Here is a 56,690-nt window from a genome sequence, read left to right as displayed (position 1 = left end):
CGGCCCTGCGCGAGCCGTGGGTGTCGGTCTGCTCCGACGCCCCCACCTTCGCCGCCGAACCGCCGTACTCCGACGTGCCCACCCATCCTCGCGCCTACGGCAGCTTCGCCCGCATCCTCGGCACGTACGTGCGCGAGCAGTCGCTGCTCACCCTCGGCGAGGCCGTGCGCCGGATGTCGAGCCTGCCGGCGGGCAACCTCGGCCTGCGCGACCGCGGTGTGCTCGCCCCCGGCAACTACGCCGACGTCGTCGTGTTCGACCCGGACACGGTCGGCGACGTCGCGACGTACGACAACCCCCACCAGTACGCGACCGGGATGCGGCACGTGGTGGTCAACGGACAGACCGCGTTCGCCGACGGCGTACCCACCGGGCGCCTGCCCGGCCGGGCTCTGCGGCGCCGGCGCTGACACGACAGGAGGAACATGTGAAGGAGCAGGTGGAGCAGGTTCTCGGCGAGGTCGGCGCGCGGGCGTGGGCGCACGCCGTCGACCTCGACAGCGGCGAGGAGATCGGGTACGGCGAGGACGGGCTCGTGGTGCTGGCCAGCGTCTTCAAGATCCCGGTGCTCGTGGAGTCGTTCCGGCGGTTCGGCGACGGGCGGCTCGACCCCGCCGCGCGGATCGATGTACCCGTCGAAGGGCGTTCGGCGGGGCCGACCGGGTTGTCGGTGATGGCCGACCCGATCGAGCTCTCGCTGCGCGACATCGCCTACTGGATGATGAGCGTCAGCGACAACGCCGCCACGGACCTGCTCGTCGACCTGCTCGGCACCGAGGCGATCAACGCCACCCTGCGCGAGCTCGGCCTGAGCGTCACCCGGGTCGACGGCACCTGCGACGACATCTACCAGAGCATCTACGAGGACGTGCCGGACCCGGAGGCCGGCCCCGAGGTGTGGCGCGCCGCCCGCGCGGTCGACCCGGAGCGGTCCCTGCAGGCAGGCACCCCCCGCGAGATCACCCGGCTGCTCGCCGCCGTCTGGAACGACGAGGCGGCGCCCGCCGAGCAGTGCGCGGAGATGCGCCGCATCCTCGGCCTGCAGGCCTGGCCGCACCGCCTGCGCTCCGGGTTCACCGAGCCGGACGCGCGGGTGAGCGCCAAGACGGGCACCCTGCGGTTCTGGCGCAACGAGGTCGGCGTCGTCGAGCTCGGCGGCCGCCGCTTCGCCGTCGCCGTCTTCGTACGGACCGACTCCTACGAATACCGCATCCCCGCCGCGGATGCCTGCGTCGGCACGGTGGCCAGGCTGGCCGTCGACCACCTGCGCGGGACCGCGACCCGCCTCCGGCCGCGGAGCACCGCCAGGGCGGCGACCCCCGGCGAGATCCGCGACCACGCCCGCGAGCTCGGTGCCGACATCTGGCTGCACGCGCGCGACCTGGAGACCGGCCGATCGGTGGGCGTCGGGGAGAACACTTCGGTGGTCACCGCCTCGGTGCTCAAGGTGCCGGTCGCCCTCGAACTGGCCCGCCGGTCGGTGGCGGGGGAGATCGACCTGACCGAGCGGATCACGGTGCCGCCGGGCGGAGTGCCGTCGCCGTACGGGCTGTCGGTGCAGCGCGACGACACCGTCATCTCGTACCGGGATCTCGCCCACCTGATGATCGTGATCAGCGACAACGTGGCCACCGACCTCGTCATCGACCGGGTCGGCAAGGACCGCGTGGCGGCACTGCTGGCCGAGCTGGGCCTCACCGCGACGGCCGTGCCGCAGAACTGCGCGGAGATCCTGGCCTCCCTGGAGGAGGACCTCGACATCGACTACCGCGACGACGAGCGGCAACTGGCCGGGGTGCCGCTGGAACGCCTCCAGGCGCTGCGGGCGCTGGTGCCCGAGCGGACCTGCCGGACGACGCCCGAGGAGATCACCCGGCTGCTCGCCGGCATCTGGCGGGACGAGGCGGCCCCGCCCGAGGCGTGCGCGCTCGTACGCGGCTGGATGGGCGACCAGATCTGGCCACACCGGCTGACCAGCGGGTTCCCCGGGGACGACATCGTGATCAGCGGCAAGACGGGCACCCTCCCGCTGGTCCGCAACGAGGTCGGCGTGGTCGAGTACGCCGACGGCGGCAGGTACGCCGTGGGCGTCTTCACCCGGGCCGAAGACCCCGCACCCAACGCCCCCTACCTCGACGCGCTGCTCGGCTGGGCGGCGGCCAACGCGGTCGCGCAGCTGCGCGGCGAGCGTCCCTGACCCTTTCCCTCTGCATCTGGAGCAGACCATGGCTTTCCGCAGGAAGCACTCCCTGGCCCTGACGACGAGCGCCGTGGCACTGCTGCTCGCCGCCTGCGCGGGCGGAGGCGGCGGCACGGCGTCCGGCGACGGCCGTGTCTCCGGCGACGTGAACACGGTGAACACCGCGAAGGTCGCCACGGGCGGCACGGCGACCTACAGCATCACCTATCCGATCTCCAACTGGAACGTGCTGAACTCCGCCGGCGCGACCTACTCGGTGCTCGACATCTCGGGCGTGCTGCTGCCCGGCGCGTTCATGATTAAGCCGGACAATACGCCGGTCCGCAACGAGACGTTCGTGACGAGCGCGGAGAAGGTCGGCGACTCCCCGCAGACGATCAAGTACACGATCGACCCGAAGGCGGTCTGGTCCGACGGCCGGCCGATCACGGCGGACGACTTCGCCTACACCTGGCGGGCCCTCGACCCGCGCGAGTGCCCCAAGTGCCAGGCGTCCAACACGGCCGGCTACGACCGGATCAAGTCGGTCAAGGGCTCGGACGACGGTCGCACGGTCACCGTCGTCTTCGACAAGCCGTACGTCGACTGGCAGGCGCTGTTCTCGCCGGTCCTGCCGGCCCACGTCGCGGAGACGTACGGGCCGACCGATACCGCCGAGGGCCTGGAGAAGAGCTTCAACGAGGGGTTCGCCAAGTCGGTGCCGAAGTTCTCGGCGGGGCCGTTCCGCATCGAGGAGTACACCGCCGACGGTTCCGTGGTGATGGTCCGCAACGAGAAGTGGTGGGGCCCGCCCCCGAACCTGGACAAGCTGGTCTTCCGGCTCATCACGGACGTCGCGCAGCAACCGACCTCGCTGGCCAACGGGGAGGTCGACGTCATCTACCCGAACCCGCAGGTGGACATCGTCCAGCAGGTCGAGGAGCTGCCCGGGGTCCGCTACCAGGTGACGCCGGGCTCGTCGGTCCACAAGCTGTGGCTGAACCTCAACGCCCGCGCCCTGCAGGAGGTCGCCCTGCGCAAGGCGATCTTCCAGGCGGTCCGCGTCCAGGACGTGATCGACAAGACGATCGGGCAGTTCGACGACACCGCGAAACCGCTGCTGAGCCACATGTTCGTGGACGGCGCGCCCGGCTACGCCGACGTGGTGAGCGAGTACGACTACGGCGTCGGCGACGTCGAGAAGGCGAAGAAGACGCTGACCGACGCGGGGTACACCGGGGTCGGATCGAAGCTCGCCGACCCCGGCGGCAAGGCCGTGCCCCCGCTGCGCATCGTGGTGCAGGCGGGAGACCAGCTGCGCGCCAGCGAGGCGCAGCTCGTCAAGGCGGCTCTGGCGCCGCTGGGCCTGGACGTGCAGGTCGCCACCGTGGCCAACACCATCGAGGCCGTGCAGGAAGGCAACTGGGCGATGACGGTCGCCACGGTGACGCAGTCGCCGTTCGCCGCGACCAGCAACATCCCCTACTACCTGAGCTGCCCCGATGACACGACCTTCTGCCGGTTCAACCTCAACAACTACGGCAACCCCAAGGTCGACCGGCTGCTCAACGAGGCGCTGTCGGCCGGCGGCGCGGAGGAGGCGACGAAGAAGCTGCAGGAGGCCGACAGGATCGTCTCGTCGGACTACGCGATCCTGCCGCTCTACCAGAACAGGTCGTTCCTCGCCTACAGCGCGAAGCTCGGCAACGTCAGGGACAACAGCCTGGGGTTCCCGACCTACAACACCGAGCAGTGGGGCCTGCTGGGCGAGTCGTGACGGGCGTCACCGGGACCGGGCGGATCCTGCCTCCTTGACCACGCCCCGGTCCCGGGCGACGCGGAAGAGGCGCAGCTGCAACGTCGCGGCGAGCCGCGCGTCGGCGTCGGTGAGGTCGATACCGGTGATCTCGCACACGCGGCGCAGCCTGTACCGGAACGAGTTGGGGTGCAGGTGCATCGCGGCGGCCGCCTCCGCGACGTTGCCGAAGGCGTCGAGGTAGGCCGACAGGGTGTCGACGAAGCCGCTCTCGTGCTCGGCGTCGTAGTCCACCAGCGCCCCGAGCGAGCCGAGGTGGAGCTCGCCGTCCTCGGCGACGAGGTCGGCCAGGCGCAGGAGCAGCGACTCCACCTGCACGTCGCTGTAGCGGGCGATGCGCCTGCCGCGCCGGTCGGTCTGCAGCACCCGCAGCGCCCGGTCGGCCTCGCGGCGCGAATGGGTCACCTCGGCGAGTGACGTGGTGGCCCGCCCGACCCCGATGACGGCGTCCGTACGGGCTCCCACCCGGGCGAGGAAGTCCACCGCCAGCCGGACGACGGACGCCGTGCCGTCACGGTCGCCGCTCGCGCCGACGGGCAGCACGACGTACGTGGTGCCGCCGAGCAGGGCCGCGGCCGAGCGCGGGTGCACGGCGGCGAAGTGCAGGGCGAGGGCGTCGCGCAGCCGTTGCATGGCCGCCTCGGTGTCCGCGGCGTCGCCCGTGACGACCCGGGCGGCCATCACGCAGAGCCGGCCGTCGGTGAGGCCGAGACGGTTGGCCGCCTCCGGCGCTCCGGGCCCGCCCTCCAGCACCATGGCCACCAGGTCGGCGCTGAGCCTGCGCCCGACGTCGGCCCCCGCCCTGGCCCTGAGCATGTGCAGCGCCACGATCTTGGCCGAGTCGGCGAAGGCCGCGGCTCGCGCCTCGGACAGCGGCTCCTTGACCACGGCCCACATCGAGCCGAGCACCTCGTCCCCGGCCCTGACGACGATGGCGACCCGCGGCATCATGTCCTCGGCCAGGGGCTCCACGTAGACGGGGGTGCCCTTGGACAGCTCGCGGAACGCGCCGCGCCGTTCCAGCAGCTGCGTGTAGCGGTCGGGCACCTGCCGGCCGAGGATGGTCTCGACCCGGCCCTGGTCGGCGCCGTGCTGGTGGCCGGAGAAGGCCAGCACGCGCGAGGCGCGGTCCTCGATCGTCACGGGCGCGTCGAGCAGCGCCCCGACGGCGTTCGCGAGGGCGAACAGGTCACCGGCCGGCGCGCCTGCGAGCAGGTCGGCCCCGCCGGCGACGTCGGTCGTGGCCGGCGGCAACGCCCTCAGCATGGCGGCCACGTGCGACCACGAGGCCGCGCGGTTGAGCCCGAACAGCGCCACGCCGCTGTCGCGCACCGCCGCGGCGACGGCTTCGTCCGCGGTCACCGGGTGCTTGACGACGAGCCCCACCGCACGGCGCTCGCCGAGGCGGCGCAGCAGTTCGGCGATCGCGTCGTTGTCGTGCAGACCGACTCCGAGCACCAGTTCGCCCGGTTCGACGATGAGTTCGTCGCCCGGACCGTGAATCGCCACGCCTGTCAGCTCGCCGTCGAGGTCCCCGGGAGACGCGATGAGGTCGAGCAACATGCGTCCGAGGTCGTCGAGCAACCGCGAAAGCCGCGCTCTTGGTGCAACCATCGCTGCCCGATCCTAAGCCCCACTTCGGACAAAACGCCAGGTCTTCGGCGTACGAGCTCTGCGCGGCCCCGGTCAGTCCCACCGGAAGAACACGGCCGCGACGACGCCGCCGACGAGGACCGTCACGGACAGGCTCACCAGATGGAGGGGCTCGATCGGGGTGCCCGCCCAGGCGTTCGACAGGACCTCGACGGTGGCGCCGAACGGCAGCCACTCGCCCACCATGGCCAGCGTCTCGGGCATGTTGTCCCGGCTGCCGAACAGCCCGCCGAGCGCGCCGAGGCCGAAGAAGGCGACGAGCCCGATCGCCACGGCCGAGTTCGGCGTCGGGGCGACGGCGGCCACGATCATGCCGACCGCGTACATCGCCGCGGTCGCGAGCAGCAGCAGGCCGAGCGCCGTCATGGGACGCAGCGGGAGGTTGGCGTCGAACACCAGCATGGCCACGGTGATCGCCATCCCGATGCCGATGATCGTCTGCAGCGCGCTCACCACGGTCTGGGCGATCAGCACCATGGCCGGCGAGGCCGGCGTGACCGACAGGCGGCGCAGGATCCCGGTACGCCGGTAGTACGCCAGGAAGCTGGGCATGTTGACGACGCCGATGGTGGCGATGACGATGGTCAGCACCAGGGGGAGGACGTACAGGTCGAGCGCGGTGAGGCCGTTCACCACCTGGCCGCCGGCCGCCGAGGCGTTCATCACGAGGATCAGCATCGGCAGCCCGATGGGCACGACGAGCCCGGCCGTGTCACGGACGACCATTTTGGCCTCGCACCGGATGAGCGTCAGCCACGACCCGAGGCCGGGACGGCGGGCTTCGGCTGTCATGAGGTTCCCTCCGGCCGTGAAACGAGATGGGGGACGAACGTCGTCGGCGGTCATGAGAGCTCCTCCGCCCGCGATCCGGTAAGGGCGACGAACGCGTCGTCGAGGTTCGCGGCCCCCGTTCCGGCCACCAGCCCGGCGGGCGTGTCGAGCGCCACGAGGCGGCCGGAGTCGAGCAGGGCCACCCGGTCGCAGAGCCGCTCCACCTCCTCCATCGCGTGGCTCACGAGCAGGACCGTGACCCCCTCGTCGCGCAGCCGCTCGACCGCGGCCCACATCCGCCGGCGCGTACGCGGGTCCAGCCCGGTCGTGAGCTCGTCGAGGATCACGACGCGGGGCCGCCCGACGAGGGCCACGGCGATGGACAGCCGCTGCTGCTGGCCGCCGGAGAGCTTCTCGAAGCGGGTCGTACGCCGGTCGGTCAGCCCGACGAGCTCCAGGACCTCCCCGACGGGTCGCGGATGCGGGTAGAAACTGTGGAACAAGCCGATGAGCTCCGTGACCGTCAGCGCGTGGTGGAGCTGGGCCTCCTGGAGCTGGACCCCGAGCACCTGGCGGAGCCTCGCGCGGTCGCGCCCCGGATCGAGGCCGAGCACGCGGACGCGCCCGCTGTCGGGTGTCCGCAGCCCGGCGATCATCTCCACCGTGGTGGTCTTGCCGGCTCCGTTGCTGCCGAGGATGCCAAGGATCTCGCCCGTCCCGACGCGCAGGCTCACATCGTCGACCGCCACCGTGTCGCCGTAGCGTTTGCGGAGGTTCGCGGCCTCCACTGCCGTGTCCGTCTCTTCCATGCGGCGACGTTAGGCGGGCCCGGCGGGCGCGCGCCTGTGCCGATGGTCAGGGAACGCGCGTATGACTTTCGGCACCCGAGGACGGCGGCGGGCCCGCGTTAGGGTGAGGCCATGCGTCGACTCGGGCCGGAGGAGTGGTCGGGGCTGGCGATGTTCGTCGTGTCGGTCGTGGCCGGCGGTCCGGTCCTGGTCGGCGCGGCCGATGCGGTCATCCCCCGGGCCCTGTGGATCACGTTGTTCGTGGTGTTCATCGCGGCCGTTCTCGTCGCCGGTGGCTCGGGCCGTCCGCGGTGGGCCCGCCACGGGGCGTTCGCGGCGGCGGTCGTGGCGGCGTGGGTCGTGGTGGTGGCCGCGGAGCATTGGAACCTCCTGCCGATCCTGCTCGTGATCGTCGCCGCGATGAGCGTCCACGTCGTGCCCCCGTGGGCCGGCTTCGTCGTGGTGGGGCTCAACACCGTGGTGCTCGCCGTGTCCGCGGCCTGGCGCGGCCTCGACGCCCCGGAGACGGCCCTCGGCATCGGCTTCTACGTGCTCATCCAGGCGGCGACGCTGCTGAGCTCGCTGGCGACCATGCGGGAGCAGAAGATGCGGCGCGAGCTGGCCGAGGCGCACGTCGGGCTTCAGGCGGCGAGCGTGTTGTTGTCGGAGTCGGCGCGCACCGCCGAGCGGCTCCGGATCTCGCGCGAACTGCACGACCTCATGGGGCACCAGCTCACCGTGCTCACCCTGGAGCTGGAGGCGGCGCGTCACCGCGACGGGGAGCGGGCCAGGGAGCACGTCGAGCGGGCCGACCGGGTGGCGCGCGACCTGCTGGGCGACGTACGCGCCACCGTCGGCCGGCTGCGCACCGAGTCGTCCGACCTCACGAAGGCCCTGCGGCAGGTCGTGCGTGACCTGCCCGGCCTCGAGGTGTCGATCGAGGTCGCGCCCGAGGTGCGGGCAGGCGAGGAGCAGGTCGCGGCGCTCGTACGAGCCGTGCAGGAGATCGTCACCAACACGATCAGGCATGCCGGGGCCCGCGAACTGTGGATCGAGGTCGCGTCCGACGGCGACGCGGTGCGGCTGACCGCGGTGGACGACGGCCGTGGCGCGGCCGATCCGGTGCTCGGCAACGGGCTGCGCGGGCTGGCCGAGCGGTTCGAAGCGCTCGGCGGCGAGGTCAGTGTCGACGGCCGGCGCGGGTTCCGGGTGACGGCTGAGGTGCCGGCGTCGTGACCCGGGTCGTGGTGGTCGACGATCAGACGCTCGTCCGTCAGGGGATCCGCAGCCTGCTGGAGGTCGCCGACGTCGAGGTGGCCGGCGAGGCCGACGACGGGCGGGCGGCGATCGAGGTCATCGCGGCGACCACGCCGGACGTGGTGCTGCTCGACCTGAGAATGCCGCGCTACGACGGGATCTGGACGCTCGAATGCCTGCGTGAGCGCGGCATCGAGACGCCGGTCCTCGTGCTGACGACCTTCAACGACGACACGCTCGTGCTGCAGGCGCTCCGGGCGGGCGCGCGCGGCTACCTGCTCAAGGACGTGACCTTGGAGCAGCTGACCAGGGCGGTGCGCACGCTGGCCGGCGGGGGCACGCTCGTCGCGCCGTCGATCACCGACCGGCTGCTGCGCGCGATCCGCTCCGGCCCCCCACCGGCCGGCGGCGACGCGGCACCGGTGCAGGAGCTCACCGAGCGCGAGCTCGAAGTGTTGCGGCTCGTGGCCGAGGGCTACGCCAACCGGGAGATCGCCGGGGCGTTGTTCCTGGCCGAGGGCACGGTGAAGAACTACGTGTCCACGATCCTGCTCAAGCTCGACGCCCGCGATCGCACCAACGCCGTGCTGCGCGCCCTGCACGAGGGCATCCTGCGCTGACGGTCCTTCGATGACCGATCACAATAGCTGAGCTCAGGGTCTTGACCTGGGTACGGACCGTCTCGTACTTTCCTTGTACTTCAAATATATCGAGGGTATACGGATGACCTTGACCGGACGGACAAAGACCGAGCAGGCGTACCACGCGCTGCGAAGGGCGATCGTCACAGGGGACCTCGTTGAGGACATGCCCCTGGATGACGCCATGCTCTCGACCCGCTACGGATTCGGGCGCACCCCCATCAGGGAGGCGCTCAAGAAGCTGGCCGACGAGCAGTTCATCAACTACCCGCCGCACCGCACCCCTTACGTGCGCGGGATCCGGGTCAAGGATCTGTCCAGGCTGTACGAGTCGCGCCACCTCCTGGAGGAGCCCGTGGCACGGCTGGCGGCCAGGCGCGCCACCCTTGCGCAACTGGACGAGCTGGAACGGATCTGCGATCGCATCGACGACGAGATCGCGGCCGGCCAGCCGTACGGGGCCATCGAGTACGACCACCAGTTCCATCTGGAGATCGCGAAGTCGACCGACAACCCGTTCCTGGCGGAGGCGGTGAACCGGCTCAACTGCGGATCTCTGCGGATCTGGTACCTGGCCCACAGCACGCTCGGCATGGAGAACACCAACGAGGACCACCGGGCGATCCAGGCCGCACTCAAGGAGAAAGATCCGGACAAGTCGGAGACGCTCGTGCGGCAGCACATCGACAAGTCGTATTCACGGCAGATGGCGCTGCAGCAGCTCGACCCCGTGATCGTCGCTCCGTCGTCGGCCCGGTCGTCACAAGGAGAACCACCATGAAGTTGAAGCCGCTGGCCGGCGGGCTGCTCGCCCTCACGCTGGCCACGGTGGCGGGCTGTTCCGGTAGTTCCAGCACCCCCACCAACAACGCGCCCGACTCAGGAACCATCACCGTCAAGGGATATTCGGGAATCTTCGAGGACGTCTTCAAGAAGTCGGTCATCGAGCCGTTCCAGAAGAAATACCCGAAGATCAAGGTGAACTTCGTCGGCTCGGCCAACTCCGCCGAGAACCTGGCGTCCTTGCGCGCCGCGCGGAACAATCCCGACACCGACGTCTCGATCATGGACATCTCCACCTCCGGCACCGGTAACAAGTCCGAGGTGTTCCAGCCGCTCGACCCGGCCAAGGTGCCGAACATGAAGGACATCGACCCGCGCGGCAAGGTCGAGGGGAACTACGGCCCCGCCCTGACGTTCGACAGCCTCGTCCTGCTCTACAACGAATCCGTCAGCCCCGCTCCCACCTCGTGGAACGCGATGTGGGACCCCAAGTACAAGGGCAAGGTCGTGGTGCCGGCCCAGCCCGACATCCAGGGCGCCGGCCTCATGCTCATCGAGAACGCCAAGGCGGGCGGCGACTACACCAAGTCCGTCGACCAGGGCGTGGCCCGGCTCAAGCAGCTGGCGCCGAACGTGCAGACCTGGTCGCCGCAGCCCGACTCGTACACGCTCGTGCAGTCGGGGACCGCGGCGCTGGCCGTCGGCTGGAACGCCCGCGGCCAGTACTACGCCGACGAGAGCCACGGCAAGCTGAAGGTGGCCATCGTGGACGAGCAGACGATCTTCCAGATCAACACCATCAACCTGGTGAAGGACTCGCCGTCTCCCGCCGCCGCGCAGACCTTCATCAACTACACGCTGAGCCCCGAGTCGCAGGAATCCTTCACCGAGGCCATGTACTACGCGCCCACCAACACCAAGGCGAAGCCGAGCGAGAAGGCGCTTAAGCGCACCTCGCTCGACCCGGAGAAGTCCGCCGAGATCCTCCAGGTCGACTGGACGCAGGTGGCCGAGAACCGTGAGAAGTGGACGCAGTTGTGGCGCCGCGAGATCCTGGCGAGCTGAGGCGAGCGATGTCCTTCCTGCGACTCGACGACATCGTCAAGAAATATCCAGGGGCGGAGCGTCCCAGCGTCGCGAACTTCACGCTCGGCATCGAGCAGGGCGAGTTCGTCTCGCTCCTCGGCCCTTCCGGGTGCGGCAAGACGACGACCCTACGGATGATCGCGGGCCTCATCGAGGCGACGTCGGGCCATATCCACCTGGACGGCAAGGAGCTGACCAGGACCCCCGTCCACCAGCGCGGCATGGGCCTGGTCTTCCAGAACTACGCGCTCTTCCCCCACCTGAACGTCGCCCGCAACGTCGCCTTCGGCCTGGAGATGCGCCGCACCTCCAAGGCGGAGGCCAAGCGGCGGGTCGAGGAGGCGCTCGACCTGGTCAGGCTGGGCCACCTGAGCGGCCGCCGCATCAAGCAGCTCTCCGGCGGCCAGCAGCAGCGGGTCGCGCTCGCCCGCGCCCTGGTCATCGAGCCGGCGGTGCTGCTGCTCGACGAGCCGCTGTCCAACCTGGACGCCAAGCTGCGCGACACCATGCGTGAGGAGATCCGCTCGATCCAGCGCAAGCTGGGCATCACCACCGTGTTCGTCACCCACGACCAGGACGAGGCGCTGGCCGTGTCCGACCGCATCGTGGTCATGTCGGAGGGCGTCATCGAGCAGGTCGGGACGCCCGAGCAGATCTACGAGCACCCCGCCAACCGGTTCGTCGCCAACTTCATCGGCCGCGCCAACCTCTTCGACGCCGAGATCACGCACACCGCGGGCGGCGTCGCGGAGGTCGACGTGGCAGGGCTGGGACAGTTGCGGGCCGTCGACGACCACGGCGCGAAGGGGCCGGCGACCGTGCTGGTCCGCCCGCACCGCATGCAGGTGAGCAAGGCGGCGGCCGACGACGCCCACGGCACCGTCGAGACGGTCGTCTACGTGGGCGACTCCATCGAGTACGGCGTGCGGGTCGGGGACAACACCGTGTCCGTCCAGTCCGTGGCCGGCGCGGCGGAACGCCTGGAGCGCGGAGCGACCGTGCGGCTGTCCTGGCAGACCGAGGACGCCCTGGTACTGACATGAGTGCGAAGACCCGATCCGCCCGGCTGACCGTGCTGGGCCTGACGGTACCCGGTCTGCTCGGCCTGGCCGTCTCCTTCGTGCTGCCGCTGGCCTGGCTCCTGCGGATGAGCTTCAACCGCGGTGACTCCACCGGGTACATCGAGGAGACGTTCACCCTCGACTCCTACGCGCAGTTCGTCGGCGACTCCTACTACTGGGACATGGCGTGGGAGACCACGCTGCTGGGCCTCGGCGTGACGGTGATGACGATCGTGGTGTCGTACCCGATCGCGTTGTTCCTGGTCAGGACCGAGTCCAGGTTCAAGGGCATCCTGGTGGCGCTGGCCGTCGCGCCGCTGCTGACGAGCTCCGTCGTGCGTACGTACGGGTGGCTCGTCCTGCTCGGCAACCAGGGTGTGGTGAACCGGTCGCTCATGGGCGCCGGCCTGGTCGACCAGCCGCTCGCGCTGATCAACAACCGGATCGGCGTGTACATCGCGCTGGTCGAGATCATGATGCCGTACATGATCCTCTGCCTGCTCGCGGGCTTCGGCCGGTTCAACCCGGACCTGGAGCACGCGGCGCAGAGCCTCGGAGCCAACCGGTGGCGTACCTTCTGGCGGATCGTGTGGCCGCTCAGCATGCCCGGCGTGCTGACCGGGGCGCTGCTGGTGTTCGTGCTGACGATCAGCTCGTTCGTCACGCCGCGGCTGGTCGGCGGCGGAAAGGTCTTCTACCTGGCCACCGAGATCTACGACCAGGCGACGGCCACGCTCAACTGGCCGTTCGCGGCGGCGATCGCGTTCATCCTGCTCGCGCTCTTCGCCGTCGTCATCGTCATCTACCAGCGGGCGCTGCGGCGCATCGAGGCCCAGTAGGGGGACGGCGTGACATCCAAGTTCAGAGGCTGGCCGACCAGGGTGGTCGTGACCCTGCTGTACCTGTTCCTCCTGGCGCCCATCCTCATGGTGCTGGTCATCTCGTTCGACACGCAGTCGACGATGTCCTTCCCACCGCAGGGTTTCACCTTCCAGTGGTACGAGCGCCTGGCCCAGAACGCGGAGTTCATCCACGGGTTCCAGGTGAGTGCCGTGGTGGGCGTGGGGGTGGCGCTGCTGGCGCTGCTGATCGGGGTGCCCGTCGCGATAGCGCTGACGCGGCACGAGTTCCGGTTCCGCGAGGCCATGTCCGGATTTTTCCTGTCACCGCTGATGGTGCCGGCGATCGTCCTCGGGCTCGCGCTGCTGCTGGTCCTCGCCCCTCTCAAGATCACCGGCACGTACGGCGGGCTCATCGTCGCTCACCTGGCCATCACGGTGCCCTACGTCGTCAGGACCACCTCGATGAGCCTGATGACCATGAACCGCTCGTGCGAGGAGGCCGCCCGCACCCTGGGGGCGTCCCCCTGGCGCACGTTCACCCGCGTGACCCTGCCGCTCATCGCCCCCGGGGTGCTGGCCGGCGGCGTGATCGCCTTCCTCATCTCCTTCGACGAGGCGGTGATCTCCCTCTTCGTCGTCGGGCCGCAGGCCACGACCCTGCCCGTCGAGATCTTCCACTACGTGGAGAGCCGGACAGATCCGCAGATCGCGGCGCTGTCGGTCGTACTGATCGCCATCAGCGTGCTGTTCATGGTGGTCATCGAACGGGCGGCCGGCCTGAAGAAGGTCCTGCGCTAGGACCTGCAGATATCAGTTATCGGGAGTTGTTTCATGTTCGTCCGTCATCCGTCCGCCCCCTCGATCGATCCCCGCATCGCCGAGGCCCTGAGCCAGGTCTGCACCTCGACCCTCGGCCACCTGCGCGATCACGGTTTCCCCCGGGGGCTGACGCCCAACGCGCGGCCGCTGAAGTTCGTCGGCACCGCGGTGACGGTGCGCCTGCCGCATCTCGACTCGACCGCCGTGCACGTCGCGGTCGACGACCTGCGGCCCGGTGACGTCCTCGTCGTCGAGCAGAGCGGCGACGAGCAGCGGTCGTGCTTCGGCGGGCTGGTGTCGTTCACGGCCAAGACGAGGGGAGCCGTGGGCGCCGTCATCGACGGGCGGATCAACGACATCGAGGAGATGACCGGCTACGGGTTCCCCGCCTACTCGCGGGGCATCGCCGCCCACACCACGCGGATCTCCGGCATCGAGGGGTCCATCAACGTGCCCGTGTCGATCGGCGGCGTCGTGGTCTCCCCGGGTGACGTGGTGTTCGCCGACTCCGACGGGGTGGCGATCCTGGACCCGGCCGAGGCACTCGAGATCGCGGCGGTGCTGAAGAAGAAGGAGGACGCCGAGATCCCCGCCCGCGAGGCGATCGCGGCCGGAGGCCGCATCTCCGACTACTCAGGCGCGGCCAAGTACTTCGCGTGACCGCCGTTCGTTAAGGAGTTCAGATGAGCATCAAGATCGCTGTGGCCCAGTTCGGCGCCACCACCGACAAGGAGTCGAACCTCGCGAAGGTGCGCGGGCTGATCGAGCGCGCCGCAGGCGACAAGCTCGACCTGGTCGTGCTTCCCGAGAACGCGATGTACAGCAACCCCGACGTCACCGCCGACATCAGCGGCGCCGTGGAGACGCTGGACGGCCCCTTCGTGTCCGCGGTCGGCGAGGCCGCCAAGCGCCACGGCATCGCCGTCGTCGCCGGCATGACGGAGAAGCTGCCGGACAACCCCCGCGCCTCCAACACCGTGGTCGCCTTCGACGCCGACGGCGGGCACATCGGCGTCTACCGCAAGGTGCACCTCTACGACGCCTTCGGCTACAAGGAGTCCGACCGCATCCAGCCCGCGGAGTTCACGCCGCTGACCTTCGAGCTGGGCGGGCTCACGTTCGGGGTCATGACCTGCTACGACCTGCGCTTCCCCGAGATCTCCCGGCTGCTCGTGGACGCCGGCGCGAACGCCGTCATCGTGCCCGCCGCCTGGGTGGCCGGCCCCGCCAAGGAGGACCACTGGATCACGCTGGCCCGCGCCCGCGCGATCGAGAACACGGCCTACATGGTCATGGCGGGCCAGTCCGGCCCCAACTGCACCGGCCAGAGCATGATCATCGACCCGATGGGCACGATCGTCGCGTCGGCCGGCGAGTCGGAGGGCCTCGCGTCGGGCCCCCTGTCGGCCGAGCGGATCGAGCAGGTGCGGGCCAAGAACCCCAGCCTGGCCAACCGCCGCTTCACGGTCGCCGCCCTCGCGTCCCCGTGAGAAGGTGCCCGGATCAGCGCAGCGGGTAGCCGTAGCGCAGCATGCCGGGGGCGGTGAAGGCGGTGACCATGCGGCGGCGGGACGGGCGCATCGCCGAGCGCCACTCCTCGTCCGCCTTCAGCGGCACCTCACCCGTACGGATGCGCATGGGGTTGCCCGCCACGCTGTGGTCGGCCGGCAGGTCGATCGTGCCGTCGCCGACGAACTGCGTGCCGGCCGCCGGCAGCCCGGCGAACTCCAGCACCCGCGACAACTCGCGGTGCGGCCGGGCCACGAAGTCCTCGTAACGCAGGAGCGTCCACGGGGTGCTGGTCAGGCGGAACGACTCGATGGCGGCGTTGAAGGCCAGCCACTCAGCGGCGGTCTGCGCCGGTGAGTGGGTGGCCATCAGCCGGCCGTTCTTGTCGGCGCGCTGGACCCTGCGCGACCAGGAGTGCACGACGCCGTGCGGGCCGCGTACGAGCTGGACGATGCGCAGGTCGATGCCGGAGACCCGGCGCAGCAGCAGCGCCGAGGTGGGGAACTTGGAGGAGTCGACGATCACCCGGCTCCCGCTGACCTCGGCGATCCCGCGGTAGACGGCGGCCATGGTCTCGGCGTAGCGGTGGACGTGGCGGGCGAAGGCGCCCGTGGCGCCGGGCAGGACGTGGCGCGGGACGTGCCTGATGCGCATGACGGAGCGGTGCAGCCGGGCCATCTCGGCGGCGTCGACGTTGCGCCAGCCACCGAAGGCGGCCTGGCCGACCTCCTGCCAGAAGGCGCACCGTCGGAACTTCTTGCTGCATCCGCAGAGCTGGTTCTTGGTCACGCCCTGGGTCCAGAGGTAACGCAGTTCGCCGACGCAGGTCGCGCCGTCGGCCGCGCCGAGCGCGCGGGAGACCAGGGTGCTGCCCGATCTGCCGTGGCCTCCGACGAACAGGATGCGGATCGGCTCCGGGGGAGTTGGTGCCATGGTCATACCTGAGGGCCCGGTGAGAGGCGAGCGACGGATGGACAACTGGGGGAATGAGTGCTGTTCGGGGTCATCAACACCCCAACGTAGGGTCCAACACCCGCTGACCGAAACCGCTTCCGCGATCTGGGGCCCGTGGCGCCATGCCTGGAGCCGGTGACGTCCAGGCGGCGAGGTCCGCGGTCGGAAGGGTCGGCACCGCCGACCTCACGGGCCGCCGACAAGCCCGGCGCCGCCCGCGCGAAGAGCCGCCGGCGCGGTCGCAGATTAACCTTTATTCAAAGCGGCGCCAGTAACCGCTAGTTGTCTTTGTTCTGCGCCGCCGGTGGTGGGTAGCGCTCCATGAACTCGGCTCCGGCCGCAATTCCACCACTTATGGAGATGCGCTCGCCCGCACGGCTCGGCCGTGCCGGCGGCTCCGTTTCCAATAGAGCGGCGCCGGGCCCGGCCGGGCCCGCTCAGTGGGCCGCTTCGTACTGCTGCACGATGGTGGCGGCGATGCGGCCGCGCTCGCTCACCGGGAGCCCCTGAGCCTTGGCCCACCGCCTGATCTCGGTGGACTTCTCACGGCTGATGGACCGGGACGAGCCGCCGGCGCCGCGCCGCCCACGGGTACGCTCGGCGCGGACCGCCCGGGCCTTGGTGATGAAGGGCGCCAGGGCCTTCTCCAACTTCTCCCTGTTGTCGCCGGACAGGTCGATCTCGTAGTTAGTGCCGTCGAGCGCGAACGCGGTGGTTCCCTCGGCTTCACTTCCGTCGATGTCGTCGATAAAAGTTTCAACGATGCGCTTCGCCATGATGCTGCTCCAAGGACGCTATGGTTTCAGCGTACTGTAGCCGCCTTCAGCACTATATGCATCGTCCGGGGCCAGGTGAGCCGCGTTTCACATGAGCTGTCCCACGGGCGCCGAGATCGGCGAAGTTGAAGAAATATTCAAGATGCCCCTATTCGCAAGGGGAACCGGCGCTGACGGCCGGTGCGGTCAGGTGGCCCGGCCGGTCGCGGCGCGCGCCGCCATCCGGCGTTCGAACCACAACGAGGTGAACGGCGGCACCGAGCACGCCAGGCCCAGGATCACGGTGCCCCGGCTCCAGCCGGCCTCTCGTGCCGCGAGCACCACGCCGAGCCCGTACAACACGAACATCGCCCCATGGATCGGCCCGAACACCTTCACGCCGAGTTCGCCGGTGGCGGTGACGTGTTTGAAGAACATTCCGACCAGCAGGCCCGCCCACGAGCAGGCCTCGGCCACCGCCACAACTCTGAACCAACGCAGCATGTTTCACCTTTCGCCCGAACGAGGTTCGTACTCTACAGGCTGTAGAGCAAGCTCGGGCGAAGCGGATCAGGGAGCGGTGGGCGCGGCGGGCTCGGTGGGACGCCGGGCGGGATCGTCCGCCACGGCCGCGGCGAAGCGGGAGGCCAGCGCGGCGGCCGCGGCCCGCAGCTCCGGTCCGCCCTCGACGCGGAAGGCGAGCGGTACGCAGGCCAGCCACTCCTGCGCGTACATCGTGGGGTTGCTGGTGCTCCCGGTGAGCACGCACCCGTCGCCCAGCGGTTCGAGGCGCCCCATGGGAGGCCGGATCCAGGGCGCCACCTCGGCGGGCGGGGCGTCGAACACCACGCGCGTCGGGAACTTCCATCCCGTGCCCAGGTTCTCCTCCAGCGCCGCGACCGGGTCGAGGTCGCCGGGCGGCTCGAACGTGTGAGTGGTCGGCCGGACCCCGCGGATCCGGTCGACCCGGTAGGTACGGATCGCGCCCGCGCGGTGGGAGTGGCACAGCAGATACCAGCGCCCGTGGCGCACGACGACCGCCCAGGGATCGACGTCGGCCTCCCACTCGTCGCCGGACTCGCTCCGGTAGGTGACCGCGAGGCGGCGCCGCCCCGCGACGGCGGCGACGAGCGCGCCGGTGGTGGCCGGGTCGGGCCGGGCGGAGCACAGGTCGGGCGCGGCCGACGCGTGTTCGCGCAGCGCCGCCGCCTGCCTGCCGACGCTCTCGGGAAGGGCGCGGATGACCTTGCTCAGGGCGGCGCCGACGAGGTCGTCGGCGTCCACGGCGGCCGGCTGGCCGTCGAGCACCGCCATGACGAGGCCGAGGGCCTCGGGCTCGGTGAAGGCGACGGGCGGCAGCCTGGTGCCGCGCCCGAGCCGGTAGCCGCCGTAGGGGCCCCTGGCCGACTCGACGGGGATGCCCGCCTCCCGCAGGATGCCGACGTACCGGCGTGCGGCCCGCTCCGTGACGCCCAGGCAGGCGGCGAGCTCGCCGGCGGTCACGCCGGGGCGGGCCTGGAGGGTCTCCAGGGTGCGCAGGGCCCGCGCGGTGGGGCTGAGATCGGCCGGCACACGAGCAGACTAGGCGGTCGCGGCGAGAACCGGAAGTAAATCGTCCGGAATCGGTTCTAGGGTCAGGTCTCATGACGGAGCCCGGCTGGCCCCAGGAGGAGGGCTTCCCGCTCGAGAAGTGCCTGGACATCGTCCTCAACGAGGAATGGGAACACCGGCTATACAGCGAACGTGATCTGAACGCACTGCAGAAAGAGGATCGATGATGGACATCGTGCTCATCGGCGGCCTGTGGCTCGACGGATCGGCCTGGGACGAGGTCGTGCCCGAGCTCAGGGCGCTCGGCCACCGTCCCGTGCCGGTCACCCTCCCGGGCCAGGGCGACGGATCCGCCTCGGCCACGCTCGACGACCAGGTGGCGGCGGTGCTCGCGGCCGTGGACGCGGCGCCGGAGCGACCCCTGGTGGTGGGGCACTCCGCGGCCTGCACCCTGGCGTGGCTGGCCGCCGACGCGCGGCCGGAGCGGATCGCCAAGCTGGCGCTCGTCGGCGGCTTCCCCGCCGCCGACGGCGACCGTTACGCCGACTTCTTCGAGGCGAAGGACGGCGCCATGCCCTTCCCCGGGTGGGGTCCGTTCGAGGGGCCGGACTCCGCCGACCTCGACGAGGAGGCCAGGCTGCGCTTCCAGGCCGCGGCGGTCCCCGTCCCCGAGGGGGTGTCCAAGGGACTGGTACGCCTGACGGACGAACGACGGTACGACGTCCCTGTCGTCCTGGTGTGCCCCGAATACACCCCGGCCCAGGCTCAGGAGTGGCTGGACTCCGGCGCCCTGCCCGAGCTGGCCAGGGCCAAGCACGTCGACCTGGTCGACCTCGACTCGGGCCACTGGCCGATGATCACCAGGCCGGCCGAACTCGCCCGGCTCCTCGCCGAGCTCTGATCGCCGGCTGTTTGAACATCGCCCAGACCTGCGTAGCCTCCGTGTTCGACGTAGTTCGACCCGTTGGCCACGCGCCGGCGTCCGGCCGTCCGGGCGCCACGAAGGGAGACACCGCATGACGTCCGTTCCCCCGGTCACCCTGGACGACGTCCGCGACGCCGCGGCGCGGCTCGACGGGGTCGCGCACCGCACTCCCGTGCTGCGCTCACGCACGCTGGACGAGCTGGTGGGCGCGGAGGTGCTGCTGAAGTGCGAGAACTTCCAGCGGGTCGGGGCGTTCAAGTTCCGCGGCGCCTACAACGCCGTCTCGCGGCTGCCGCGCGAGCAGCTGGCCAAGGGCGTCGCGGCCTACTCGTCGGGCAACCACGCCCAGGCCGTCGCCCTGGCGGCCCGGGCGCTCGGCACCACCGCCGTGATCCTCATGCCCGAGGACGCTCCGAGCTCGAAGCTGGAGGCGACCGCCGGCTACGGCGCCGACGTCGTCACGTACGACCGTTACACCGGTGACCGCGCGGCGCTCACCGAGGAGCTGGCCGCCGAGCGGGGGCTCGCGCTCATCCCGCCCTACGACCATCCGCACGTGATCGCCGGGCAGGGCACGGCCGCGCTCGAACTGCTGCAGGAGGCGGGCCGGCTCGACCTGCTGCTCGCGCCGGTCGGCGGCGGCGGGCTGATCGCGGGGTGCGCGACCGCCGTCAAGGGCCTCGACCCCGGCATGCGCGTGGTCGGTGTCGAGCCGGAGGCGGGCGACGACACCAGACGTTCGCTGGAGGCGGGGCGGCGCGTCGCCATCGACGTGCCGCGTACCATCGCCGACGGCCAGGCCGTGGCCACGCCGGGCGAGCTGACGTTCGCGATCAACCGGCGGCTGGTCGAGGCCGTGGCGCTGGTCACCGACGACGAGATCCGCGAGGCGATGCGGTTCGCGTTCGAACGCCTGAAGATCGTCGTCGAGCCGAGCGGCGCCGCCGGTCTGGCGGCGCTGCTGGCGGGGCGCGTGGAGCGGTTGCCCGGCCGCGTCGGCGTCGTCGTCTCGGGCGGCAACGTCAGCGCCCGGCGCTTCGCCGAGCTGTGCGGTAGCTGACCAGGACGTACGGACGCGACGCCGGCGCGCGGCGGCTCAGAGCTGGTTCCTGATGGGCAGCGGCACGTCCGGCACGGGTTGCGCGAGCAGCTGGCGCACCTCCTCCGCCGCGAGGAGGTTGGCGTCCCGCAGCAGGTTCAGCGAACGCCGCCACGACTCCCGTGCGTCGTCGTGCCGGCCGAGGTCGTACAGCGTCTGGCCGAGCCACCAGCAGGACACCGCCTCTCCGAGCCACTGGCCGGTCTCGTGCTGGATCCGGATGGCCTCTTGATAGTGGCCGACCGCTTCGGAGAGCCGGCCCGCCGCCCGGCAGGCGTCGGCGAAGGTGTCGTACGCGATCCCCTGCCCCGCCGGGATCGCCAGCTCGCTCCAGAGGTCGAGGACCCGGCGGCCCTCATCGAGCGCCTCCTCGAACCTCCCCTGCCGGTAGAAGACGTGGACGCGGTTGTTGCGCACGGACGCCTCGTGGGCCCGGCGACCGCTCGCCAGGGTCATGGCGAGCCCGTTGTCCAGGGCGGCCAGCGCGTCGTCGTAGCGCTGGAGCATGGTGTACGTGATGCCGAGGTCGTTGAACGTACCCGCCTTGCGCCCCGGCTGTCCCGTGCGATCCCAGCAGTCGAGGGATTCCCTGAGATGGTGGACCGAAGCCGCGAAGTGGCCCTGCTCCTGGAAGACGGCCCCGATGGCCGTGTGCCCCATGGCCAGGCCCACCCAGTCGCCGCTCCGCTCCGCGATGTCCAGCCCCTTCTTCAGCAGCCCGGGGAGCTCGGTGAGCCACCCCTTGCGCCAGAAGACCCAGTAGATGGCCTGCGTGAGACCGATCGCGGTGCCGGAAGCGCCGGTGTCGGCGGCCTGGTGGGCGGCGGCGAGGAGGTTGTCCCGCTCTCTCTCGGACCAGGCGTTCGCCGCCTCGACGGTGGGCAGGTCGGCGCCGGGCCCTTGGGCCGGGTACGCGTTCGACGGCCCGTCCGTGCTGGGATCGATCAGCAGGTTGACCCTCTGGGCGGAGGCCAGGTAGTGATGGAACGCGCGGCGAAGCGCGGCGGTGCGTTCGGCGGCGGGGATGTCCACGGTGGCCCGCTCGCGGGCGTAGAGCCGGACCAGGTCGTGCACCCGGCAGCCGCCGTGCTGCGCGGGTTCGAGGATGCGCGCGTCGAGCAGCCGGTCCAGCGCGGCTTCGGCTCTGAGCTCCGGCCAGCCCATCAGGGCCGCGGTGGCGCCCGCGGTCAGGGTGGGGATGTCGAGGAGCCCCAGAAAGGTGAACAGGTGGGCGGCGTCGTGGCCGGTGGGCTCTTCGCGCAGGTGGTGGTGGCTGACGGCCATGGAGGCGCGGACGGCCAGGTCGGCGTGCTCGAGGGCGTCCAGGCGGCGGGCGGCGTCGGCGAGGCGGTCCGCGAGGTAGGACAACGTCCAGTCAGGCCGTGCGGCCAGGCGCGCCGCCGCGATGCGGACGGCCAGGGGGAGGCCGTCGCACAACCGTACGATCTGCTCCGCTGCCTGCGGCTCGGCCTGGACGCGGCCGGGGCCGGCGATGCGGGCGAGCAGGGCGACGGCGTCGGCGTGGTCGAGCCCCGTCAGGTGGAGATGGTGCGCGTTGTCCAGCGACACCATGGGCTGCCGGCTGGTGACGATGACCGCGCAGGCGTCACCGGAGGGGATGAGCGGACGCACCTGGTGGGCGTGGCGGGCGTTGTCCAGGATGATCAGCAGGTTGCGGGTGGCGGTGAGGCTTCGGTAGCGGGCCGCGGCCTCCTCCAGCTCGGGCGGCACGGCTGAGCCGTCGAGCCCCAGGGCGCGCAGTAAGTGGCCGAGCGCCTCGATGGGCTGCAGCGGCGGGAGCCCGGCGTGGGCGCCCTTCAGGTCGACGTACAGCACGCCGTCGGTGAAGCGGTGGGCCATGGCGTGGGCGGCGTGGACGGCCAGGGCCGACTTGCCGATGCCTCCCGCGCCGTCGATCGCGGCGATGGCCGGCGCACCGGGCGCGGCGTCGGCGATCGCCTTGTCGAGCCAGGCGACCTCGGTGGCCCGGGCCGTGAAGACCTGCGTGTCGGACGGCAGCTCGGTCAGGGCGCCGGGCGGGTCGGTCTTCCGGGAGGCCAGGTCGAGCCCCGGGTCCCCGGTGAGGACCGCGTGCTGGAGCCGGCGCAGCGTGGCTCCCGGCTCGACGCCGAGCTCGTCGACCGTGACGCGCCAGCCCTCCTGGTACACCGCGAGCGCGTCGGACGGCCGGGAATCCCGGTAGAGCGCCAGCATCAGCTGGGCGCGCGGGCGTTCCCGCAACGGATGCCGCCTGACGTGCGCGGCGAGCTCGCCCGCCACCGCGTGATGATCGCCGGCGGCCAGGCGCAGGTCGACGTGGTCCTCCTCAGCCGTCAGGCGCTCCTCCTGGAGGCGGGCGGCCTCGATCTGCGCCCAGGGGGCCGTCATACCGGCCAGCGCGTCACCCCGCCACAGCGCGAGTGCCTGCCGGAACAGCTCGCTCGCCGTCGCGCCGTCATGCCGCGCCCCGGCCTCCCGTGCCTGGCGGACCAGGCGCGAGAACCGGTGGGCGTCGACGTGCTCCGGCGCGAGCCTGAGCCGGTAGCCGCCGGGGACGGTCTCGATGATGTCGTCGTACAGCAGCTCACGCAGCTTCGACACCACAATGTGCAGCTGCTTGCCGGCGGTGGACGCCGTGCTCTCGCCCCAGACGTCGGCGAGGAGCCGTTCGGTGGAGACCGGTTGCCCGGCGTTCAAGGCCAGCCGGGCGAGCAGGCCGACCCGGCGTTCGCCGGCCAGCTTCAGCGGCCCGCCATCCACTGTGACCTCGAACGGTCCGAGAACGTTGATCTCCAGCGTCATAGTGCTCCCGTCTCTCGCTTGGTGAGGCCATTATCGGCAGTCCATGCCAGCGGTACGCCTGACACCGGCTTGCAGCCCGCTGTCAGGAACGGCATCCCGACCGGTCGACCCGTGCCCCACGCCTCCGGGCGGTCGATCTCGACACCCCGGTCGGTGCGGCCTACCTTGTTCTGATGGTGAATCCTTCTGATATCCGTACGGTGACGACCGAGGCCGAGCTCCGGGAGATCGTGAAGGAACCATCCCGATCCATCTGGGACAAGGACATCGCGCGCATCGACGAGCACGCGCGCACGATCATCGCGCACTCGCCGTTCGTGCTGCTGTCGACGGCCGACGCCGACGGGATCTGCGACGTCTCGCCCCGGGGAGACCCCGCCGGGTCGGTGCTGGTGCTCGACGACCACCGGCTGGTGCTCGCCGACCGGCCGGGCAACCACCGGGTCGACAGCTTCCGCAACGTGCTGGAGAACCCCCACGTCGGGCTGCTGTTCATCGTGCCGGGCATGAACGAGACCCTGCGCGTGAACGGCCGCGCGACACTCGTGTCGGACGCCCCTTTCTTCGACGACCTGGTGGTCCGGGGCAAGCGGCCGCGGCTGGCGGTCCTCGTCGACGTCGAGGAGCTCTACATGCACTGCGCGAAGGCGTTCCTGCGCTCGTCGTTGTGGGACACCACGACGTGGCCCGACCGCGGGAGCCTGCCCACGCTGGGACGGATCGCCAAGGACCACTTGGGCCTGAAGGTTCCCCCGGAGGAGATCGACGCCGGGCTCGCCCTGGACGCCAGGACGAACCAGTACTGACCCGCCGCGCCCATCCGCCACCGGAGGCCGCCGGCTAGGACGCCCAGCCGGGCAACCGGTACGGCACTTCGTCCCCCAGCTCTTCCTGCTCGACCACGTCACCCTCCCGCGGCAGAAGTACGGTGGCACGGCGTTGCCCGAAGTGCGCCACGAAGGGATCTGACACCTTCACCAGTTCGTCGGTCCTGATCGTTCCGCGCACAGCGTCGCTCGTCGGTGTCCTGCCCGGCGCTGTCTGCGCGGGACCGGTGAGCTGCGTCAGGCTCGTGACCACGGCGACGCTGATGACGACTCGTTTCACGATATTTCCTCGGATGGGCCGGACCCACAATGTCGTGCACCCGAGATCAGCGGTCAAGAGCGACGGGGAAACAGCTCACTCGTACGTGCGGGCCCGCAGCGCCAGGGTGACGACGGTGGCGTCGGCAGAGGACATGACGTCGCGGCCGGTGGCGGCGGCGAACTGGCGCAGCCGGTTGAGCACCGTGTTGCGGTGGCAGTAGAGCTGCCGGGCCGTCGCCGCGACCGAACCGGTGCGCAGATAGCGCTCCACGGTCTCCAGCACCCTGGCGACGTCGCGGTCCGGCAGCTTGCCCAGCCCGCCGAGCGCGTCGCGGACGAGGTCGGTCCTGAACTCGCCGAGCGTCCCCGCCGCGATCGCCGGCCACAGGTCGCGGGTGGCGGTCGGGCCGGCCGCGTCCGGCGGCAGCGCGTACAGGGTCAGCTCGGCCAGCCGCACCGCCCTGGGCACCTCCGCGAGCCCTTCGACGGCCGGGCTCACGGCGCACCGGAGGCCGCGGAACCAGCCCTCCGCCGCGCCGGGACCCGCCCGCTCGGGCACCTGCAGCACGACGATCGACCCGGCGGGCCGATCCTGTTCGTGCGTGCGGACGTCGAGGACGCCGAGCCGCTCGCGTACGGGACGAAGCGCCGCGACGCGGCCCGGCGGGAACGCCACGACGAGGAACGACGCGCCCTCGTCGAGCCCCAGCACGGTGGAGACCTGCCGCCGGATGTCGGGATGGCGGCCGTCGCACTCCAGCAGCCGGGCGAACCACCGCGCCCGCTCGTCCTGCCGGGCCTGGGCCATCTCCAGCACCCGCTGCTGGTAGGCGGCCATGATCCCCATGGAGTGGTGCTCCACCGCTTCCCACACGCGCGGCGCCTGCGCCACCAGGCTGGACAGGTCGCCGGGGCCGGCCCGCCGGCACAGCGCGTCCCAGACGACCCGGGCGTCGAGGCGTACGGCCTGCAACAGCCTCTCCAGCGGCACCCCCGCCTCCGCCCGCGCCGCGCCGATCTCGGCGGACGCGCCCGCGACGTGCTCGGGCACCGGCAGCCGCCCGATCAGCCGCAGGATCAGCTCAAGGCTGCGGCGGGCGTCGGCCAGCAGCGTCTCCTCGGGAACGACCGTCCCGGCGTAGGGGGCGCCGGTGTCGATCATCTCGGCGACGAAGCGGCCGGCGAGCGGGGCGACGTCGCGCACGAGCTCGCGCGAGAGCCGGTCGACCACGTCGGACGTCATCCGCGACCCCCTCCCGCTGTGCAAGTGCACAGTCTAGCGACGCCACCCGGGTGCCGATTGGCGATTGAACCGCAGATCAGAGGCACGACAGGGTGTCATCATGCAACCCACGGCTCACCCCCGGCGGCCGGAAACCAACCCCAGGACAGTCGCGCTGGGCGCCTTCGCGGGCACCGCGCTCGAATGGTACGACTACTACGTCTACGGCGCCGCGGCGGCGCTGGTCTTCAACAGCCAGTTCTTTCCCCAGCTGAGCCCGCTCGCGGGCACGATGGCCTCCTTCGCCACGTTCGGCGTCGGCTTCGTGGCCAGGCCCCTCGGAGCGGCCATCTTCGGCCACCTCGGCGACCGGTACGGCCGGCGCCGCATCCTCATGGTCACCGTCGTCCTCATCGGCGTCGTCACCGGGTGCATCGGCCTGCTGCCGACGTACGCCCAGATCGGGGTGGCCGCACCGATCCTGCTGGCCACGCTCCGCCTGCTGCAGGGCCTGTCCGTCGGCGGTGAGTGGAGCGGCGCCGCGACGCTGGCGGTCGAGCACGCGCCGAAGGAGAAACGCGGCATCTACGGAGTCATGCCGCAGATGGGCTCCCCGGTCGGCTCGCTGACGGCCACGGCCGTGTTCGCGCTGGTCAGCGTCCTGCCGGACGCGCAGTTCGACTCGTGGGGCTGGCGCGTCCCGTTCCTGCTGGGCTTCCCGCTGCTGCTGGTCGCGCTCTGGGTGCGCAGCAGGGTGGACGAGTCGCCGGTGTTCCAGGAGATGCTGGCCGAGCAGCGCGCCGCCAAGCGGCCGCTCGTCGAGCTGGTCCGCGGCAGCGGCGGACGCCTGGCGGTGGGCGTCGCGGTGTCGTTCGTCGGGATCGGCGGTTACTACCTGTGCGGTACGTTCCTCGTCAACTACGGCTCGGACACCGTGGGCGTCGACCGTACCGTGCTGCTCAACGCGGCCACCCTCGGGTCGTTCATCAACCTGTGCCTCTACCCGATGTTCGGCCGGATCGCCGATCGCGTCGGTCCGGGGCCGGTGGCCGTGTGGGGCGCGGCGGCCTCGGCGGCGGCGGCGTTCCCGATCTTCTGGCTGGTCGGCCTCGGCAGCGCGGCGGGCGTGGCGGCCGGGCTGGTGCTCGGCGTGGTGCTGGTGTCGGTCAGCTACGCGGCGTGCGGGCAACTGCTCAGCGAGATGTTCGCCCGCGAGGTGCGCTACTCGGGGGTGGGCCTGTCGTACAACCTGTCCGGGGCCATCAGCGGGTTCGTGCCGCTGGCGGCGACCGCGCTGCTGGCCGTGACGGGGGAGAGCCTGTGGCCGGTCGCGGCGATGTTGTGCGTGTTCTCGCTGATCACCCTGGTCGCCGCCGTGGCGGCCAGGCGGCTCCGGGTGGCGGAGCTGTGACGTACGGAAAGGACCGAGCATGAGCACCATCGCCGACGACGGCGCGCAGCCCGAGCACTACTACCACAAGCTGGTCGGCCCCGAGCCGGCGCCGGCCTTCCAGGACCCGTCCGAGCTGGAGCGTTACTGGGGCCGCCGCTGGGGCGCCGCCGACGAGGTGAGCCGGCTGCGCTCCGTGCTGGTGCGCCGCCCGAGCAGCGGCCTGGCGGCCATCACCGCCGACGCGTGGGACCCGCGCGCGGGAGCGCTGGTCGACCCCGGGCGGCGGTGGTACTGGCGCGGCGGCCAGGCGCCGGACCTGGACCTGGTGATGGAGCAGCACGCGGCGCTGCTGGCCGCGCTGCGGGCAGAGGACGTCGAGGTCGTCGAGGCGCCCGAGCTGCCCGACCACACCAAGTCGGTCTACACCCGCGACCCGTTGCTGACCGTGCCGGGCGGCGCCGTGATCACCCGCCTGGCCCCGCGCATGCGGCGCGGCGAGGAGGCGTCGGTGACCAGGACGATCGCCGCGCTCGGCATGCCGATCCTCGGCACGATCATCGGTGAGGGGCTCGCGGAGGGCGGCACGTTCGTCAAGCTCCGGCGCGACCTCGCGGTGTTCGGCCTGTCGATCCGGTGCAACCCCGAAGGCGCGCGGCAGCTCGCCCGGATGCTCGAACCGCTCGGCGTCGAGCTGGTGACCGTGCCGCTGCCCGGCTATACGATCCACGTGGACGGGCAGTTCCACATGGTCGACGAGGATCTGGCGCTGGCCAACACCCACCGCCTGCCGCACACGTTCCTGGCCCGGCTGGACGACCTCGGGATCAAGGTCGTCTCGCCGCACCCGGACGAGCAGTACGCGTGCAACTCGCTCACCGTCCGGCCGCGGCGGCTGTTGTTCCCCGCGCACTGCGTGCGCACCGCCGACCGGCTGGCCGCCGAGGGCGTGGAGATCGTACCGGTGCCGTACGACGAGGTCCTGAAGAACGGCGGCGGCATCCACTGCTCGACCATGGAACTCGTCCGCGACTGGTAGAGGTGGCCGATGCATCTGACCCCGGCGGAGCACGACCGCCTGACCGTCTTCACCGTGGCGGAGCTGGCCCGCCGCCGCCGCGACAGGGGTGCTCCGCTGTCCGCGCCGGAGGTCGTGGCGCTGGTCGCCGACGCGGTGTACGAGGCCGCCTGGGACGGGCTGCCGATGGAGGCGGTGATCGCGGCGGGCCGCGGCGCGGTGCGCGCCGAGGAGGCCGCGCGCGGAGTCCCGGCGCTGGTCCGCCGGGTCGAGGTGGACGCGCTGTTCCCGGCCGGTACGGCGCTCGTGGCCGTCGACGACCCCCTGGACGCGGAGCCTGACCCCGCGGACCCGGGGGCCGTGCTCCCGGCGGCCGAGCGGATGCCGCCGGCGCCGGGCCGCGCCCGGGTGGAGGTCGAGGTGACCAACACCGCGGACGTCGACGTGCACGTGTCGTCGCACTACCCGTTCTGGCAGGCCAACGCGGCGCTGTCGTTCGACAGGGAGGCGGCCCGCGGCCACCGGCTGGACGTGCCGGCGGGCAGCAGCCTGTGTTTCCCGCCCGGAGTGACGATCACCGTGCGGCTGGTCATGCTGGGGGGCGCGGCCACCGCGCCCCGGCTCACGCTGGGAGGCGAAGGATGAGCTTCGACAGGGCGACGTACGCGGCCGTGTACGGCCCGACCACCGGCGACCGGGTGCGCCTGGCCGACACCGGCCTGGTGGTGGAGGTGGAGCGTGACGACACCGAGGCGGGCGACGAACTGCTCGGAGGCTGCGGCAAGACCGTGCGCGAAGGGATGCTGCTCACGAGCGCCCCCCGCGACTCGGAGCTGGATCTCGTCGTCACCAACGCGCTCGTCCTCGATCCGCTGCTCGGCGTGGTCAAGACCAACATCGGCATCAAGGACGGCAGGATCGCCGGGCTGGGCCGCGCCGGGTCGCCGGACGCGGTGAACGACGTCGAGCTCGTCGTCGGCCCGCACACGGCGATGATCCCCGCCGAGGGGATGATCGTCACTCCCGGCATCGTCGACTCGCACGTGCACCTGTCCAGCCCGGCGCTGCTCGACGTGGCGCTCTCGGCAGGCGTGACCACCGTGGTCGGCATGGGTCTCGGCGGCGTGTGGGACATCGGCGTCAACCCCCGGCGCAACCTGCACCTGATGATCGAGGCCTGGCGGGAGGTGCCGGTGAACGTGGCGTTCCTGGCCCGCGGCTCATCGGTGCGGCCCGCGCCGCTGGAGGCGGCCGTCGTCGCCGGGGCGGGCGGGTTCAAGGTGCACGAGGACTTCGGCGCGCAGCCCGCCGTCGTCGACACCTGCCTCGCGGTGGCCGACGCCGCCGACCTGCCCGTGGCGTTGCACACCGACTCGCTCAACGAGTCGGGCCTGCTGCAGGACACGATCGAGGCGACGCGGGGCCGTACGGTGCACGCCTACCACGTCGAGGGCGGCGGCGGGCATCCCGACCTGCTCGAGATCCTCGCCCACCCGCACGTGCTGGCGTCCTCGACCACGCCCACGCTGCCGTACACCGTCAACACCGTGGCGGAGCTGTACCCGATGACGATGACCGTGCACCGGCAGAACGCCCTGCTGCCCGGCGACGCCGACGTGACGAGAAGCCGCGTGCGGGCGAGCGCGATCGCGGCGGAGAACGCCCTGCACGACGCGGGCGCGGTCGGCATCGTCAACTCCGACTCGATGGGCATGGGGCGCGTCGGCGAGACGGCCCGCCGTACATGGCAGCTCGCGGCGCACGCCAAGGCGGTGTCGGAGCGTCACGACCCCCACGACAACGAGCGGGTCCTGCGCTACCTCGCCAAGATCACCATCAATCCGGCGATCGCGCACGGCATGGCCGGCCAGATCGGCGGCATCGCTCCCGGCAAGGTCGCCGACCTCGTGGTGTGGCATCCGGCGTGGTTCGGCGCGAAACCCGAGCTGGTCGTGAAGTCCGGGTTCGTGGCGTGGGGGGTGAGCGCGTCCGGCGCGGCGTCCACGCGGGCGGGCCAGCCGCGGGCGTACCGGCGGTTCTTCGGCGCCATGGGTGACGCGCCCCGGCGCCTCGCGCACGTCTTCGTCGCGCGCGAGGCCCTGGACGACGCGGCCGCCCGCCGGGAGCTGCCGTCCGGGGCGAGTTACCTGCCGATCGGCGGCTCGCGAGGGCTGGCCCGCGCGGACATGGTCCGCAACACGCGGGTCCCGCACGTACGGGTGCCGCGCGACGGCGGCCCCGTCCTGGTGGACGGAGAGCCCGTGGGGCTGCCGCCGGCGAGCCGGCTCCCGCTCACCCAGGTGCACCATCTCGCGTGAGCATCGCTCGCCGGAAGGATCAGTAGATTGGTCATGTGGCTGATGACCGTGCGCCGTTAGCGTTGTCCGATCGGTACGTGCTGCTGGATCGCCTCGGCAGCGGAGGCATGGGGACCGTGTGGCGCGCGAGCGACCGGCTGCTGAACCGCACGGTCGCCGTGAAGGAGACACATCTGCGGGCCTCGGGCGACAAGGGCGCGGAGCACGCCGCCCGGGCGCGCAGGGAGGCGCACGCCATCGCCCGCATCTCCCACCCCAACGTCGTCAACATCCATGACCTGGTCTTCCACGACGAGCGGTTGTGGCTGGTGATGGAGTACGTGGACGGGCCTTCGCTGAAGCAGCACGTCGCCGCCGCCGGGCCGATGGATTCCGCCGCCGTCGCCGAGATCGGCCTGCAACTGTTGTCGGCACTGGAGGCCGTGCACGCCGCCGGCGCGCTGCACAGGGACATCAAGCCGGGCAACATCCTGCTGCGCCGCGACGGCAGGGCGGTGTTGTGCGACTTCGGCATCGCGGCGCTGGCCGGAAGCGAGTCGCTCACCACGAGCGGCGCGGTGATGGGCTCGTTCGAGTACATCGCCCCCGAACGGGTCAGCGGCCTGCCCGTGGGGCCGCCCAGTGATCTGTTCTCGCTGGGCGCCACCCTGTGCGTGCTGCTGTCCGGCCGTTCCCCGTTCGCCCGTCCGGAGCCGGTCGGCGTACTGAACGCCATCATCCGGGACGAACCTGACATCCCGGCCGCCGCGGGACCGCTGCGTCCCGCGCTCGAAGCGCTGCTGCGGAAGGACCCGGCCGAGCGCCCTTCCGTCGAGCGGGCGAGCGGAATGTTGCGGCCCCTGGCCGCGGCGTCAGCGTCTGCGTCGGCCCCGGCATCGACATCGGCGTCTGCGCCGGCACCGGCGCAGGCGGAGGGTACGCGGCAGTTCGGGGTGGGCGGCGGCGGTTCGCGCGGGCGGTTGGTGGGCGTGGCCGCGGTGTCCGCGGTCCTTCTGGTCGGCGTGGTCGCCGGCGTGGGTGCGCTGATGAGCCGCTCGAAGCTCGGCGCCGACGCGGCGGCGAGCTCCGCGAGCTCCGCGACCTCACCGGCCGCCACCCGCACCGACGCGGCGGGCACAACGGCGAGCCCCGGCGACTCGCCGGCCGCCACACACCCTACCCGCACCGACGCGGTGATGCCGGTGCCCGACGATCCCAGCCTCGAGGCGCCCGGCCATTACTGGATGTTCTCGGGCGACCGCTACATCCGGGCCCGCATGGCGGCCTCGGGTCACCCGGTGAGCGAGCGCCTGTCCGGGCCCTCGCCTCTCGACGCCTGGAAGGAGACGTTCCAGAGCCTGCCGGGCTTCCGCGACCGGATCGACGCGACCCTGCGCGTGCCCGGCTCGCGCGACGAGTACTGGGTCTTCTCCGGCGACCAGTACCTCCGCATGCGGATCGCCGGCGCCGCGCAAGGGTACGCCGACGCGCTGGTGGCGGGCCCGAGGCCGTTGCGCGACTGGGCGGACGCCTTCGGCGAGCTCGCCGGCGACGGCATCGACGCGGTGATGCGCACGCCGGACGACCCGGAGCAGTACTGGGTGTTCGCGGGCGACCGGTACGTCAGGACCAGGCTGGACGGCGAGGGCCCCGGCGGCGAGGTCAACCTGGGCCCGTCGGGCCTCGACGGGTGGGCGGGCACGTTCTACCGGCATGCCGCGTTCAAGCACGGAATCGACGCGGCGATGCCCGTACCGGGGCGGAAGAACGACTACTGGGTGTTCTCCGGCACCCAGTACATGAAGATCCGCGTCACCGACGGCCGCTACGACGACACGGTGGTCGAGGGGCCCAGGACCCTGCGCGACTGGAGCACCCTGGGATGAGCCGGGCGGTCAGCCGCCCATCACCATGCCGGCGCCCATGCCCATGATGAGGACCCCGGACACGACGGCCGTGACGGTCCTGCCGCGCTGCCCGGTCAGCAGCCTGCCGAAGACGGCGCCACCGCACGCGAGCAGTCCCCGTGACCGGCCGCGCGGGGTACGGCCGGCCACGAGGATCTGAGCGTTACGGCGTCAGCCGCCTGCCGCCGAAGGTCACGACGAGGCGGCCGTCCGAGGCGAACGACCAGCTCAGCGACCCGCCGTACGCCGAGCAGCGGGACCCGTTCGAGCCGGACCAGAACTGGTTCGAGCCGTCGGCGTCACCGATGATCCGGTCGTTCGACCCGCTGTCGCACGAGGTGTTGCCGCGGAACACCGAGGAGCCGCCGTCGAAGTTGAAGTTGCGTTCCTCGTTGCCGATGCCGACATTGTCCGACACGGTCATCCGGCCGAGGTTGCGGTTGTAGGTGAACCCGTGCTTGCCGTTCTCGTACGCGATGTTGCGCCGCACGACGTGGTTCACGCCGATGTCCTCGCCGCCGAGCTTGTAGCCGTTGCGGTCCCCGTCACCGGCCTGGCTGCCGTCGCTCAGGGTGCCGTTGCCGTAGGCGAGGGAGTCCTCGATGGTGACCGCGCCGATGGGGCCGGTGTCGTCCTTGGTGTACAGGTCGTAGCCGTCGTCGATGTTGTTGTGGGAAACGGTGTAGCGGAAGACGTTGCCGGGGCCGACGGTGAGCTTCGGGGCGAAGCCGTCGGCGTCCTCGCCGTCGGAGTCGGCGTTGTCGTGCGACACCGAGCTCACGACGAGGTTGCCGGACGGCCACTGGTCCGCGGGCGCACCGGCCACCAGCCGCGACAGTTGCAGGCCCGAGTCGCGGTTGAAGCGGGTCACCGTACGCTCGATGACGTTGTTGTGGCCGGCGAGCAGGATGCCGTTGTCGCCGGCGCGTTCGACGACGATGCCGCGGATGTGCCAGTACGACCCGCCCACGGCGAGCCCGCGGTTCGCCGAGTCCTCGCTCTGAGCGGAGAAGTTCAGCACCGGCGTCTCGCCCGGATAGGCGAACAACTCCGTGCGGTCGCCCGGGAGCCCGTCGTCGCCCGGCGCTATGGTGACCGTCTGCGCGTGGCGGTAGGTGCCGCCGCGCATGTAGATCGTGCCGCCGGGGGCGACGCGGGAGATGGCGGAGGTGAGGGTCGTCGGGTCCGACTCCGTCCCGGCAGCGCCGTCGCCGCCGCCCGGTGCCACGTACAGCGTGTCGGCCGGAGGCTGGGTCGTGCCGCCGGCGTCCACCTCGACGTAGTCGATGTTGGGCAGGCCGTTCGAGGTGGTGGGGTCGAGCCGGATGGTGTTGCTCCCCGCGTTCAGCGGCACGGTCAGCGTCGTGGTGGTCCAGGAGGTCCAGGCGCCGGTGGCCGCGAACGGGAGGGTCTGGAGGGTGGTGCCGTTGACGATCAGGCCGGCGGGGCGGCCGCTGGTCGTGCCGTTGGCGTGACGGATGCCGAGGGTGGCCGTTCCGGCGGCGCCGGCGTTGACGGTGAATTGGGCGTAGGCGCCGGTGCTGTTGTCGCCGTTGCAGAATCCGCTGCCCGAATACCCGGTGTGGTCGTTGTCGATGCTGCCCTCGCAGACGGCGGGCGCGGTCTCGGCTTCGTAGCGGGTGGGTGCGGCGTGTGCGGGTGGCGCGACGGCGAGCGTGCCAGCTAACAGGCCGGCGCAGGCGATGGCGGAGGTGAGGCGCATCATGCTGCTCCAATGGGTTGGGTACGGCGTCCCTTGCCCGGGCAAAGCAGAAACGGATGCCACAGTAGGAAAGCGCTTTCCCTCCGTCAACCGCCGCTGAAACTTTCATCCGCCCGCCAGTACGGCCACCCCCCGAGGCGGCAGGACGAGCACGCCGCCGGACCGCTCGCCGTCGAGCAGCACGCTCCCGCCGCCCGGCACCGGCACCCGGCGCTCCTCGAAGGTGTGGTTGAGCAGGAACAGATGGTGTACGCCGTCCGCCCCGGCCCGGGTGACCGCCTCCACACCCTCCGGCAGCCCGGGCAGCCCCACGCCCGCCTCGGCGGCGATGCGGCGGGTCAGCTCCCGCATCACCGCGGGGTCCGGCCGGGTGCCGACGTACCAGGCGACGCCTTCGCCATAGGCGTGCCGGGTGACGGCCGGGGAGCCGTCGCCGAACGCGGCCACCGCCTCGGCGCCCTCCAGCTCGATGCGCTCGGACCACAGCGTGGCCGCCGACCGTGCACCCTCCATGGTGATCGCAACGGTCGCCCCCGCGTGCAGCGGGTCGAACTCGGTGATCGACAGGCCGAGCAGCTCGCGCAGCGGCCCTGGATATCCGCCCAGCCACACCCGGTCGTTCTCGTCGACGATGCCGGAGAAGAACGACACCACCAGGTGACCGCCCCGCTCGACGTACGCGGTCAGGTTCGCCGCCGCCTCCGCCGTGAGCAGGTAGAGGTTGGGCACCACCACCAGCCGGTAGCCGCTGAGGTCGGAGGTGGGCCGCACGATGTCGGTGGTGACGCCGAGCCGCCACAGCGGGTCGTAGTGGTCGCGCAGCCGGTCCATCATGCGGATCCGGTCACTCGGGTGCGACTCCTGCTCGACCGCCCACCAGTTGCGCCAGTCCAGCACGAGCGCCGTCTCGGCCCGCACTCCCGACCCCTCGACCGCGCCCAGCGACCGCAGGTCGGCGCCGAGGTCGCGGACCGCCTGGTGCAGCGGATGATCGGGGCCCGCGTGCGGGACCATGGCGGAGTGGAACTTCTCGGCGCCGCCGCGTGAGGCGCGCCACTGGAAGAACAGCACGGCGTCCGCGCCCCGGGCCACCGCCTGCAGGCTGTCCAGCCGCATGCCGCCCGGCTTCTTGGCCGGGTTGGTGCCCATCCAGTTGACCGCGGAGGTGGCCTGCTCCAGCAGCCACCACGGCCGGCCGTCGCCGAGCCCGCGCCACACGTCGAAGAACAGCGCGCTCTGCAACTGCGGCTCGGGCTCCCGCTGGTCGGGGTAGCAGTCGCCGCTGACGACGTCCATCTCCGCCGCCCAGGCCGGGTAGTCGGTGGTCGGGGTGACGTTGCACAGGTTGGTGGTGACCGGGATGTCCGGAGTGGCCGCGCGTACCACGTCCACCTCCAGCCGGTAGCAGTCCAGCAGCGCGTCGGAGCAGAACGCGGTGAAGTCCAGGGTGTGCGCCGGGTTGGGGATGCCGGTGGTGCGGCGGGGCGGGAGGATCTCCTCCCACGCGGAGTACCGCTGGCTCCAGAAGGTCGTGGTCCAGGCCTCGTTGAGCCGGTCCAGGGTGTCGTAGCGGCGCCGCAGCCAGCCGCGGAAGGCCTCGGCGCACAGGTCGCAGTAACACTTGGGCACCTGGCAGCCGTACTCGTTGCCGATGTGCCAGGCGGCCAGCGCCGGGTGGCCGGCGTACCGGCGGGCGAGCTCGGCGACCAGGGCCCGCGCCGCCTCCCGGTAGGCGGTGGACGACGGGCAGATGTGGCAGCGCGAGCCGTAGCTCAGCCGTACGCCGCCGTCGTCGACCGGCAGCGACTCCGGATGGCGGTGGCCCAGCCACGGCGGCGGCGAGGCGGTCATCGTGGCCAGGCACACCGCCACGCCGTGCTCGTGCAGCAGGTCCATGACCTCGTCGAGCCACGCGAACCGGTAGTCGCCCGGGACGGGCTCGACCTGCGCCCAGGCGAAGATGCCCAGCGTCACGAAATTGACGCCGGCGTCGCGCATCAGCTTCGCGTCCTGCGCCCAGACCTCGCGCGGCCACTGCTCGGGGTTGTAGTCCCCGCCGAAGCGGATCATTCGCGTACGCTCCCTTCGGTCAGGCCGGCCCGCCAGAACCGCTGGAGGGCCCCCGACAACACGATCAGCGGGATGACCGACACGAACGAGCCGACCACCACCAGCGTCTGGAGGATCGGCTCCCGGTCGGCGAAGCCCTGCCAGCTGGTCAGGCCGAGGGTGAGCGGGTAGAGGCTGCTGTCCGACAACATCACCAGCGGCAGGAAGTAGTTGTTCCAGATCCCGATGAACTGGAACAGGAAGATCGTCACCATCGCCGGAGACATGATCTTGAGGGCGATGGTGAGGAAGATGCGCCATTCGCCGGCGCCGTCCGCCCTGGCGGCGTCGAGCACGTCGTCCGGCACCGTGGCCGCGTACACCCGGGACAGGTAGACCCCGAACGGGCTGACCAGGCTGGGCAGCAGCACCGCCCAGTAGGTGTTGGCCAGGCCGACGTCGGACATCAGCAGGAACAGCGGCAGGCCGATGGCGGTGGTCGGCAGCAGCACCCCGGCGAGGATGACGTTGAACAGCGCCTCCCTGCCGCGGAACTCGCACTTGGCCATCGCGTAGCCGGCGCACGCCGCGATGAGCGTGGCGCCCGCCGCGCCCAGCGCGGAGTAGATCACCGAGTTGAGGATCCACCGCAGGTAGATGCCGTCGCCGAAGGAGAACAGGTCGCCGAGGTTGGTCCACAACTGCGGGTTGGCGAACCACAGGGGCGAGGAGTTGATCAGGTCACCGGTGTTCTTGGTGGCCGCCACGACCAGCCAGTACAGCGGCAGCAGGAAGTACGCCGCGAGCACCAGCAGCAGAACGGTGGTGAGCCAGCGCAGGCCGATCGTTCTCATCGAACCTCCTTAAGCGTGGAGACACCGGGCTTCAGCCTTGGGGAGGAAGTCAACGGCGTCCCCTCCCCACGAAGCGCAGGAACCCGAAGGACAGCACGGCGGTCACCAGCGCCAGGATGATCGACTCGGCGGCGGCCAGAGCCATGTCGTTGCCGTTGAACGCGTCGTGATAGGCGGTCAGCGTGGGCGTGTAGGTGGTCGAGATGCCGCCTGACAGCGGGAGCAGGACCAGCGGCTCGTTGAACAGTTGCAGCGAGCCGATGATGGTGAACACGGTGATCAGCACGAGCGCGGGGCGGAGCAGCGGGATCTGGACCCGCCAGGCGATGCCCCAGCGTCCGGCGCCGTCGATCCTGGCGGCTTCGTAGAGCGTGCGCGGGATCGACTGCAACTGCGCCACCACGACCAGCATGTTGTAGCCGACGAACAGCCACACCACGATGTTCATGATGGACCAGAACACCGTGCCCGGCCCCAGCAGGTCGGTCTCGATGCCGAACGCGGCCAGCACGGGGGTGAACGGCGAGGTGCCCGGCGCGTACAGGAAGCCCCACATGATCGAGGCGATCACGCCGGGGATGCCGTACGGCAGGAAGAAGCTGGTGCGGAAGAACCGCGGCCAGCGCGCCATGCCGGCCTCCAGGATCAGCGCCAGCACCGTGGCGCCGACCACCATCAGCGGCACCATGATCGCCGCGTAGACCAGGATGCGGCCGAGGCTCTCCACGAACCCAGGGTCGGACAGCGCCTTTCCGTAGTTCGCCAGGCCGGCGAAGCGGGTGCTCTGGCCGTGCAGCCCGAGCAGGCCGGAGCGCTCGACGGCGGTGAAGCTCTGCGCCAGCGCGTACAGGATGGGTGCGACGAAGAACCCGGCGAACAGCAGCACGAACGGCGCCAGGAAGATCGCGGCGGTGCGTTTCCTCATCGGGCGTTCAGCCCTTTCTCCCTCAGTTGCTCGACCACCTGCGTCTGCGCCGCCCGCAGCGCGCTGGAGAAGGTGCCCTCGCCGGCGAGGGCCCGCGGGAAGCTGTCGTTGAGCCGCTGCCTGGTCTCCTCGTAGCCGGGCCACCACACCCAGCCGCGCGGCACCTGGCTGGACGATTCGGTGAACAGCTTGTCGGTACGCTGCCCGCCGAGGAACGCGGAGGGCTTGGTCAGTGACGGGCTGGACATGCCGTCGAGCGCGGCGGGCCAGCCGTAGCCGCTCTCGATCAGCATCGCGACGCTGCGCGGGTCGCGGTTGATCCACAACGCGAACTCGACGGCCTCGCGGGGATGCTCGCAGCCGCGCAGCAGCGCGGTGGACGAGCCGCCGTTGCTGGCGGAGGCCTTGCCGCCCGCCTCCCACTGGGGCAGCGGCGCGGCCCGCCACTTGCCGGCGGTGTCCGGCGCGTTGGCCGCCAGGATCGCCTCACCCCACTGCGCGAGGGGGATCGCCACGAGGTTGCCGGAGGCGAGGTCCTTGTACCAGCTCGGCGCGAAGTGCGGGCTGACCTTGACGAGCCCGTCCTTGATCATGCCCTGCCAGTAGTCGGCCACCTTCAGCGTCTCCGGGCTGGTCATCCTCGCGTTCCAGACGCCGCCGCGGGTGTCGAACCACGGCGTGCCGGCCTGCCAGGCCAGGCTGATGAAGGGGGAGGCGTCGTTGGCGGGGAAATTCGTGACGTAGGCGTCGGGGTCGGCCGCGCGGACCTTGACGGCCGCCTCGCGATACTCGTCCCAGGTCGTCGGCACCTCGATGCCCCACTTGTCGAACAGGTCGGCCCGGTAGTAGAGGGCCATCGGGCCGGTCGCCTGCGGTACGGCGTAGGTGCCGCCCTCGTACGTCACCAGGTCCCAGGTGTTCTGCTGGAAGTCGGCCCGGTCGGCGTCGGTGAGGTAGGGGTTCAGGTCCATCAACTCGACGTTGAGCAGGAACGACGGCAGTTCCTGGAACTCCATCTGGGCCAGGCAGGGCGCGTCGCCGGCCAGCACGGCGGCGTGGATCTTGGCGTACCCGCCCTTCGGTCCTGGCGGGATGTTGTCCAGCGTGACCTGGACGTCGTCGTGGGTGCGGTTGAACAACTCGACGGCCTTGTCCATCCCCGGAACCCACGCCCAGAAGGTGAGCCGGACGGGATCGCGCCCGGTTGCGTCGGCGCCGCCCCCGCAGGCGCTCAGGAGCAGCATCGCCACCGCGGCCAGGCTGAGGAGGGGGGATCCCAAGCGGCGTGGCCAAATAACCATAAAATATGCTTTTATCATCTTCACAAGGGGATCGGAAGGGATGTGCGGCCTTGAGCTATCCACGGCGTGGGATGCACGGTGAGGTCGTCGAGGATCTGGGCCGGCGCATTCTCGGGGGCGATCCCGATGCCGGCGGAACCCTCGACCCGACCGCCCTGGCCAGGCATTACGGCGTCAGCCACACGGTCATGCGGGAGGCGCTGAAGACCCTCGCGGCCAAGGGGCTGGTGGACGCGCGGCCCAAGCGCGGCACGTTCGTCAGGCCGCGCGCCGAGTGGTCGATGCTCGATCCCGACGTTCTGCGGTGGCGGTTCACCCAGCGCGGTGACGAGGGAATGCTCCGCGACCTCGCCGAGGTCCGGGCCGTGGTGGAGCCGGCCGGCGCACGCCTGGCGGCGCAGCGCCGTACCGACGAGGACCTGGAGATCCTGGAAGCGGCGCTGGCCCGCATGGCGGGCACCGTCGCCGACCCCGTGGCGCACACCGAGGCCGACATCGCCTTCCACCGCGCGCTGCTCGCCGCCGCCCGCAACGAGGTGCTCGACTGCCTCCAGGTGGTGATCGCCGCCGCGCTGTACGCGCGGGACCGCCTGGTGCACGCCGGCGGCGAGCGCACCGGATTCGCCGCCACCCACAGGGCGGTCCTGGACGCGGTGCGCCGCGCCGATCCCGACGCCGCCGAATCCGCCATGCGAGACCTGCTCGCGCAGGCCGGAAAGGACGAAGCCGCATTATGACCACCCCCCACATGACGTCCAGGCGGCGCATGCTCGCCTACGCCGCAGGGCTGGCCGGGCTGGCCGCCGTCGCCCAGGTGCCCGGCGGCTGGACCGACTCCTCACCCGCCCTGCCCTCCTCGCCGTTCACCCTCGGCGTCGCCTCCGGCGACCCCCGCCCCGACGGTGTGGTGTTGTGGACCAGGCTCGCCCCTCAACCGCTCGCCGACGACGGGTTCGGCGGTATGCCGCGTACCCCGGTGCCGGTGCGCTGGGAGGTCGCCGAGGACGACGGGATGCGCAAGGTCGTCCGCAGGGGCGTGGCCACCGCCCGCCCGGAACTCGCGCACGCCGTGCACGTGGAGGTGCGCGGGCTGCGCCCCGGCCGGGCGTACTGGTACCGCTTCACCGCCGGCTCCGACGACAGCCCGGTCGGCCGCACCAAGACCGCGCCGGATCCCCGCCGGGCCGTGCCGGTGAGCTTCGCCTTCGCCTCCTGCCAGGCCTGGGACGCCGGCTTCTACACCGCCTACCGCGACATGGCGGGCCAGGACCTCGACCTCGTCGCGCACCTGGGCGACTACATCTACGAGAACGGCATCGGCGCCACCGGAGGCAAGCGCGGCACGTCCCTGTCCCCCGCGCACGGCGAGCTCGTCCAGACCCTCTCGCAGTACCGGCTGCGGCACTCGCTCGTCGGCACCGACCCCGACCTGCAGGCCGCCCGCGCCGCCGCCCCCTGGGTGTTCACGCTCGACGACCACGACGTGGAGGACAACTGGGGCGCCGACCGGTCGCCCACCGGCGCGACCCCGGAGAACTTCCTGCGCCGCCGCGCCGCCGCGTTCCGCGCCTTCTACGAGAACAACCCGATGCGTCCCTCCGCGCTGCCGGTCGGGCCCGACATGGCGATGCACCACCGGGTCGGCTACGGGCGGCTGGCGACCTTCTTCGTGCTGGACGCGCGGCAGTTCCGCAGCCCGATCGACATCGGCGCGCGGCTCGACCCGTCCCGCACCATGCTGGGCGAGGAGCAGGAACGATGGCTGCTCAAGGAGCTCGCCGGCTCGTCGAGCACGTGGAACCTGCTGGCCAACCAGGTCATGATGTTCCAGCTCGACCGGCTCACCGACCCCGGGCTGCAGCAGCTCAACCCCGACTCCTGGGACGGCTACGCGGCCGCGCGCGAGCGACTGTGGGCCGGCATCGCCGAGCGCCGCGTGTCCAACCCGGTGGCGCTCACCGGCGACGCCCACGTCAACTGCGCCGCGGAGCTCAAGGCCGACTTCGCCGACCCCGGCTCGCCGAACGTGGGCGTGGAGTTCGTGGGCACCTCGATCACCTCCGGCGGCGACGGCTCCGACAGCACGCCGGGAGGCCAGGAATGGCTGGCGGCCAACCCGCACCTGAAGTTCTTCAACAGCCAGCGCGGATACGTGCGCTGCCGGGCCGACGCCGACACGCTGACCACCGACTACGTGGTGGTGGACAAGGTCACCACGGCCGGCGGCGCCGCGTCGGTGCGCAGGTCGTTCGTCGTCGAATCCGGCCGCCCGGCCCTCCAGGACATGTGAGGTTGGATCATGAGAAGGACGTTCCACGCCGCCGCAGCGGTGGCGATCTGCTCGGGCCTGTTCGCGATGCCCGCCGCGTCCGCCGCGGGATCCGTCTCCGCCCGCCTGCCCGCCACGCCGGCGGGCCAGGTCCTGGTGGTGCAGGCCAACCTCCAGGACTCCGTACGCCAGGCGGACGCCCGCGACACCCGCGACCTGGACAACTTCGCCAGGCGGCTGGCCGGGAAGGTGCCCGCGGCGCCGGACGCCCTGCTGCTCACCGAGGTCCTCGGCCCCGGCGCCCGGCATCTGGCGAGCGCGCTGAGCCGGGCCACCGGGCAGCGCTACCGGGCCGAGGTGGCGGGTGAACGCTCCGCCTTCCTGCCCGACGGCGCGGTCAGGGAGAACGCGATCATCCTGAACACCGGCACGATGACGGTGGCCGCGCGCGGCGGCTTCGAACGGGTGCAGGACGAGGACCAGGCCCACGTGGTGGCCGCGCGGCGGGACGGCACGCTGCGCGTACCGCTGGTCGCCGCGCACCCCGGGGGCGATCCCGCGCCGGCCTCGGCCTGGCTCGCCGACCGTCTCGCCCGGGAGGACGGCGTCACCGTGCTCGGCGGCGACTTCCGCGCCGGGCGCTGCGCCGTACCGGCGGAGGACCAGGCCATCGGCTGCGAGCCGCAGCCGTTCTGGGCGGACCTGACCGGGCCGCGCGCCTACACCGACGCCTATTTCGAGCGCGGCGACGCGCAGGCGCGCCGGCACAGCGGGTACGTCTTCGCGAGGGGGGACGTGCTGAAAGCCGCGATCGACACCGACATGCCGGACGTCTCGGACTGCAAGGCGGACTTCGACGCCGGTCGCTCGCACGCCGCGGACCGGGACTGCCGGGACGCCTACTACGCCGACGAGCCGTTCGGATGGGCGCTGCTCGGGGCCGCCCGCGACGAACAGCAGTCGGTGATCCCGGCGAAGCTCGCGCTCGACCACTGCGAGCTGGCCGTGCGCACCGCCGGCGTGATGGCCAGGGTCGTCAACAACACCACGGCGCCGCTGTCGCGGCCGGTCCGCGTGAGCGCGTCCGAGCCGCTCACCGCCACACCCGCCGAGGCCGCCCTCGACGTGCCCGCGGGCCAGGCGAAGAACGTCGTCGTGACCGTCACCGCGCCCAGGGACACCGAACCGGGCGAGCACACCGTCACCGTGACGATCGGAAGCGAGCAGCGGGAGCTCCCGGTCACCGTCACCGAGGACTGCGTCGAGCCGAAGGTGTACGCGACCAGCTTCCACGCGGGCTCCGGCCCCGAACTCGCGGTGGACGAGGACATCGCGACCTTCTGGCACTCGGAGTATCAGCCGCCGCACCCGCTGCCCCAGTCGATCACCCTCAACCTGGGCGAGACCAAGAAGATCAGCGCCCTGGACTACCAGCCGCGCTTCGACGGCAACCTCAACGGCACGATCCTCGACTACAAGGTCTACCTCAGCACCGACGGCCGCACGTTCACGGAGGTCACCAGCGGATCGTGGGCGGCCGACGCGCGGAAGAAGAGCGCCTCGTTCGAGGCGGCCGACGCCCGCTACGTGCGGCTGGAGGGCAGCCGGGCCAGCGGCGGATCCTACCTGTCGGCGGCGGAGGTGAGCGTGCGATGACCAGGTTCGCGGGGCGGACGGCCGTCGTCACGGGTGGCGCGCGGGGCATCGGCGCCGCCACGGTCCGCCGGCTGGCCTCGGAAGGAGCCTCGGTGGTCGTCGCCGACATCGACCAGGCGGCGGGCAGGCAGGTGGCGGACTCCGTCCCCGAGGCCGTGTACGCCGAGTGCGACGTGGCCTCGCCGCGGGCCTGGGACGACCTTCGCACGCTGGTCCTCGACCGGTTCGGGCGGCTGGACGTACTCGTCGGCAACGCCTACCTGGTGCGGCAGGGGCCCGCCGACCAGGTGGGGCCGGACGACTGGAACGCCCAGCTCGCGGTCAACCTCGGCGGGTTCTACCTGGGCGCGCGTACGTTCATCGGCGAGCTGCGGCAGGCTCGCGGCGCCCTCGTGGCGGTCTCCAGCGTGCACGCCGGATTCGGCCTCCCCGGCCGCCCGGCCTACGCCGCGTCCAAGGGCGGGCTGCTCTCGCTGACCCGGCAGCTCGCCGTGGAGTACGGCCCCGAGGTACGCGCCAACGCGGTGGTGCCCGGCCCCATCCTGACCGGGACGTGGGACGGCATCGACGAGGAGGGCCGGGAGCGCTCGGCCCGCGCCACGGTGGCCGGGCGGCTCGGCAGCCCCGACGAGGTGGCCGCCGCCATAGCGTTCCTGGCCAGCGGCGAGGCGTCGTTCATCACCGGCGCCTCGCTGACCGTCGACGGGGGCTGGAGCGTCACGAAGGACTCCAACTGACCACCTGAACCGGACCACTGGGCCCGAACCGCCCGAACCGTCGGAACCGCCGGAACCGTCTGAACCGGATCATCTGGACTTCCGCCGGACCGCGACCGATCGAAAAGGGACTCATGCGCATCGTCTCGCTCACGACCTACCTGGTGGCGCCCCGCTGGTTGTTCCTGCGCGTCGACACCGACGAGGGGATCACCGGCTGGGGCGAACCGGTGGTCGAGGGCAGGGCGGCCACCGTGGCCGCGGCCGTGGCGGAACTGTCCGAATACCTGGTCGGCGCCGATCCGCTGCGCATCGAGGACCACTGGCAGGTGCTCACCAGGGGCGGCTTCTACCGGGGCGGGCCGGTGTTGTCCAGCGCGGTCGCCGGCATCGACCAGGCGCTGTGGGACATCGCCGGCAAGACCTACGGCGTGCCGGTGCACCGGCTGCTCGGAGGACCGGTCAGAGAGCGCGTGCGCGTGTACGGCTGGGTGGGCGGCGACTCGCCCGCCGAAGCGTCCGACGCGGCGGTGGAACTGGTGGAGGGCGGGTTCACCGCACTGAAGATGAACGCGGCGGGCATCCTGCGCGCCATCGACACGGCGGCCTCCGTCAAGGCCATCGTGGACCGGCTCGCGTCGGTGCGCGCCGCGGTCGGTGACGAGGTGGACATCGCGCTGGACTTCCACGGCCGGCTGAGCCTGCCCATGGCCCGCCGCGTGCTGCCGCTGCTGGAGCCGTACCTGCCGTTCTTCGTGGAGGAGCCCGTCGTGCCGGAGCTCACCGCCGAACTCGCCGCGGTCACCTCGGCCACCAGCATCCCGATCGCGGCGGGGGAGCGGCTGTACTCGCGCTGGGAGTTCCGCCCCGCGCTGGAGGCGGGCATCGCGGTCGCCCAGCCGGACGTCTCACACGCGGGCGGCATCTCGGAGACCCGGCGCATCGCCGCCCTGGCCGAGGTCTACGGCGCCGCCGTCGCCCCCCACTGCCCGCTCGGCCCGATCGCCCTGGCCGCCAGCCTGCAGACCGGCTTCGCCACCCCGAACCTGCTCATCCAGGAGCAGAGCCTCGGCCTCCACTACAACCAGCCCGCCGACCTGCTCGACTACCTGGTGGACCCGTCGGTGTTCAGGTACGCCGACGGGCACGTGCCGCTGCCGACCGGCCCCGGCCTCGGCATCGAGATCGACACCGCCGCCGTCGAACGCGCCGCCGAGACCGGCCACCGCTGGCGTTCCCCCATCTGGCGCCGCGACGACGGCGGCCTCGCCGAATGGTGATCGTCCGAAGGTCCCCGGCCCGAGGACCGGCGCGCCCGAAGTCGTCGGTCCGGTGTGAGTGGCGGGTTCACGGGCGGCCCAGTGCCGCGCAGCGGGCACGGACCGCCTCGGCCGCGGTGTCCCCGACGGCGTCGTAGCACTCCACGGCCCGCTTCCAGGCGTCCAGCGCGGCCGCCGTGTCGCCCGCCGCCATGTGCGTCTCCCCGAGCCGGACCAGCGTCTGCCCGGCAGGGCGGAGGTCGTCGCACTCCTGGAACAGTTCGGCCGCCCGCTCGTAGCCGGCCACCGCCCGCGGGTGGTCACCCATGGCGTCCAGCACGTAGGCGATGCTGTCCCAGGCGTGCCCCTCGCCCTGGGCGTAGCCGAGGTCCGCCAGGATGCGCTGCGCGTGGCTGCAGTCGGTGAGCGCCTGGTCGTACGCACCGAGCTGGGCGCGCCACCAGCCGGCGTTGTTCAGCGCCCGGGCCGTGCCGATGGTGTCTCCGCCCGCCTCGAAGAGTTCCAGGGCGCGCAGCGCGTGGCCGAGTTCCTCACCGGGGCGTACCCGGCTGACCGGCACCGTCAGGCCCAGGTGCAGATGCGCCTCCAGGACGGGCTCGCCGAGGTCGCGGTGGAGCTCGATGGCCTGGTCGAAGTCCCCGACCGCCTCCTGGTCGTGGCCGAGCCCGGCGTGGGCGCGGGCCAGGCGGCTGTGGCTGCCGGCCTGCGCCACGCGGTCGCCGAGCCGTTCGGCGGCGCCCAGCACCACCGCCTCGACGCGCAGGATCTCCTCCCAGTGGCCACGGCGCTGCATGAACTCGCCGAACCCCCACGCCAGCTGCCAGGCGTGCCGGTCCAGCCCGGCCTCGGCCGCCTCAGACACCACCGCGGGCAGCGCCACCGACTCGGCGGCGTACCAGCGCAGGGCCTCGGCCCGCCCGGCGAAGCGCTCCACGGCGACGCCGGGGACGGGCGGGTCCGGCGTGACGTGCTCGCGGTGCGGATAGCACACGGCGCTGGCCGCGCAGGCCGACTGCAGGTAGTGGTCCAGCAGGCGCCGGGTGGCGGAGCGCCGTACGGTGCGGCCGTCGGCGGCGCGGGCCTGTTCGGCCGCGTACGCGCCCAGCAGGTCGTGCAGGCGCAGCCGGCCGTGGGTGGAGAGGTCGACGAGGTTGGCTCGGTCGAGGTGGTCGACCAGCTTCCGCGTACGCTCCACGGGCAGGGCGGCCAGGCTGGCCGCGGCGGACAGCGAGAAGTGCGGGCCGGCCTGTGCGCCGAGGTGGCGGAAGAGCCGGGCCGCCTCCTCGTCCAGGTCGCGGTAGGAGCGGGCGAACACGGCGCGCAGGTCGATCGCGGGGTCGGTGTCGGCGAACGGTTCGAGGTCCGTCTCCGCCCCTTCGAGGTCGGCGGCGATCTCGGCCAGGGGCAGGTCGCTGCGCCGTACCATCCGTGCCGCCACGATGGCCAGGGCCAGCGGCAGGCGGCCGCACCTGTCGATGATCAGATTCGCGGCCTCGGACTCGGCTGCCAGGCGGGCCGGGCCGACCCGGGCGGCCAGCAGGTCGCGGGCGTCCTCGCGGGACAGGACGTCCAGATGGAGGAGGGAAGCGCCGACGGTGACCGACAGCGAGGGCAGCTCCGACCTGCTGGTGATCACCGTGAGGGATCCGGGCGCCGTGGCCAGCAGCGGAGCGACCTGGTCGGCGCCGCGGACGTCGTCGAGCATGACGAGCACCCGGCGGTCGGACACCAGGCTGCGATAGAGCCCGGTCTGCGCCTCGACGCCGGAGGGGACCTGGCTCTCCGGGACGCCGAGCGCGCCGAGGAAGCGGGGCAGCACCGTGCGGGCACCCGCGGAGTCGAGGGCGCCGAGGCCGGCGTAGAGCTGCCCGCCGGGGAACCGGTCGCGGTGCAGGTGGGCCCAGCGCAGCGCCAGCGACGACTTGCCCACCCCCGGCGGTCCCGAGATCACGCAGACGGCGCCGGCGGCCGCCAGTTCCTCCAGCTCGGCCCTGCGGCCGACGAAACACCCGAGCTGGACGGGCAACTGCGCGGGAACCGGACGTTCGGCCTCGGCCACCTCGCCGTTCCGTAGCAACATGCGATGGACCCGGCGCAGCGCCGTACCGGGTTCGACGCCCAGCTCCTCGGCGAGCGTGTGGCGTACGCCGGCGAAGCAGGTCAGCGCCTCGGCCGTACGCCCCGACGCGTGCAGCGCCTCGATCAGCGCGACGGCCACCAGCTCGTCCAGCGGGTGCTCCTCCGCCAGCGGCGACAGCGCCGCCACCGCGGCTCCCGGGTCGGCGACGGTCACCGAACGCGCCCACCGCAGCACGATCTCCTTGCGCTCCTCCCGCAGCCGCCGGCGGGCACGTTCGGCCCACTCGCCCGGCAGCCCCGTCAGCGGGTCACCGCGCCACAACGCCAGCGCCTCGTCCAGCAGCTCCCGAGGATCCGGTACGGCCGCCGCCCGCCCGGTGAGCCGGCGGAACCGCGACAGGTCCACGGCGGATTCGTCCACGTCGAGCAGGTAGCCGCCGAGCTTGCGCAGCACGTCGCCGTCGTCGCCGAGCACGTCGTGGCGAAGGTGGGTGATGATCGTGTACAGCGTGTTCCGCGCCCCGGACGGGATCCGTTCGCCCCAGATCCGGGTCAGCAGCGTCTCGACGGGGACGACCCGGCCGACCTCCCAGGCGAGCGCGGCGAGTGCGAGCGCGGCCTGGGGAGGGCGCACCGCACTGGTCTGATCCGCGCGCTCCAGCTCCACCGGTCCGAGCAACCGAATCAACATGAGTTCCCAGCGTAGCCAGGGGAGATCGACTTCGTGCCATGGCTGCGCAACAGCATGGAGAAGTCACTGAGGAGTCATTGAGAAATCACTGAGACGTCCGGGTGAGGCTGCCAGGAGAAGGCCCGTCCTACAGGAAGCGAGGGCTCATGCACGCCTTACACGGACTCTGCGACCGCCTGGTCGCCCGGCTCGTCCCGCAGGTGAAGGCCTCGGCGCTGGGGTGCTACTGGCAGTGGGACGACAAGCCGCAGCAGTGCTACAAGCGCTGGTGCTGTGAGTACGTCAACGGGACGAGATGTAACGGCTGGGTCCGTTGCTGACGGACAACAGGAGGCAGGACGTCATGCGGGTGCTCACCAGACTCACCGATCGGCTCGTCGAACGACTCGTCCCCCAGGTCAAGGCCTCGGCCAGCAGTTGCTGGGAGGAATATCGCACCGTGATGGGTGGCCGGTGCCAGTACCGCAGGTGCTGCTCCTACAACACGGGGACCAGGTGCAACGGCTGGTCCTACTGCTAGACGCCGGTCCGGTGTCGTGACCCACGGGCCGGGCCTCTGACCAGGCCCGGCCCTCCGTTCCGCGATGAGGAGATCGTGATGGTTTACGCGCTGTGGGCGGCCGTGGTGGTGCTGGCCGTGCTGTGCGTCCTCAACCTGGCGCTGGGCCTGGGCATCATCCGCAGGCTGCGCGAGCACACCGAGCGTCTCAACGGCCTGTACGAGCAGGCCGGCGGCGCTCCACCGCCCTCGCTCCTGCCCGGTGAGACGGTGCCGGAGTTCGAGGCGGGGTCCCGGCTGCGCGGGCGTACGCTGGTCGGCTTCTTCTCCCCGTCGTGCGCGCCCTGCAAGGAGCTGGCCCCCAAGTTCGCCGAGCTGGCCCTGACGATGCCGCGCGAACAGGTCATCGCCGTGATCGCCGGCTTCCGCGACGAGGCCGGGCCGATGCGCGAGCTGCTCGAACCGGCCGCCATGGTCGAGACGGCCGGCCCGGACGGCGGGTCGATGGCCAAGGCGTTCAAGGTGGCGGCCTTCCCCAGAGTCTTCCTCATCGACGACGGCCGGACCGTGCTCGCGACGGGCCACGACCTGGCCGACGTGCTGGCCCTGACCGCCGCCCGTGGCTGAGTGGTCCTGGCCGCGTACGCTGGCCGCCGTCACAGGGCTGGCCTGGCGCAGCGCGCCCGCGACGGTGCTCTGCTACGTCGGCGCCACACTGGCGCAGGCCGCGGTCCCCATCGCCACGGCCTGGTTCACCAAGGCGCTGCTCGACGCGCTGAACGCCGAGCGCGGCTCCGTGCTCGGCGCGGCGCTCGGGCTGGCCGCCAGTGGCCTGGCCGCCGGCGTGCTGCCGAGCCTGTCCACCTACGCCAACGGCGCCCTGGGCAGGGCGGTCGGCCTGCGCGCCACCGATCGGCTGTTCGCCGCCACCGGGAAGTTCGCCGGGCTGCGCTACTTCGAGGACCCCGCCTTCCTGGACCGGCTGCGCCTGGCGCAGCAGTCCACCACCGACTGCCACGGGCTGCTCGGATCCGCTTTCGACGTCGGCAGGGCCGCGCTCACGGTCGCCGGGTTCCTCGGGGCGCTGGCGCTGATCAACCCGTGGATGGCGGTGATCGTGCTGGCCTCGCTCGCGCCCGCGCTCGCCGCCCAGCTACGTCTGGCCAGGCAGTACACGACGATGATGTGGCAGACCAGCCCGTCCCAGCGCAGGGAGTTCTTCTACGGCCAGCTGCTGACCGGCGCCCAGGCCGCCAAGGAGGTCCGGCTGTTCGGGATCGGCGGTTTCCTGCGCGGGCGGATGCTGGCCGAGCGAAGGGGCGTCAACCGCGCCCAGCGCCGCCTGGACCTGCGCCGGCTGGCCACGAACGGCGCGCTCGAACTTCTGGCCGCGCTGGTGGCCGGCGGCGGGCTGGTGTGGGCGGGCCTGGTGGCGCGCGAAGGCAGGATCAGCGCGGGGGACGTGGTGATGTTCATCGGTGCGGTGGCAGGCACCCAGCTGGGGCTCAACACGATGGTGCACATGATCGCGCAGATGGCCCAGAGCCTGCGGATGTTCGGCCACTACCTCGACGTCACCCACGCCCCGCCCGACCTGCCCGTCGCGGCCACCGCCCGGCTGCCGGCGCTGCGGCGCGGCATCGAACTGCGCGACGTGTGGTTCCGGTACGGCGACGACCACCCGTGGATCCTGCGCGGCGTCGACCTGTTCATCCCGTACGGCGGCACCGTCGCCCTGGTCGGGCTCAACGGAGCGGGCAAGAGCACCCTGGTCAAGCTGCTGTGCCGGTTCTACGACCCCACCAAGGGCACGATCCTGTGGGACGGCGTGGACCTGCGCCACAGCGACCCCGCGGACCTGCGCGCCCGGATCAGCGCCGTCTTCCAGGACCACATGGCCTATGACCTGTCCGCCGCCGAGAACATCGGTCTCGGGCATCTTCCCCTGATCGACTCCGGGCCCGACATCGAGGCCGCCGCGCGGCGGGCCGGCATCCACGATGCGCTCGTCGCGCTGCCGCGCGGTTACCGGACTCTGCTGACCCGGCTCTTCTTCAGCGACGGCGACGAGGACTCCGCGTCCACCGGGGTCGAACTGTCCGGCGGGCAGTGGCAACGGATCGCCATCGCCCGCGCGCTGCTGCGCGACGGGCCCGACCTGATGATCCTCGACGAGCCCAGCTCAGGGCTGGACCCGGAGGCCGAACACGACATCCACGTCCGGATGCGCGCCGGCCGGTCAGGGCGTACCGGCCTGCTCATCTCGCACCGCCTCAACACGGTGCGCGACGCCGACCTGATCGTCGTGCTGAAGGAGGGGCGGGTGGCCGAGCGAGGGCGGCACGAGGACCTGATGGACCTGCGGGGCCCGTACGCCGACCTCTTCACCCTGCAGTCCGCGGGCTACGTCACGGAGCACATCGGATGAGATACATGGCCGGCATCGTGCTGGTGGTGGTCGCCGCCCTGGTGTGGCTGCGCGGGCGGTTCGTCACGGTCACCGTCGAGGGCGTCAGCATGGAGCCCACCGTGCGTCCAGGGCAGCGGCTGCTGGCCCGGCGTACCCGGGGTGTGACGGGCGACGTCGTGATCGTGCGCAACCCGCACCTCGCTCCGCCGCTGCTGGTCAAGCGGCTGGCCGCCTGCGAAGGGGAACGGCTGCCCGCTGTGCTGGGCGGTGGTCCCGTACCCGCCGGTCGCGTCGCGGTCCTCGGTGACAACCCGGGCCGGAGCGTGGACTCCCGGCACTTCGGCCTGCTGCCCGCCTCTCACGTGGTGGCGGTCATCAGGTCTCTGCCTCCACGAGGGGAACAGTGATCGATCATGCAGTACGTCGAGGTGGCGAGCAGGCTGCTGCTGGTCACGGTGTTCGCGCTCGCCCTGGCGGGCAAGGTCTGCGGACGCCGGGCCTGGGAGGGGTTCGTCGGGTCGCTCAAGGAGATGGCCGTGGTCGGCCGGGCGGTCGTCCCGATGGCCGCCGTGGCCGTCACCGTGGCGGAGACCGCGGTGATCGTGCTGGTCCTGGCGCCGCCACGCTGGGCCGGGACGGCGGGATTCGCGCTGGCGGCGGTGCTGCTGAGCTGCTTCACCGTGGCCGTGAGCGCGGTGGCCCGCAGGCCGGCCCCGGTGCCGTGCCGTTGCTTCGGCCCTTCCGCGACACCGGTCGGCGTGGCGCACGTGGTGCGCAACCTGATCCTCGTCGCGGCGTCCCTGCTCGGGCTGGTGGGATCGCTGGCGAACGACCCCACCGACCTGGTGATCAGCGCGGCTGCCGGAACTCTGGGCGCGGTGGCGGGACTGCTGCTGGCGCGGTGGGACGACCTCGCGGCGCTGCTGAGGCCGTCCTGGTGAATGCCCGGTGGGACGGTCACACCAGGGCGGCGACCGCGCGCAGGGTGACGCCCGTGCCGACGAGCAGGACGAGCGCGGCGGTCATCGTGGCGCTGTAGGGGCGCAGGCGCTGCAGCCGCCCCACCAGGGTGAGGTCACCCAGCCTGCGCAGAGCGAGCGCGGCGGCCAGCAGCGTGAGCGCCATGCCGAGCCCGTAGCAGACGACGGTCATGACACCGAACACGGTACGTCCCAGTGCCACCGCGCCGAGCAGGACCACCAGGGCGGACGGGCTCGGCACCAGCCCGCCGGCCACGGCCAGCGCCACCACCCCACCCGATCGCCGCCCGTGCCCGTGGCCGTGCCCATGCCCGTGGCCGTGCCCGTGACCGTGACCGTGCCCGTGCCCGTGACCGGGGACGGAGCCGGGGGCGGGGGTGCGGCGGCGGGCGGAGCGGAGCAGGCCGGCGCCGATCAGGGCGATGATGAGGCCACTGGCCACCCCGAGCCAGCTCAGCACCGCCTCCCCCGTGAACGACGCGGTAAGCGTGACCAGCAGCCCCAGGACCAGCACCCCCGCCGTATGGGTGGCGGTGACCGTGGCCGCGACGGCGGCCGTGTCGCGCAGCCGTCTGTCACGCCCGGCGAGGTAAGCGGCCATGACGGTCTTGCCGTGGCCGGGCATCGCCGCGTGCACGGCTCCGAGCAGCAGCGACAGCAGCAGGGCCAGCATGCCGAGCGGCACGGTCAGCCGGTCGGCGCCCACCAGCGTGTTCAGCCGGTCGGCCAGCAGGGTGGTGTAGCGGGTGATGAGGTCCACGCCCGGCACGGTCACGGACGTCCCGGCTTCTCCGGCGCCCGGCTCCACCGTGACGCGCGCTCGGCGTACGTCGAGGGGGGAGCTGAGCAGGTCGGCGGGGTAGTCGCGCAACCCGCCCGACACGCTGTGCGCGGGCACGCTGGAGGCGCTGAGCCGCACGCCGTCCCCCCGGGCCGTGATCTCCCGCCAGCCCACGGTGCCGGCGCGGTGGGCGTTGGCGAAGGTGAGGGTGAGCGGCCGGTCCACCCGCAAGGGCGCGGTCAGGCGGCACGTCAGCCTGCTCGTACGCAGCCCCGCCGCCCCCGCCTGGTAGGCGAAGGACGTCTCGGTCACCCGCCAGCCCAGCGGCCGTCCCTCCACCGTGCCCCTGACGGCGTCGCGCAACTCGGCGCAGGCGCGACGGGCGTGGGCGTCCACGGGGCCGCGTACCGGCTGCTGCAAGGTCGGGATCTCGGCGCTGTCCACGATCGCGACGTGCTCGATCCGGTCGCGGTGGATCGTCAGCCCGTCGTAGTGGTTGACGCTGAAGTTGCCCAGCGGATGCGCGGCCAGCACCGCCGAGACCAGAGGGGCGGCCAGAGGAGCGATCATGCCGTCGCCGCCAGCAGCCTGCGCGCCCGCGCCGCCCCTGCCGGGGAGAAGTGCGGGTGGATGGACAGGGCCCTGGTCAGGTGGGCGCGGGCGGAGGCGGTGTGCCCGAGTGCCTGCTCGATCTCGCCGCGGTGGTAGGCGAACAGCGCCCGGTGCCCGCCGAGCCTTTCGGCGCGGGCGGCGTACGTGGCGGCCTCGGCGTGGCGGCCCGCCCGGTGCAGCGCCCAGCCCAGGGCGTCGGCGACCTCGACGCTCTGGCGCCGTTTCCACTCCGCCCGCAGGTGCCGGACCGCGGTGTCCGGATCACCGTGATCGGCTTCGTACGTGCCCATGGCCAGGTGGTCGGTCTTCCCGGCGGCGACCAGGAGCTTGTGCTGGGCGGTGAACACGGCGTACTGACGCCCGGCCCCGGCCCGGTCGCCGAGGTGTTCGAGCAGTTCGCCGTACTCGACGACGAACGACGGAGCCTTGGCGACGACGGCGGCGTAGCCGCGCCGCGCCTGGTCGACGTGGCCGAGCGCGGCCTGTGCGCGGGCCTTGCCCGCCTGCGAGGGCACGTGCCCGGGATCGGCGGCCAGCGCCTCGGCGTAGGCGGCGAGCGCGGAGCGCGGGTCACCGGTTTCCCAGGCCAGGTCGCCGAGTTGCCCTTGGCAGAAGGCGTATTCGGCGGGGTCGCCGGCGATCGAGCACGCGCGGTGCAGCAGTTCGCGTGCGGGCCCCGGCCGCCCGTGCACCTGCTCCAGGCGTGCGGCCCTGGTGAAGGAGGCGAAGTCGGGGCGGCCGTCGAGCATGTGCCGCAGCGTGCTCTCGGCCTGGCGGTAGTGGCCGAGTTCGAGGTGGGCGTCGGTGAGCACGCCGTACAGCGGCCAGCGGTAGGGGGCGGCCTCGCGGGCCTGTTCGGCCCACCGGACCGCTCCGGCGAAGTCGTGCGCGGCGTTGGCCAGCGCGCCCATGCCGATCACGGCGTCGATGTACGGCTCACCGTCGCCCGTGGGCAGGCGCATCGAACGTTCGAACGCGCCACGCGCCTTGGCGTGGTAGGCGCCGTCGGCGGTGCGGCGGACCTGCTCCAGGTAGAGGAAACCGAGGCCCGCCCAGGCCGCCGCGTCGTCCGGGTGACGGCGCAGGCGGTTCTGGGCGTCCTCGATCGACCCGGCCAGGTCGTACGGCGACCACCCCGCCTTCCTGGGTGTCGGTTCGTCCCGGCGCAGGGCGCCGCCAGGGGCGTACAGGGCCAGCAGCACGCATCCCAGCAGCAGGCATCCCAGCAGGGGCAACGATCGCCGTATACGACTCATCTGATCGGGTGTCCTCGGTGCGGGCTCAGCCGGCGGTGACGGGCAGCGCCAGGTAGGGGAAGCTGCCGGAGATGGGTTTGTAGAGGAATGCCGGGTTGTCCTCGGCGATGAGGTTCGGAGCGCCGGGGCCCGCGGGCTCGCCCAGGAGCATGCGCAGGTTGACGGTCACGACGTCGTCGATGAGGCGGCGGCCGTTGGGGTAGCCCTGCGCGTCGCCCTTGAGCAGGCCGTACTTGTCCGGCTCGGCGGCGACGGGCGTGCTCATGTTGAGGCGCAGTTCCTCCGCCTTGACGATGCGCGAGACGTCCCGGTTCAGCAGGTGGGAGTTGAGGTCCCGGTCGATCGGCCCGTCGCCCTGCGCGGTCAGGCCGGTGAGGTAGATCTCCTCCAGGTCCTTGCGCGGGGCCGGCGGCGCCGCGACCTTGGCCTGTTTCGCGACGACCTTGGCCTGGCCGGGGTCGAGCGTGGACGGCACGACCAGCCCGCCGCTCTCGTCGCCGTCGGGCCGCAGCGTGTTGAAGCGGTCGCGCTGCTTCAGCGGAATGATGACCTCGTTGAAGTTGGGGTTGCCCAGCCGAGAGACCTGCTTGTAGCCGGCCTCCCCCGAGCCGAGCACGCCGCTGGACCTGCGGGAGGCGGTGGTCCAGACGCCGATGACGGGGTTGGCCGCGGGGTCGCCGCCGAGCGCCAGCTCCGACTTGGGGATCTGCAGGGCCAGCGAGCTGACGTTGAGCGGCACGCCCGTCTTGACCGGGAAGAACGGCAGCCCGAACCTGAGCAGGTTGACCGCGTGGTTGTCGGAGTAGAACGGGTCGGCGGCCGTGCCGGTGAAGACCTTGCCCCCTCCCGGCAGGTCACGGACGGCCTTGCGGCGCAGCTGCGGATAGTCGGGCGCGGCCAGGGCGCCCATGTCGGTGGGAGCGACATAACCGTCGCGGACGAGCGTCTCCCACTTGCCGTCGCGCAGCCTGGTCAGCGTGTAGCTCTGCTCGACCAGGGCGTCGGCCGGCCCGGCCTGGTGCTTGCGGACCAAGGAGGGCACCGGAAGCCCCTTGGTGGTGAACGTCCACCGGTAGGTGACGGCGGCCCGGCCGGTGCCGGTGTTGTCGATGTGCACCTCGTAGCGGGCGCCGGTGTCGAACTGGTAGGGCTTGTTCGGCACCTGGAAGGGGATGTAGTTGGCCACGATCGTGACCGTGTCCTGGCGTTCGGGGCTGGTGAAGGCGTACAGGTCGGTCGCGTCGACCTGCTTGTCCCGGGTGGTCGCGGGGGCGTCCCAGTGGCTGGTCGCCGTGCCCGGCCGCATGGAGGGGCCGAGCAGCACCGTGGTCGTCAGCATGGCTATGGCGGCGCCGCCGGCGGCGGCCCACGTCCACCGGCTTCTCGCGCTGGTCACTCGCATCTGTCTCTCGTTTCGCCGGCACCCGGCCGTGCCCGCGGGCACGGCCGGGCGGATCTCAGGTCAGGGGAGGTCGCCCTACGGCACGTACTGGACGACCGCGTCCAGGTTGGCCAGGTAGGCGCCCTCGTTCAGCGGGATGCCGGTGAGCCGCCTGACGGTCCGGCTGAGGTAGGGGCTGACGTAGAACGGCCAGTGCTTGGGCCCGATGCCGCCTTCGAGCGGCCGGGGCGTGGGAACGTACGGGGCGAACTCCGACAGCCGGTAGGTGGCCACGAGCTGCTCGCCCTGGGGCCGGCCGTCGATCTCGACCTGAGCGTGCGCGCCGTCGGGGCGCAGGTAGATGTCGTGGATGGCGGCCCTGTGCCCGCTCTTGACGTCGTTGATGGCGAACCCGCCGGGGTAGTAGACGCCGTTGCACGGGTCGATGTGGTCCTGCTTCCACCCGATGGGCATGTAGATGCCCTTGTTGCCGGGCTTGGCCTGCATGGGGGCGAGGCCCTCCACCCGGATGCCGCGCTCGTCGAGGAGCCTGACGATGTCGTTGCCGAAATCGAAGTTCGCGTGCCCCTTCGGGCCGAAGTAGGGGAACTCGAAACACGTGGCGCTCGGCGGCTGAATGGACGGGCTGCCGGGAATCGTGGGAGCGGCCCCTGCGGGGGCGGCCGTCGCCGCGATTATCGCGGCGCCGATCATGAGTGTTCCGGTAATGCGGGAAAGGGTGCGCATGGCTGTCGGCCTTTCGTTGTCACGAGACGATCGAACGCCTCTGACCTGCGATGACCTGCTCAACGTAGTGAAGATGTCACTCTTTGTAAAGGGAGCGTAAACGCGGTCATCGAAAGGCCGGCATCCGTAAATCGGGTGCACGAAAACAATGCGCGGCGAGGTCGGTTGTATGGGGCGTGAAAAGAGAAAGGCGCCCGATTCGAGGGCGCCTTGTGGTGGGCTCAGATTCCGGTGTCCGGGGAGGGTGGGACGGTGGGTGTGGGGGTCG

Annotated in this window: 51 protein-coding genes (1 of these 51 running past the window's edge); 30 read left to right on the top strand and 21 right to left on the bottom strand. The window is 71.7% G+C overall.

What is annotated here, in order from left to right; translation table 11 throughout:
- The 3 genes in view from E1295_RS16135 to E1295_RS16120 are tightly spaced (at most 28 nt apart) and all read left to right on the top strand, a layout consistent with a single transcriptional unit that may run on beyond the window.
- A protein-coding gene (locus tag E1295_RS16135) for an N-acyl-D-amino-acid deacylase family protein (protein WP_132631088.1) crosses the window boundary here: on the top strand, positions 1-410 show its 3' end. 1,192 nt of this gene lie to the left of the window's left edge; the window shows 410 of its 1,602 coding nt (coding positions 1,193-1,602); its start codon lies beyond the left edge, outside the window; the stop codon is at positions 408-410.
- Between the two features lie 17 nt (positions 411-427).
- A complete protein-coding gene (locus tag E1295_RS50940) occupies positions 428-2,197 on the top strand; it encodes a serine hydrolase (protein ID WP_246080073.1) in 1,770 nt (589 codons plus the stop codon).
- Between the two features lie 28 nt (positions 2,198-2,225).
- Positions 2,226-3,956 carry an ABC transporter family substrate-binding protein gene (locus E1295_RS16120; RefSeq protein WP_132631087.1) on the top strand — a complete coding sequence of 577 codons (1,731 nt, stop codon included), beginning with the start codon at positions 2,226-2,228 and terminating at the stop codon, positions 3,954-3,956.
- A gap of 6 nt (positions 3,957-3,962) precedes the next feature.
- On the opposite strand, the gene E1295_RS16115 is transcribed toward E1295_RS16120, so the two are convergent.
- The 3 genes from E1295_RS16115 to E1295_RS16105 all read right to left on the bottom strand — a co-directional run bounded on the left by E1295_RS16115 (position 3,963) and on the right by E1295_RS16105 (position 7,228).
- A complete protein-coding gene (locus E1295_RS16115; protein ID WP_132631086.1) occupies positions 3,963-5,609 on the bottom strand; it encodes a helix-turn-helix domain-containing protein in 1,647 nt (548 codons plus the stop codon).
- A 72-nt stretch (positions 5,610-5,681) separates the two neighbouring features.
- Complete coding sequence (locus E1295_RS16110; RefSeq protein ID WP_132631085.1) at positions 5,682-6,440, bottom strand: ABC transporter permease; 759 nt, start codon at positions 6,438-6,440, stop codon at positions 5,682-5,684.
- Between the two features lie 50 nt (positions 6,441-6,490).
- Entirely contained in the window at positions 6,491-7,228 is a 738-nt protein-coding gene (locus E1295_RS16105) for an ABC transporter ATP-binding protein (protein ID WP_132631084.1), read from the bottom strand.
- 111 nt (positions 7,229-7,339) lie between these two features.
- Between E1295_RS16105 and E1295_RS16100 the strand changes: the two genes are divergently transcribed.
- The 9 genes from E1295_RS16100 (at position 7,340) to E1295_RS16060 (ending at position 15,186) form a co-directional block, all read left to right on the top strand.
- Positions 7,340-8,443, top strand: coding sequence for a sensor histidine kinase (locus E1295_RS16100; protein WP_220448740.1), 1,104 nt, complete (start codon positions 7,340-7,342; stop codon positions 8,441-8,443).
- Positions 8,440-9,084, top strand: a complete 645-nt coding sequence (locus tag E1295_RS16095) for a response regulator (protein ID WP_132631083.1) — start codon at positions 8,440-8,442, stop codon at positions 9,082-9,084. The genes E1295_RS16100 and E1295_RS16095 overlap by 4 nt, the downstream gene beginning before the upstream one ends.
- 109 nt (positions 9,085-9,193) lie before the next feature.
- Positions 9,194-9,886, top strand: a complete 693-nt coding sequence (locus tag E1295_RS16090) for a GntR family transcriptional regulator (RefSeq protein WP_166427255.1) — start codon at positions 9,194-9,196, stop codon at positions 9,884-9,886.
- Positions 9,883-10,953 (top strand): ABC transporter substrate-binding protein, encoded by a 1,071-nt coding sequence (locus E1295_RS16085; protein WP_132631081.1) that lies wholly within the window; start codon positions 9,883-9,885, stop codon positions 10,951-10,953. The genes E1295_RS16090 and E1295_RS16085 overlap by 4 nt, the downstream gene beginning before the upstream one ends.
- A gap of 8 nt (positions 10,954-10,961) precedes the next feature.
- Positions 10,962-12,017: an ABC transporter ATP-binding protein gene (locus tag E1295_RS16080; protein ID WP_132631080.1), complete on the top strand. Its 1,056-nt coding sequence runs from the start codon at positions 10,962-10,964 to the stop codon at positions 12,015-12,017.
- A complete protein-coding gene (locus tag E1295_RS16075; RefSeq protein WP_132631079.1) occupies positions 12,014-12,874 on the top strand; it encodes an ABC transporter permease in 861 nt (286 codons plus the stop codon). Before E1295_RS16080 ends, E1295_RS16075 begins: the two co-directional genes overlap by 4 nt.
- Positions 12,875-12,883: 9 nt before the next feature.
- The gene (locus E1295_RS16070) at positions 12,884-13,675 is read left to right on the top strand and encodes an ABC transporter permease (protein ID WP_220448739.1); all 792 of its coding nucleotides are present in this window, start codon (positions 12,884-12,886) and stop codon (positions 13,673-13,675) included.
- Positions 13,676-13,708: 33 nt separating this feature from the next.
- The gene (locus E1295_RS16065; protein WP_132631078.1) at positions 13,709-14,356 is read left to right on the top strand and encodes an RraA family protein; all 648 of its coding nucleotides are present in this window, start codon (positions 13,709-13,711) and stop codon (positions 14,354-14,356) included.
- Positions 14,357-14,379: 23 nt separating this feature from the next.
- Complete coding sequence (locus E1295_RS16060; protein WP_181957999.1) at positions 14,380-15,186, top strand: carbon-nitrogen hydrolase family protein; 807 nt, start codon at positions 14,380-14,382, stop codon at positions 15,184-15,186.
- Between the two features lie 13 nt (positions 15,187-15,199).
- Here the strand turns inward: E1295_RS16060 and E1295_RS16055 are convergent, their stop codons facing one another.
- From E1295_RS16055 to E1295_RS16040, 4 genes are all read right to left on the bottom strand, one after another.
- The gene (locus tag E1295_RS16055) at positions 15,200-16,138 is read right to left on the bottom strand and encodes a sulfotransferase (RefSeq protein WP_166427254.1); all 939 of its coding nucleotides are present in this window, start codon (positions 16,136-16,138) and stop codon (positions 15,200-15,202) included.
- 458 nt (positions 16,139-16,596) lie between these two features.
- A complete protein-coding gene (locus E1295_RS16050) occupies positions 16,597-16,935 on the bottom strand; it encodes a histone-like nucleoid-structuring protein Lsr2 (RefSeq protein WP_132631076.1) in 339 nt (112 codons plus the stop codon).
- A 186-nt stretch (positions 16,936-17,121) separates the two neighbouring features.
- Positions 17,122-17,418, bottom strand: a complete 297-nt coding sequence (locus E1295_RS16045; RefSeq protein WP_132631075.1) for a DUF3817 domain-containing protein — start codon at positions 17,416-17,418, stop codon at positions 17,122-17,124.
- A gap of 66 nt (positions 17,419-17,484) precedes the next feature.
- On the bottom strand, positions 17,485-18,486 hold the full coding sequence (locus tag E1295_RS16040; protein ID WP_132631074.1) for a helix-turn-helix transcriptional regulator: 1,002 nt from the start codon (positions 18,484-18,486) through the stop codon (positions 17,485-17,487).
- A gap of 202 nt (positions 18,487-18,688) precedes the next feature.
- Here E1295_RS16040 and E1295_RS16030 point away from each other — a divergent pair, with 202 nt between their 5' ends.
- Both E1295_RS16030 and E1295_RS16025 read left to right on the top strand, forming a co-directional pair.
- Positions 18,689-19,366 (top strand): alpha/beta fold hydrolase, encoded by a 678-nt coding sequence (locus E1295_RS16030; RefSeq protein WP_246080072.1) that lies wholly within the window; start codon positions 18,689-18,691, stop codon positions 19,364-19,366.
- A 115-nt stretch (positions 19,367-19,481) separates the two neighbouring features.
- The gene (locus tag E1295_RS16025; protein ID WP_132631073.1) at positions 19,482-20,450 is read left to right on the top strand and encodes a threo-3-hydroxy-L-aspartate ammonia-lyase; all 969 of its coding nucleotides are present in this window, start codon (positions 19,482-19,484) and stop codon (positions 20,448-20,450) included.
- 36 nt (positions 20,451-20,486) lie between these two features.
- On the opposite strand, the gene E1295_RS51850 is transcribed toward E1295_RS16025, so the two are convergent.
- Positions 20,487-23,291, bottom strand: a complete 2,805-nt coding sequence (locus E1295_RS51850) for an AfsR/SARP family transcriptional regulator (RefSeq protein WP_132631072.1) — start codon at positions 23,289-23,291, stop codon at positions 20,487-20,489.
- A 173-nt stretch (positions 23,292-23,464) separates the two neighbouring features.
- Between E1295_RS51850 and E1295_RS16015 the strand changes: the two genes are divergently transcribed.
- On the top strand, positions 23,465-24,097 hold the full coding sequence (locus E1295_RS16015) for a pyridoxamine 5'-phosphate oxidase family protein (RefSeq protein ID WP_220448738.1): 633 nt from the start codon (positions 23,465-23,467) through the stop codon (positions 24,095-24,097).
- 34 nt (positions 24,098-24,131) lie between these two features.
- Here E1295_RS16015 and E1295_RS16010 read toward each other — a convergent pair whose 3' ends face one another.
- Both E1295_RS16010 and E1295_RS16005 read right to left on the bottom strand, forming a co-directional pair.
- A complete protein-coding gene (locus tag E1295_RS16010; RefSeq protein ID WP_132631071.1) occupies positions 24,132-24,398 on the bottom strand; it encodes a hypothetical protein in 267 nt (88 codons plus the stop codon).
- 75 nt (positions 24,399-24,473) lie between these two features.
- Positions 24,474-25,622: a PucR family transcriptional regulator gene (locus E1295_RS16005; RefSeq protein ID WP_132631070.1), complete on the bottom strand. Its 1,149-nt coding sequence runs from the start codon at positions 25,620-25,622 to the stop codon at positions 24,474-24,476.
- A 100-nt stretch (positions 25,623-25,722) separates the two neighbouring features.
- Here E1295_RS16005 and E1295_RS16000 point away from each other — a divergent pair, with 100 nt between their 5' ends.
- The 5 genes from E1295_RS16000 to E1295_RS15980 all read left to right on the top strand — a co-directional run bounded on the left by E1295_RS16000 (position 25,723) and on the right by E1295_RS15980 (position 32,192).
- Positions 25,723-27,012, top strand: a complete 1,290-nt coding sequence (locus E1295_RS16000; RefSeq protein ID WP_132631069.1) for an MFS transporter — start codon at positions 25,723-25,725, stop codon at positions 27,010-27,012.
- Between the two features lie 19 nt (positions 27,013-27,031).
- Positions 27,032-28,030, top strand: coding sequence for a dimethylarginine dimethylaminohydrolase family protein (locus tag E1295_RS15995; protein ID WP_132631068.1), 999 nt, complete (start codon positions 27,032-27,034; stop codon positions 28,028-28,030).
- A 9-nt stretch (positions 28,031-28,039) separates the two neighbouring features.
- On the top strand, positions 28,040-28,654 hold the full coding sequence (locus tag E1295_RS15990) for an urease subunit gamma (protein ID WP_132631067.1): 615 nt from the start codon (positions 28,040-28,042) through the stop codon (positions 28,652-28,654).
- Positions 28,651-30,327: an urease subunit alpha gene (locus tag E1295_RS15985; RefSeq protein ID WP_132631066.1), complete on the top strand. Its 1,677-nt coding sequence runs from the start codon at positions 28,651-28,653 to the stop codon at positions 30,325-30,327. Before E1295_RS15990 ends, E1295_RS15985 begins: the two co-directional genes overlap by 4 nt.
- 77 nt (positions 30,328-30,404) lie before the next feature.
- Positions 30,405-32,192: a protein kinase domain-containing protein gene (locus tag E1295_RS15980; RefSeq protein ID WP_132631065.1), complete on the top strand. Its 1,788-nt coding sequence runs from the start codon at positions 30,405-30,407 to the stop codon at positions 32,190-32,192.
- A gap of 9 nt (positions 32,193-32,201) precedes the next feature.
- On the opposite strand, the gene E1295_RS48725 is transcribed toward E1295_RS15980, so the two are convergent.
- The 6 genes from E1295_RS48725 to E1295_RS15955 all read right to left on the bottom strand — a co-directional run bounded on the left by E1295_RS48725 (position 32,202) and on the right by E1295_RS15955 (position 39,008).
- Complete coding sequence (locus E1295_RS48725) at positions 32,202-32,363, bottom strand: hypothetical protein (RefSeq protein ID WP_166427253.1); 162 nt, start codon at positions 32,361-32,363, stop codon at positions 32,202-32,204.
- A gap of 13 nt (positions 32,364-32,376) precedes the next feature.
- Entirely contained in the window at positions 32,377-33,939 is a 1,563-nt protein-coding gene (locus E1295_RS15975; protein ID WP_425465345.1) for a carbohydrate-binding protein, read from the bottom strand.
- Between the two features lie 102 nt (positions 33,940-34,041).
- Positions 34,042-36,006 carry a beta-galactosidase gene (locus tag E1295_RS15970; RefSeq protein ID WP_132631064.1) on the bottom strand — a complete coding sequence of 655 codons (1,965 nt, stop codon included), beginning with the start codon at positions 36,004-36,006 and terminating at the stop codon, positions 34,042-34,044.
- Positions 36,003-36,839, bottom strand: coding sequence for a carbohydrate ABC transporter permease (locus tag E1295_RS15965; protein ID WP_132631063.1), 837 nt, complete (start codon positions 36,837-36,839; stop codon positions 36,003-36,005). Before E1295_RS15965 ends, E1295_RS15970 begins: the two co-directional genes overlap by 4 nt.
- A 49-nt stretch (positions 36,840-36,888) precedes the next feature.
- Positions 36,889-37,764, bottom strand: coding sequence for a carbohydrate ABC transporter permease (locus E1295_RS15960; protein ID WP_132631062.1), 876 nt, complete (start codon positions 37,762-37,764; stop codon positions 36,889-36,891).
- Entirely contained in the window at positions 37,761-39,008 is a 1,248-nt protein-coding gene (locus E1295_RS15955; RefSeq protein ID WP_246080074.1) for an ABC transporter substrate-binding protein, read from the bottom strand. The genes E1295_RS15960 and E1295_RS15955 overlap by 4 nt, the downstream gene beginning before the upstream one ends.
- A gap of 107 nt (positions 39,009-39,115) precedes the next feature.
- Between E1295_RS15955 and E1295_RS15950 the strand changes: the two genes are divergently transcribed.
- The 5 genes from E1295_RS15950 (at position 39,116) to dgoD (ending at position 44,986) form a co-directional block, all read left to right on the top strand.
- Positions 39,116-39,802: a FadR/GntR family transcriptional regulator gene (locus tag E1295_RS15950; RefSeq protein WP_246080071.1), complete on the top strand. Its 687-nt coding sequence runs from the start codon at positions 39,116-39,118 to the stop codon at positions 39,800-39,802.
- Positions 39,799-41,355, top strand: a complete 1,557-nt coding sequence (locus E1295_RS15945) for an alkaline phosphatase D family protein (RefSeq protein ID WP_220448736.1) — start codon at positions 39,799-39,801, stop codon at positions 41,353-41,355. The genes E1295_RS15950 and E1295_RS15945 overlap by 4 nt, the downstream gene beginning before the upstream one ends.
- Positions 41,356-41,364: 9 nt before the next feature.
- Complete coding sequence (locus E1295_RS15940; RefSeq protein ID WP_132631059.1) at positions 41,365-42,990, top strand: discoidin domain-containing protein; 1,626 nt, start codon at positions 41,365-41,367, stop codon at positions 42,988-42,990.
- Positions 42,987-43,727 (top strand): SDR family NAD(P)-dependent oxidoreductase, encoded by a 741-nt coding sequence (locus tag E1295_RS15935; protein WP_132631058.1) that lies wholly within the window; start codon positions 42,987-42,989, stop codon positions 43,725-43,727. The genes E1295_RS15940 and E1295_RS15935 overlap by 4 nt, the downstream gene beginning before the upstream one ends.
- A 113-nt stretch (positions 43,728-43,840) precedes the next feature.
- Positions 43,841-44,986, top strand: a complete 1,146-nt coding sequence (gene dgoD, locus E1295_RS15930; RefSeq protein ID WP_132631057.1) for a galactonate dehydratase — start codon at positions 43,841-43,843, stop codon at positions 44,984-44,986.
- Between the two features lie 67 nt (positions 44,987-45,053).
- Here the strand turns inward: dgoD and E1295_RS15925 are convergent, their stop codons facing one another.
- A complete protein-coding gene (locus E1295_RS15925) occupies positions 45,054-47,756 on the bottom strand; it encodes an AfsR/SARP family transcriptional regulator (protein ID WP_132631056.1) in 2,703 nt (900 codons plus the stop codon).
- 343 nt (positions 47,757-48,099) lie between these two features.
- Between E1295_RS15925 and E1295_RS48720 the strand changes: the two genes are divergently transcribed.
- The 5 genes from E1295_RS48720 to E1295_RS15905 all read left to right on the top strand — a co-directional run bounded on the left by E1295_RS48720 (position 48,100) and on the right by E1295_RS15905 (position 51,606).
- The gene (locus E1295_RS48720) at positions 48,100-48,276 is read left to right on the top strand and encodes a hypothetical protein (protein WP_166427252.1); all 177 of its coding nucleotides are present in this window, start codon (positions 48,100-48,102) and stop codon (positions 48,274-48,276) included.
- Between the two features lie 78 nt (positions 48,277-48,354).
- The gene (locus E1295_RS15920) at positions 48,355-48,882 is read left to right on the top strand and encodes a TlpA family protein disulfide reductase (RefSeq protein ID WP_132631055.1); all 528 of its coding nucleotides are present in this window, start codon (positions 48,355-48,357) and stop codon (positions 48,880-48,882) included.
- Positions 48,875-50,683: an ABC transporter ATP-binding protein gene (locus E1295_RS15915; RefSeq protein ID WP_132631054.1), complete on the top strand. Its 1,809-nt coding sequence runs from the start codon at positions 48,875-48,877 to the stop codon at positions 50,681-50,683. Before E1295_RS15920 ends, E1295_RS15915 begins: the two co-directional genes overlap by 8 nt.
- Positions 50,680-51,072, top strand: coding sequence for a S26 family signal peptidase (locus tag E1295_RS15910; protein ID WP_132631053.1), 393 nt, complete (start codon positions 50,680-50,682; stop codon positions 51,070-51,072). Before E1295_RS15915 ends, E1295_RS15910 begins: the two co-directional genes overlap by 4 nt.
- 6 nt (positions 51,073-51,078) lie before the next feature.
- Positions 51,079-51,606, top strand: a complete 528-nt coding sequence (locus tag E1295_RS15905; RefSeq protein ID WP_132631052.1) for a MauE/DoxX family redox-associated membrane protein — start codon at positions 51,079-51,081, stop codon at positions 51,604-51,606.
- A gap of 16 nt (positions 51,607-51,622) precedes the next feature.
- Here E1295_RS15905 and E1295_RS48715 read toward each other — a convergent pair whose 3' ends face one another.
- The 4 genes from E1295_RS48715 to E1295_RS15885 form a co-directional block, all read right to left on the bottom strand.
- Positions 51,623-52,996: a High-affinity nickel-transporter gene (locus E1295_RS48715; protein ID WP_166427251.1), complete on the bottom strand. Its 1,374-nt coding sequence runs from the start codon at positions 52,994-52,996 to the stop codon at positions 51,623-51,625.
- A complete protein-coding gene (locus E1295_RS15895) occupies positions 52,993-54,273 on the bottom strand; it encodes a tetratricopeptide repeat protein (RefSeq protein WP_166427250.1) in 1,281 nt (426 codons plus the stop codon). The genes E1295_RS48715 and E1295_RS15895 overlap by 4 nt, the downstream gene beginning before the upstream one ends.
- Positions 54,274-54,319: 46 nt before the next feature.
- Complete coding sequence (locus tag E1295_RS15890; RefSeq protein WP_132631050.1) at positions 54,320-55,696, bottom strand: DUF4331 domain-containing protein; 1,377 nt, start codon at positions 55,694-55,696, stop codon at positions 54,320-54,322.
- 75 nt (positions 55,697-55,771) lie between these two features.
- On the bottom strand, positions 55,772-56,389 hold the full coding sequence (locus tag E1295_RS15885; protein ID WP_132631049.1) for a hypothetical protein: 618 nt from the start codon (positions 56,387-56,389) through the stop codon (positions 55,772-55,774).
- Positions 56,390-56,690: the final 301 nt, after the last annotated feature.

The sequence above is a fragment of the Nonomuraea mesophila genome (assembly GCF_004352805.1).
Taxonomy (GTDB): domain Bacteria; phylum Actinomycetota; class Actinomycetes; order Streptosporangiales; family Streptosporangiaceae; genus Nonomuraea; species Nonomuraea longispora.
The sequence above is the reverse complement of the archived record's forward strand: the minus strand, read 5'-3'. Positions and strand labels throughout refer to the sequence as shown.

Bases quoted from the DNA above. Each gene is read 5' to 3' on its own strand.
- E1295_RS16120 (WP_132631087.1), top strand. From the start codon at position 2,226: ATGGCTTTCCGCAGGAAGCACTCCCTGGCCCTGACGACGAGCGCCGTG.
- E1295_RS16115 (WP_132631086.1), bottom strand. From the start codon at position 5,609: ATGGTTGCACCAAGAGCGCGGCTTTCGCGGTTGCTCGACGACCTCGGA.
- E1295_RS16110 (WP_132631085.1), bottom strand. From the start codon at position 6,440: ATGACAGCCGAAGCCCGCCGTCCCGGCCTCGGGTCGTGGCTGACGCTC.
- E1295_RS16105 (WP_132631084.1), bottom strand. From the start codon at position 7,228: ATGGAAGAGACGGACACGGCAGTGGAGGCCGCGAACCTCCGCAAACGC.
- E1295_RS16100 (WP_220448740.1), top strand. From the start codon at position 7,340: ATGCGTCGACTCGGGCCGGAGGAGTGGTCGGGGCTGGCGATGTTCGTC.
- E1295_RS16085 (WP_132631081.1), top strand. From the start codon at position 9,883: ATGAAGTTGAAGCCGCTGGCCGGCGGGCTGCTCGCCCTCACGCTGGCC.
- E1295_RS16080 (WP_132631080.1), top strand. From the start codon at position 10,962: ATGTCCTTCCTGCGACTCGACGACATCGTCAAGAAATATCCAGGGGCG.
- E1295_RS16075 (WP_132631079.1), top strand. From the start codon at position 12,014: ATGAGTGCGAAGACCCGATCCGCCCGGCTGACCGTGCTGGGCCTGACG.
- E1295_RS16065 (WP_132631078.1), top strand. From the start codon at position 13,709: ATGTTCGTCCGTCATCCGTCCGCCCCCTCGATCGATCCCCGCATCGCC.
- E1295_RS16060 (WP_181957999.1), top strand. From the start codon at position 14,380: ATGAGCATCAAGATCGCTGTGGCCCAGTTCGGCGCCACCACCGACAAG.
- E1295_RS16055 (WP_166427254.1), bottom strand. From the start codon at position 16,138: ATGGCACCAACTCCCCCGGAGCCGATCCGCATCCTGTTCGTCGGAGGC.
- E1295_RS16050 (WP_132631076.1), bottom strand. From the start codon at position 16,935: ATGGCGAAGCGCATCGTTGAAACTTTTATCGACGACATCGACGGAAGT.
- E1295_RS16045 (WP_132631075.1), bottom strand. From the start codon at position 17,418: ATGCTGCGTTGGTTCAGAGTTGTGGCGGTGGCCGAGGCCTGCTCGTGG.
- E1295_RS16030 (WP_246080072.1), top strand. From the start codon at position 18,689: ATGATGGACATCGTGCTCATCGGCGGCCTGTGGCTCGACGGATCGGCC.
- E1295_RS16025 (WP_132631073.1), top strand. From the start codon at position 19,482: ATGACGTCCGTTCCCCCGGTCACCCTGGACGACGTCCGCGACGCCGCG.
- E1295_RS51850 (WP_132631072.1), bottom strand. From the start codon at position 23,291: ATGACGCTGGAGATCAACGTTCTCGGACCGTTCGAGGTCACAGTGGAT.
- E1295_RS16015 (WP_220448738.1), top strand. From the start codon at position 23,465: ATGGTGAATCCTTCTGATATCCGTACGGTGACGACCGAGGCCGAGCTC.
- E1295_RS16005 (WP_132631070.1), bottom strand. From the start codon at position 25,622: ATGACGTCCGACGTGGTCGACCGGCTCTCGCGCGAGCTCGTGCGCGAC.
- E1295_RS16000 (WP_132631069.1), top strand. From the start codon at position 25,723: ATGCAACCCACGGCTCACCCCCGGCGGCCGGAAACCAACCCCAGGACA.
- E1295_RS15995 (WP_132631068.1), top strand. From the start codon at position 27,032: ATGAGCACCATCGCCGACGACGGCGCGCAGCCCGAGCACTACTACCAC.
- E1295_RS15990 (WP_132631067.1), top strand. From the start codon at position 28,040: ATGCATCTGACCCCGGCGGAGCACGACCGCCTGACCGTCTTCACCGTG.
- E1295_RS15985 (WP_132631066.1), top strand. From the start codon at position 28,651: ATGAGCTTCGACAGGGCGACGTACGCGGCCGTGTACGGCCCGACCACC.
- E1295_RS15975 (WP_425465345.1), bottom strand. From the start codon at position 33,939: ATGATGCGCCTCACCTCCGCCATCGCCTGCGCCGGCCTGTTAGCTGGC.
- E1295_RS15970 (WP_132631064.1), bottom strand. From the start codon at position 36,006: ATGATCCGCTTCGGCGGGGACTACAACCCCGAGCAGTGGCCGCGCGAG.
- E1295_RS15965 (WP_132631063.1), bottom strand. From the start codon at position 36,839: ATGAGAACGATCGGCCTGCGCTGGCTCACCACCGTTCTGCTGCTGGTG.
- E1295_RS15960 (WP_132631062.1), bottom strand. From the start codon at position 37,764: ATGAGGAAACGCACCGCCGCGATCTTCCTGGCGCCGTTCGTGCTGCTG.
- E1295_RS15955 (WP_246080074.1), bottom strand. From the start codon at position 39,008: ATGCTGCTCCTGAGCGCCTGCGGGGGCGGCGCCGACGCAACCGGGCGC.
- E1295_RS15945 (WP_220448736.1), top strand. From the start codon at position 39,799: ATGACCACCCCCCACATGACGTCCAGGCGGCGCATGCTCGCCTACGCC.
- E1295_RS15940 (WP_132631059.1), top strand. From the start codon at position 41,365: ATGAGAAGGACGTTCCACGCCGCCGCAGCGGTGGCGATCTGCTCGGGC.
- E1295_RS15935 (WP_132631058.1), top strand. From the start codon at position 42,987: ATGACCAGGTTCGCGGGGCGGACGGCCGTCGTCACGGGTGGCGCGCGG.
- dgoD (WP_132631057.1), top strand. From the start codon at position 43,841: ATGCGCATCGTCTCGCTCACGACCTACCTGGTGGCGCCCCGCTGGTTG.
- E1295_RS15925 (WP_132631056.1), bottom strand. From the start codon at position 47,756: ATGTTGATTCGGTTGCTCGGACCGGTGGAGCTGGAGCGCGCGGATCAG.
- E1295_RS48720 (WP_166427252.1), top strand. From the start codon at position 48,100: ATGCGGGTGCTCACCAGACTCACCGATCGGCTCGTCGAACGACTCGTC.
- E1295_RS15920 (WP_132631055.1), top strand. From the start codon at position 48,355: ATGGTTTACGCGCTGTGGGCGGCCGTGGTGGTGCTGGCCGTGCTGTGC.
- E1295_RS15910 (WP_132631053.1), top strand. From the start codon at position 50,680: ATGAGATACATGGCCGGCATCGTGCTGGTGGTGGTCGCCGCCCTGGTG.
- E1295_RS15905 (WP_132631052.1), top strand. From the start codon at position 51,079: ATGCAGTACGTCGAGGTGGCGAGCAGGCTGCTGCTGGTCACGGTGTTC.
- E1295_RS48715 (WP_166427251.1), bottom strand. From the start codon at position 52,996: ATGATCGCTCCTCTGGCCGCCCCTCTGGTCTCGGCGGTGCTGGCCGCG.
- E1295_RS15890 (WP_132631050.1), bottom strand. From the start codon at position 55,696: ATGCGAGTGACCAGCGCGAGAAGCCGGTGGACGTGGGCCGCCGCCGGC.
- E1295_RS15885 (WP_132631049.1), bottom strand. From the start codon at position 56,389: ATGATCGGCGCCGCGATAATCGCGGCGACGGCCGCCCCCGCAGGGGCC.